Below are 56,599 nucleotides of genomic sequence, written 5' to 3'. Positions count from 1 at the left end.
GGCGAGGATGCTCTCCAGGGCGGGGCCGGCGTCCGCTTCGCAGCATTCGCCGTCCGTGCCCCGATCCTTGGCACCACCGTGGCCCTCGGTGTTGGGTGTGAGGGCGGCGATCCGTTCCAGGGAGTCGGCCAGGATCCGTTCGAGCAGGGCGGCCAGCAGGTCGGAGCGTGACGGGAAGTAGTACTGGAGATGGCCGAGCCGGATCCCGGCCGCGTCCGCGACGGCCCGCATGGTCAGCTCCGCGCCGCCCGAGGTGAGCAGGATCCGCCGGGCCGTGTCCAGCAGGGCCGTGCGCCGCTGGTTGCCCTTGGAGGTGGCGGGGCTCATGCGGCGGCCGGGGCCGGGGCGAGGTCGGAGTCCACGCGGACGCCGTACTCCGTCAGGGTGGCGAGGGCGTGGGCCGGTCGCGGGTGCTGCTCCGGGAGGACCAGGCCCTCGGGAGCGGGCGAACCGTCGAGGCCGAGGACGCGGTGCAGGCCGAGCAGCGCCCCGAGCGCCGTGAGGTGGCTCTGGCCGTGCGGGTCGATGAGGGTGGCCGTACGGGTGGCGCCACAGTGGGTGACGTCCACCCGGAATCCGGCGGTGCCGCCCTCACCCGGGGCGTGCAGCAGGGCGCGGCGGAGCGGGGTCCAGCGTTCGCCGCCGGCCCAGCGGAAGAAACCGGCGCCGCCGAGGGCCAGGAGGGCGCGGGTGGCGCCGGCCGAGCTGAAGCCGATCCGGGTGGCGGCGGTGGCGGTGCCCAGGGTCAGCGGCAGGGTGAACTGCTCGGGGGTGTCGATCCGGGCGACGCGCACCGGGCCTGGTCCGATCCGGACCGTGCGGGCGTCGGTGAGCGGGGCGGCCAGACGGCGACGGCCGCCCTCGATCACCTCGAAGCGCACGCCGAGGCGGTCCATGAACTCCACGGAGTCCGCGCCGGACCGGTCGGCCATGTCCCAGCGGACGGCGGTCTCGACCCGTTCGGCGCCGCCGAGTTCTTCGGCCAGTGCGGCCGCGGCGATGCTGCTGACGCCGCCCATCCAGGCGGAGGAGAGCAGCACGGGCGCGGTGGGGCGCTGGAGCGCGGCCACCGTGACGGCGCGCTGCAGCCGGGCGGTCCACCGGGTGATGTCCACGTACGGGACGCCGGCCGAGGCGGCGGCGCGCAGCACGCGGTCGTCGGGATCGTTGACCGAGCTGACGACGGCACGGACGGCGGCGGTGAACGGCGCCGGATCGGCGAGGTCCCAGGCGCGCACCTCGCCGCCGAGTTCGTCGGCGAGGGCCCGGCCGCGCTCGGGGGAGCGGCCGGTGAGCAGAACGGGCGCCGTGGGGGCGACCAGTCGGGCGAGCTCGGTGCCCACGGTGCCGTAGCCGCCGGTGATCAGTACGGGGCCCTCGGGGTCGTGCCGGAGCCCGTCGGTGTTCGGGTGGTTCGTCATGAGCACTAGTTTAGGTCATCCGACCTAAAATTTGTGTGAGCGGGGGTACCCGGCCGTCCGGAGCGGGCGCCAGGTCCCGGCCTGAGGGCGCACGCACCGGGCCCGGGCCCGTCCGTCGAACGTGACCGCGTGGCGGCGGCCTGGCGGACGGGGCGGACGGGAGGGGCCCGCCGGTGGACGTGCGGGCGGCTGGTGGCGTGGCTATCGTTGACGGCGAGTGGCTTGCCGAGGCGAGGCCCTGACGGGTCGGCCGACGGGAGCCGCCGAGGTGCCGATCCGGTGCCGACCGAGCCGAGCGCGGCGGGTCTCCCGGACGCTTGGTCCCTGCTCTTCGTCGAGCCCTCTCCCCGCACACCCCTCCGGCGCTCACGCCCTCTCCCGTCCCGGGCGACGGGCCGTGCGGCCTCCTCCCGCGGGAGAACGGACGAGGAGGAGAGGCCCTGCGGCGACGGTGGTGAAAGGAGTCAGCATGAGCGGCGACGCAGTGAGCCTGGCCTACGACTATCCGGTCCTGGGGGCCTTCTGGACGATCATGTGGATCTTCCTCTGGGTCATGTGGATCTTCCTCATCTTCCGCGTCATCGTCGACCTCTTCCGCGACGACGACCTGAGCGGCTGGGCCAAGACCGGTTGGCTGATCTTCGTGCTCGTCCTGCCGTTCCTCGGCGTGTTCGTCTACCTCATCGCTCGTGGCAGGGGCATGGGCAAGCGGGAGCAGGAGCATGCGCGGGCCCAGCTGGAGAGCACGAACCGCTACATCCGCGAGACGGTCGGAGCCACCGGCCCCGTCAGCGAGGCGGAACAGCTCGCCCACCTCTCGGAGGTGCGGGCGCGGGGTGACCTCACCGACGAGGAGTTCCGCCGGGCCAAGGAGAAGATCCTGCACGCCTGACGGCGTCCGCCCCGCGCGGTGGGGGCGTCAGGGTGCGGTGTCGGGGCGCGGGGCGTCCGAGGGGGTGTGGGCCTGGCGGCGCAGGCCGGTCTCGACGGCGCTGGCCAGCACCCGGGCGGCGACGCCCACCAGCAGCAGTCCCACCACCATCTGGAGCATCGTCACCACCCGCGCGGTCTCCGAACTCGCGGTGATGTCGCCGAAGCCGACGGTGCTGAACGTGGCGAGGGTGAAGTACAGGGCGTCCGTCCGCGTCATCTCCTCCGTGAACGAACCGGGCGTGGAGCTGTCGATCAGGTAGTAGGTGCCGGCGAAGAGGACCAGGAACAGGACCACCGTCGCGGACAGCGCCTCGACGGCCCTCATGCGGGGGTGCGGTGAGCGTGCGATGGCACGCACCTCCCACAGGAACACGAGCAGGGTGACGAGGAGGCCGACGACGAGCAGGAACGACGCCGTCGTGTCGCGCTCGTCGAGTGGCAGCACGTAGTACGCGGTGACCAGGGCGACGGTGATGAGGACGGTCCGGGCGGCGGCCACGGCGGCGGGCCAGGACAGGGTGGGGAACCGGGGGCGCGGCCGTCGCGTGTCCGGGTCCTTGCCGGTGCCGCCCGTCCGCGCGGCGTTGGGGTCGCTCATGTCGTCCCTCGTGGTCTGTCGGAGTCCGTGGTGCGGTGGACGGGTCCCGTGGACCGCCGACCGTCACGACGATGCTCGACGGATCGTCCGCCGGGAGGCGCTCCGACACGCGACGATTTGCTTACCCGTCAGGATCGGGGCACGGGCTGACGCGGTGTATGCGCCGCGTGGGAACCGTGTGCCTACGCGCGACCCGGTCCCGTGAGTCCGGCGTCCTGCGGTGGCGACTCGCTTCGGAGACGACCGTCTTCGTCGCCGCCGGTCACAGCCTCGGAAGTGGTTCCTCAGCCCGCTGGGTCCGGCCGAGCAAACGATCGATCTCGGCGAGCACGTGGGACACGTGCGGACGGACCTGTCCCCGCAACGTCTCGCTCCAGTCTTCCTCGGAGTAGTGGTAGCCGCGGTAGAGCTGCCTGGCGTGCTCCAGCACAGGGCGGTGTTCAGGGGGGAGCTGGGCGAGGGCCCAGTCAGCGGCGGCGTCCTTCGGCCTGATGTGGCCGGTGGCGAGTGTGGTCCAGACGCGTGCGAGGGTCAGCAGGACGTTGCGGGTGTCGCTGTCGAGGTCGTGAAGCAGTGCGGGAATGCCCGCCAAGCTGGCGCGGACCAGGTCGGTGTGCGGGACCGGGTCAAGGGCGTGCGACGGCGGCGGTCCGACGAGGGGGCGGTTACCCATCAGCGTCGTGGTGATCGTCAACGCCAGATCGGGCAGCGCGTGTGGCCGGGCCCCCTTCCCGGCTTCGTACTCGGGACGTAGCCACTCGCCGTACAGGAAGTCGCAGCTCGGGGGGTATCGCCACGGGCGAACTGCGGACTGGACGACCACCGTGAGCTCAACCGGTCGGCCTCTTGGCGGGAAGCCGGAGACTCCGAGCAGTCCTTCGAGGAGGGCCCGCCGTTTTCTCTCTCCCATCGACCTCCGGGAAACGACCAGGACGTCCACGTCGCTGGCTGGTCTGAGACCTCCGAGCACGGAGGACCCGTGAAGGTAGACGCCGATGAGATCCCCGCCCAGTACGTCACCGGTCACGTTCGCGATCTCTCGATGCTGAGTCACCCGGCAAGTATCCCCCGCCGTCCGGTCGGGCCGCACGGCACCATGGGCTCCGTCGCGACGAGCGGTGAGCGGTGAACGCGTTGAGGGGACCGTTGTTCGGTCGACGCCGGTCAGTGGCGATCGGACGCGTCGGCACGGTCCGGCCTTGGACGAGGGGTTACGCACCGGCCGCACCGGGACCGAGGTTCGTCATCGACGGATCACCCGCCGCCCTTACATTGAGACGACAGACCGCTTGGACGGATGTGCGCCCGGGGCGGGTGGCGGGGACGGGGGGGGCGCGCGTGGGGAGTGACGCCGTATGGCCGGGATGACGTTGTACGGGCTGGATTCCGCCGATCCGCGGCGGCTGGGGCCGTACCGGTTGCTGCGCCGGATCGCCACGGGCGGCATGGGCCGCGTCTACCTGGCGCGGCGGGAGGGCTCGGGGAGGGGTGCGGGTGCCGCCGGGCCGACGGGGACGGTGGTGGCCCCCGGGCTCGTGGCGGTCAAGACCCTCCTCGCGGAGGGGGTCGTCAGCAGGCCGGACCGGGCGCGGTTCGCCCGGGAGGTGGAGCTGGCGGGCCGTGTGGACAGCGAGTACACGGCCCGGGTGCTCGACGCCGACGCGCGGGCGGAGCGTCCGTGGCTGGCCATCGAGTTCCTGCCCGCGCCCAATCTGGCCGAACTCGTCGGGGAGGCCGGGACGTTACCGGTCGCGGGGGTGCGTCGGCTGGCGGCGGGGGTGGCGCGGGCGCTGGTCGAGCTGCACGGCGTGGGCGTCGTGCACCGCGACATCAAGCCGCTGAACGTCCTGCTGCCGCACGACGGGCCCCGGCTGATCGACTTCGGCATCTCCCACGCCCACGATCACACCAGTTCGACGACGACGCTCGGCACGTTCGCGTTCACCTCGCCGGAGCAGGCCTGCGGGAGGAGGTCGACGGCGGCGTCGGACGTCTACTCGCTCGGTGCCACCCTCTTCTTCCTCGCGGTCGGCCGCCCTCCCTACGAGCAGACCGACCACTCCTTCGGGCTCCTCGCCCTCGTCCAGCGTGGCGAGCTCGACACGACCGGGCTGCCGCCGGAGTTGGCGCCGCTGATCCTGCCGATGCTGCGGGCCGAGCCGCGCAGCCGTCCCGCACCCGCCGACGTGCTGCGCGACGCGCTGGCCGGGCTCGGTGCGGGGGCGGCGGCCTCGTGGGCGGGCGGGGCGCTGCCGCCGGCGTGGACGACGCTGATCGAGGAGTACGCCGAGCAGGGGCGCCGGCTGCGGGACGAGGCACTGCGTCTCGACGCGGCCGAGGCACCGACCCGGGTGGCGCCCGGGGGAAGGTTCCGCTCCGCGGGCCGGACCTTCGGGGCGATGCGCGAGCAGTTGGACGCGCTGCGTCGGCAGCGGGAGGCCCAGGCGCGGGAGCGGGCCGACGAGCAGGCGGAGGAGGAGGCGCGGGAGCGGGCTCACCGGGAGGCGGCGGAGCGCAGGCGCCGCGAGCGGGAGCGACGGGAGGAGGCGGAACGCGCGGAGCGGGAGCGCAGGGCCCGGGAGCGCCGCGAACGGGAGGAGCGGGAGCGGCGCCGCAAGGAGCGGGAACGCCGCGAGCGGGAGGAACGGGAGCGCCGTGCACGGGAGCGGGCCGCGCACGGGGCGGGCACGGGCGCCGGGTCCACCGGCGGGCGGAAGCCCTCGGACGGGTGGGGTGGCCTGCTCGTCGTCCTGCTGGCCGTCGGGCTGTTCGTCTGGCAGCCCTGGGACCGGTGGGACGACGCCGCGCAGGGCGGTCCGACGCCCCGGGTGACGTCCGACGGCGGGGGTGGCGACGGTCTCACGGCCGGTGGTCTCGACGACACGGGCGCCGGTGCGGACGGGGACACCGGTCTCGACGGCCCGGCCGGCTCGGCGAACGGCGGCTTCGACGAGCCCGAACCGGAGCCCGAACCGGAGCCGGAGCCAGAGCCGGAACCCGAACCGGAGCCGGAGCCCGACCCCACCGAGGAGGCCTTCCGGGCCGTCTCCCCCGGTGACTGTCTGGACGTGGTCGACACCGGGTACGGCGGTCTCACCCGGTACGACTGGAGCGCGGAGGTGCCGCGCACGACGTCCTGCGGTGCGGGGACGCGCGTGCGGGTGACGGGCACGGCCGGGGACTGCCCGTCCGGTACCGGGAAGGCCACCTGGTCGTACGTCTCCTCCGGCAGCGGTGAGCCGACGGAGCTGTGCCTCACCGGGCAGTACCGCCAGGGGGACTGCCTGCTGGCCCGGCGCGACGGCGACTACGCCGAGAGCGTCGCGATGCTGTCCTCCCCGAACTGCACGGACCGCAGGGTTCCGGCCGCGTACAACGAGATCATGGTCGTCACCGCGCTCTACCGGGCGGCGCCGGGCACCGGCACCGAGTCCTGCCGGTACGGCGCCTACGACCGGAACACGTACTGGTCGGTGACCGTGGACGACGGCGCCACCCTGGTGTGTCTGCGGGCCTTCGACTGAGCCAGGGGCCCGGGCCAGGGCCCACGGCGACGCGCCACGGGCCCGGGGTGTGAGGTGGGCCACCGGGTGTCACAGGGGGCGGGGGCGCGGTGTCCCGTGGGCGTATCCCTGATGCGGAGGAGAGACACCATGGCTGGGAAGACCGACGTAGTGGTGATCGGCGGCGGGTACGCCGGGGTCATGGCGGCCAACCGCCTGACGCGCCGCGACGACGTGACCGTGACCCTGATCAACCCGCGCGCCACGTTCGTCCACCGCGTGCGCCTGCACCAGTTGGCCGTCGGGAACGACGAGGCGGTCGTGGAGTACGGGGAGGTGCTGCGGGCGGGCGTCCGCCTGGTGGTCGACGGTGTGGCGCGGATCGACGTGCCCGGCCGGGGCCTGACGCTGGCCTCCGGCGGCACGCTCGGCTACGACTACCTCGTGTACGCGGTGGGCAGCGGCAGCGCCGACCCGCGGGTGCCGGGGGCGGCGGAGCACGCCTACCCCCTCGCCTCCCTGGAGGAGGCGCGGCGGCTGCGGCCGGTGCTCGACGCGGCACCCGCGACGGCGGCCGTCACGGTCGTCGGAGGGGGACCTTCCGGCATCGAGACGGCCGCCGAGCTGGCGGAGGAGGGCCGGGCCGTGAACCTGGTGTGCGGCGGGGCGCTCGGCCCGTACCTGCACCCCCGGGGCCGGCGTGCGGTGGCCCGGCGGCTGGCCCGGCTCGGTGTGACGGTGCACGCGGGGCCGGACGCCGAGGTGACGGAGGTGACGCGGGAGGCCGTGCGGCTGCGCGACGGGCGGGAGCTGCCGAGCGCGGTGACGGTCTGGACGGCCGGGTTCGGCGTTCCGGACCTGGCCCGCCGCAGCGGGTTGTCCACCGACGCGCTGGGCCGGCTGCTCACGGACGAGACGCTCACGAGCGTGGACGACGAGCGGGTGGTGGCGGCCGGGGACGCGGCGGCGCCGTCCGGGCTGCCGCTGCGGATGAGCTGCCAGGCCGCGATGCCGCTCGGGGCGCGGGCCGCCGACACGGTGCTCAGCCGCCTGGCGGGCGAGCGGCCCGGGACGCTGAACCAGGTGTTCACGGGCGAGTGCATCAGTCTGGGGCGCCAGGAGGGCATCATCCAGTTCGCGCGGCGGCGGGACGTCGCGGTGGGGTTCCACGTCGACGGCCGCGCGGGTGCGAAACTCAAGGAGCTCGTGTGCGAGTGGGTCGTCAAGCAACTGGCCGCCGAGGCGCGCCGGCCCGGCTCGTACGGCCTGCACCGGGTCCCGGGAGGTGCCGCGCGGGAACGGGCGCTGCGGGCCCGGCGCGCCGCGGGCCCGGCGGCCGCCGAGCGCGCGGCATAGTCCGAGACCCGCGGAACGCTTCGAGTCCAGCGGCTTCACGCATGCCGGGCGGTGTCGTCCCCCGAGCGTGGGGGCCCGCGCGGCGTGCGTGCACAGGGAAAGGCACTGAGAGATGAACCGGTACGCGGCCGACCCGGCGACCGAGGCGTTCGTCGCCCACCGCAACCTGCTGTTCACCGTCGCCTACGAGATGCTCGGCTCGGCGGCCGACGCCGAGGACGTCCTACAGGAGACGTGGCTGCGGTGGGCCGACGTGGACCTGGCCGCAGTGCGGGACCGGCGCGCCTACCTGGTCCGCATCACGACCCGGCAGGCGCTGAACCGGCTGCGCACGCTGGCGCGCCGCAAGGAGGCGTACGTCGGCCCCTGGCTGCCGGAACCGGTGCTCACCGCGCCGGACGTCGCCGAGGACGTCGAGCTCGCCGAGAGCGTGTCGATGGCGCTGATGCTGGTCCTGGAGACGCTGACGCCCACCGAACGCGCGGTGTTCGTGCTGCGCGAGGTGTTCGAGGTCGGGTACGACGAGATCGCCGCCGCCGTGGAGAAGTCGCCCGCGGCCGTGCGGCAGATCGCGCACCGCGCCCGTCGGCACGTCGACGCCCGCCGCCCGCGCGCGGTGGTCTCGCCGGGTGAGACGCGGGCGGCGCTGGAGTCGTTCCTGCGGGCGCTGGAGACCGGTGACCTCCAGGGCCTGCTCGACGTGCTCGCCCCCGACGTCGTCCTGACGAGCGACGGCGGCGGGGTCAGGCAGGCCGCCCTGCGGCCGATCACCGGTGCCGACAAGGTGGCCCGCATGCTCGCGGGCGGCCTGCGCAGGTTCGCGGGGCGGCTGACCGGCGAGCCGACCCTCGTCAACGGGAACCCGGCGCTGCTCGTGCGGCTGGACGGTGCCGTCGACGGCGTGATCGCCGCGCACGTCCGGGAGGGGCGGATCACGGGCCTCTACTACGTCCGCAACCCGGAGAAGCTGACCCGGGTCGCGTCGGAGACCCGGCTCACCCGCGCGGCGGATGCCTGAGGACGCCTGAGGAGGGGCGCCTCGGCGGGCGCCGGACGCGGCTGCGGGCGCGCCCGGACGGTTTCGGGGCGCCGCCGGTGGGGGATCCCACCGGCGGAGGTGGGGGGATGGGCGCGGACGACGGGTTCGGGGACTTCCACACGTACCTGCACGCGGCCGTCGCGGACGCGGCGCTGTCCGTGGGCGGCGTGCGGCACGGACTGGTGCTGGTCACCGACCGGGTGGCGGTCGTCCGGACGGTGGGGCGGCTGCGCGCCTGGGCGGGGCCCCGGTGGCGTGCGGCGGGTGCGGGGCGGGGAGCCGACGCTCCGGCGTGGTGCGACCTGGCGGGCGTCTCGCTGCTGCTGTCCCTCCAGTTGGCGAGCGAGGCGGACTCCCTGGCCCACTCCGGCCGGGGGGCGTTGGGGTGGACGATGGGGGTGGCGGCCTACCGGCGCTTCCTGGGCGGGTCGGTCGATCCCCGGACCGGCGAGCGGGAGGACTACGACCAGGCGCTCAAGCGCGTCATGGACGAGCAGTCCCTGCGCTCCACGGGCCGGCGCACGATGCCGCTGTACCGGAAGCTGACCAGCGCGGCGTTCGCCGCCGCCCACGTCGACGGGGGCGCGGGTGCGGCGGTCGCGGAGGAGGCGGTGCGGCACTACGTCCCGGACCGCCTGGACCAGGTCGGCGGCCTGCCGGTGCCGAGGGGGCATGCGCAGGACCGTACCCGCGTGTTGGGGCGGCTGGTGGCGGACGCGGGCTGGAGCGGGGACATGGCGACGGCGGGCGCTCCCGACCGGGGTGGCAGCGCCCGGAGCATGCTGGCCTCCCACCGCTTCGACGCCCTGCTGGGCCTCGACACCCCGAACCCCGGCCGCGCCGCGTCGGGATGAGGGGGATCGAGGGCGGGGTTCAGCGCTGGGCGTAGGTGGGGCTGGTCATCCAGTCGATGATCACGCACGGCTCGTCGCCGACGACCCAGGCGTCGTGTCCCGGCTGGACGATCAGCAGGTCGCCCTGGCCGAACTCGACCTCCTCGCCGTCGTCCATCCGGACCCGGAGGCGTCCGGCGGTGACGTAGCCGAGGTGGGGGCTCTGGCAGCTGTCCGTGCCGACGATGGGCTTGACGTGCCGGGACCACTGCCAGCCCGGCTCGAAGACGCCGCGCACCACCGGTCCGCTCTCCAGGTTCACGAGGTCGAGGTGCCCGGTCCCCTGCTCGAAGGGGCGGACCTCCTCGGGTGAGTCGAAATTCTTGCGGCTGACGCCCGACATGGTGGGCCTCCTGTGCGCGTCGAGTTCGTCTCCACCTTCGAGCCTATGCCCGCGCGCGGACGCCCGCCGCTCCGCGCGGTGCCGCGGGGACGGCGGTGCGGCGGGGGTGAGCGGTGGTGTCCGGACGTGGTCTCCGGGTGTCGCTCCGCGCTCTTAGCATGGGCGGATGGCTGAGCAGCGCAACCCCCTCGACGTCCTGAACCGTGTCTTCGGCTACGACGCGTTCCGTGGGCCGCAGCAGGAGATCATCGAGCACGTCGTGGACGGCGGGGACGCCCTGGTCCTGATGCCGACCGGGGGCGGGAAGTCGCTGTGCTACCAGATCCCGGCCCTGGTGCGGGAGGGCGTCGGCGTGGTGATCTCGCCGCTGATCGCGCTCATGCAGGACCAGGTGGACGCGTTGCGGGCGCTGGGGGTGCGGGCCGGGTTCCTCAACTCCACGCAGGACCTGGAGGAGCGGCGGCTCGTGGAGGCCGAGTTCCTGGCCGGGGAGATCGACCTGCTGTACCTCGCTCCGGAGCGGCTGCGGGTGGAGTCGACGCTGCGGCTGCTCGACCGGGGCACGGTGTCGCTGTTCGCCATCGACGAGGCGCACTGCGTGGCCCAGTGGGGGCACGACTTCCGGCCGGACTACCTGATGCTGTCCGAGCTGCACGAGCGGTGGCCGCACGTGCCGCGGATCGCGCTGACGGCGACGGCGACGGAGGCCACCCACGCGGAGATCGCCTCGCGGCTGAAACTCCAGGACGCCCGGCACTTCGTGGCCAGCTTCGACCGGCCGAACATCCAGTACCGGATCGTGCCCAAGGGCGAGCCGAAGAAGCAGCTGCTGAAACTGCTGCGCACCGAGCACGAGGGGGACGCCGGGATCGTCTACTGCCTCTCCCGCGCCTCGGTGGAGAAGACGGCGGAGTGGCTCTCGCAGCAGGGCGTCCCGGCGGTGCCCTACCACGCGAAGCTCGATCCGGCGGTACGTGCGGAGAACCAGGCCCGGTTCCTGCGCGAGGACGGTCTGGTCGTCGTGGCGACCATCGCGTTCGGCATGGGCATCGACAAGCCGGACGTGCGGTTCGTGGCGCACCTGGACCTCCCGAAGTCCATCGAGGGCTACTACCAGGAGACGGGCCGCGCCGGGCGGGACGGGCTGCCGTCGACGGCGTGGCTGGCCTACGGGCTCCAGGACGTCGTGCAGCAGCGCAAGCTCATCGACACCGGCCTCGGGGACGACGCGCACCGGCGGCGGCTCACCGCGCACCTGGACGCGATGCTCGCGCTGTGCGAGACGGTGGAGTGCCGCCGGGTGCGGCTGCTGGCGTACTTCGGCGAGGAGAGCGGCCCCTGTGGGAACTGCGACACCTGTCTGACGCCGCCGGAGACGTGGGACGGGACGGTGGCCGCGCAGAAGGCGCTGTCCACGGTGGTGCGGCTGAAGCGGGAGCGCGGCCAGAAGTTCGGCGCGGGCCAGATCATCGACATCCTGCTGGGCCGCAAGACGGCGAAGGTCATCCAGTTCGACCACGACGCCCTCAAGGTCTTCGGGATCGGCACGGAGCTGGGCGAGGCGCAGTGGCGTTCCGTGGTGCGGCAGCTGGTGGCCCTCGGCCTGCTGGCTGTGGAGGGCGAGTACGGGACGCTGGTGCTGACGGAGGCGAGCGCGGAGGTGCTGGGCGGTCGGCGCGAGGTGGCGCTGCGCCGGGACCCGCGCCCCGCGGCCACGGCGAAGGCCCCGGCCAGGGCGTCCGCACGCGGCGGGCGGGCGGCGGCCGTCGAGCTGCCCCCGGAGGCGGAGCCCGTGTTCGAGGCGCTGCGCGCGTGGCGGGCGGCGACGGCGAAGGAGCAGGGCGTGCCCGCGTACATCATCTTCCACGACGCGACGCTGCGGGAGATCGCCGCCCGGGCGCCGCGCTCGACGGCCGAGCTGGGCACGGTCAGCGGCGTCGGCGAGGGCAAGCTGGCCAAGTTCGGGGACGCGGTGCTGGCCGTGCTGGCGGGGGACGAACCTCCGGCCGAGGACGGACCTCCGGCCGAGGACGAGCCCCCGGCCGAGGACGAGTGACGCCGGGCGCGGCGGGCGGGTGCGGCGCCGGGGCGGTCGTCAGCGCAGCAGGGCGAACGTCCCGGCGGCGACGAGCGCGCCGAGCGCGCTCCCGGCCAGCACCTGGCCGGTCGTGTGGTCCCGCAGCCTGACGCGGGACCACCCCACCAGCGCCACCAGCGGGGAGGCGGCCAGCGCCCACGGTCCGTAGGCCAGCGCCAGGATGGCGACGCTCCCGGAGGACACGGCGGCGTGGACGGACACCTTCCACGCGACGGTGATCGCCAGCAGGACGACGAGCGTGGCGACCATCGCGGCGACGAGCGCGATCATCGGCGGGGGCGCGCCCAGGGCCCCCATCAGCAGGGTGCCGGTGGTCACGGAGGCGATGATGAACACCATCACGAGCAGCCGCTGCCGCCGGACGCCGACGTGTCGATCGGCCCAACGGCCGCGCCGGACGCCGAACCTGATGAACAGGACGGGGAGCACGGCGGCGAAGAACGCCCCGAACAGGCCCCACCCCACGCCCGCGAGGCCGTCCACCCGCCAGCCGACGAGGAGGGTGAGCACGATGATCCAGTTCTTCGGCTCGAACCCGTCGGTGACGAGGCGTGCGGCCGAGCGGCGTCCGGCGGCGGGCGCGTCGGCCCGTGGGGCCCGGTCGTCCGGGCGGGGCTGCCCGGCCCGCGCGGGCCGGTCGGCGGAGGTGGTCACGGCTGGGCCGCCTTCCGGGTGCTGCCGGCCGGGTGCCGGGCGGTGTGTTCCTGGACGGCGGGGTGGCGCCGGGCGAGCTCCAGCCGCCACAGCAGGGCCGCCTCGGCGTCCAGGTCGCCCAGCTCCCCCGGCTCGTCCGGGCGGGGCGCGGCACCCGTGCGGTCGGCGGGGTCGGCGCGCAGGGCGGGATCGAGCGGCGGTACGCCGGACAGCTTGGCCCGGCGGGCCGCCTCGATCCGGCACGCCGCCGCGAGCGCCTGCCGCTCCGCCCCCGCCAGGCCGCTGTCAGAGGCCACGGCCTCGGCCCGGCGCCGGTCCTCGGCGGAGCTGTAGGGCTCCAGGGCGAGCATCGCGTCGCGGATCTCCACGACGGTGCGGTGGAGCCGTATCCGCAGTTCGCCCCGGCCCAGCTCCTCGTGGAGGACGACCTCCGGCACGGCGTCCGTGAGGTCCTTCCACAGCGGGCCGAGTTCCCTGAGTCGGCGCCAGTGCCGGGCGGCGCGCGACGTGACGCCGACGGCGGGCAGCAGGCTGCCCACGAGGATGAGGACGATGGCGATGTGCTTGGCGACGTCCGTCCAGTGCGTGAACGCGGCGTTCATGCCGTCGTCCGTCTGGCCGCACAGCGCCAGGACGAGGTAGAGCGCGCGCACGAGCGCGTAGGCGACACTGGCGGCCGTCCCGGCGCCCAGGAGGCAGAGTCCCGCCCGCAGCCAGCCGGCCGCCGCGTGCCGCCGGGCGCCGAGGAAGAGCAGCGTGGCGAGGAGCAGCGCGCCGCCCAGGTAGGCGTACCAGACCAGGAGGTAGGCGGTGGCGGCGCCGCCCTCGCCGGCCTTGCTCTCGAAGTAGTCCGGCGCTTCGGCCGTGCGCGGGGTGAGGAAGAACAGGACGCCGAGGGCGAACAGCGTCATCGCCGCGAGGGCCTGCCGCAGGCGGCGTCCCCGGGCCGTGCTCCCTCCGGTGATGCCGAAGACGAACTCCAGCAGCGCGGCGGCCGAGATGATGCCGAGGATGTGCTTGAGCAGGGTGGCGAGGTTGTTGACGCCGGTGCCCTCGTCGATGGCGAGCATGACGTCGGGCAACCGGAGTGTCATGGCGACGGTGAGGGTGGCGAACGTCACCCACAGGCTGCGCTGGATCGGCGAACGGAAGGCGGCCGGGGCCCGCCAGAGCACCGTGGCCCACAGGAGGATCAGTACGGCGAGTTCCATGCGCTCCTCACCAGCGTCGGGGGAGCCCGAAGGCGTCGTTGAGCCGGCCGAGCACCTCGGCGGCCTCGTGCGAGGTGGCCGGGGCGGGGGTGCTGACGGCGCGGTCGCTGAGGATCGTCGCGAGGAGTTCGGCGTCGCGCTCCTCGTCGTCGGTGTAGCTGGTACGGCCGAGGATGTGCAGGAGCTGGTCCATGTCCAGGTCCTCCTCGGCGTCCTCGACCGGCGCGGTGTCGCTCTCCGCCATGAGCCGGGCCACGTAGGCCGGGCGCTCCGCGTCCGAGGAACCGTGCCCGAGCAGCATGTGGGAGAGCTCGTGCAGGACGATCTGGAGCTTGTGGAAGGCGCTGGTCGCCGGCTCGTAGAAGATCAGGTCCGCGGTGCCGGTGGCGACCCAGACGCCGCAGGGCGTGCTGCCGTCGGGCACGCCCTCCAGGGCGATCAGGCGCAGGGGGCGTCCCCGCCGCTCGGCGATGCGGTCGCAGAGGGCGTCGAGGTCGAACGGACGGGGCAGCTCGAGAGCGTCGGCGACGGCCTCGCAGCGGGCACGGCGGCTCGTCTTGGGCATGCGGACTCCTTAGGGCCTCCGAGTTTAGGCTCTGCCGGAGTCCGGCGACCAAATTCCGCCACCTGATGACACGTCAAGAACGTGTACTCGGACACGAATCGTTTTCATGTTCAACCAGATAACGGAGGATTGTTCCTCCGCATTCGGTATCTTCCCCCCGAATACGGAAGCCCGTAACCTCCGGACGCGACGGGGTCAGGTGTCGCGGCCGGGCGTCTCGGGCAGCCCCTCCAGGCGGCGCGCCTGGTCGATCACGCCCCGGATCGCCCGCAGACTGTCCGCCGAGAGCCCGTTCATGCGGACGGCGACATCCCGGACGTCGCCGTCCCCGAGCATGTCGGCCAGTTCACGCTGGGCCCGCGTCAGCTCCACCCGTTCCTTGACCTTCGCGATCTTCGCGTCGACCCGGTCGGCCACGGCGTCGTCGAAGAAATACGTGACGGGCACGCCGAAGAACCCGGCGATGACGGTGAGCGTCGACACCTTCGGGTCCGTGATCTCGCCCTTGCGGATCTTCTGGATGGTCGCGTGCGAGACGGTCGGCCCGTCGGGTCCGGCCTTGCGCTTGATCGCCTCGGCGATCTCCATGTAGCTGAGCGGCCCCCGCTCCGGCGGGTGGATGGTCCCGATGAGATGGTCCAGCCGTTCCGCGATGGTGCGCCCGTTGCCGGGTGACCCCCTGTCCACCCCATCACCCCTTGTGGTCGGCGACTGCGGCTGGTCCGAACCGCAGCCGTTCTCTCATGAAGTTTACGCACTCGGAGAGCTCCGGCCCTATCGTAAAGTCAGCTTGACAAGGGGGGTGACCCAGGTCGTACTCTCTCCACGTCGCGTAAAACGAAATAGACGAGCGGCGTACGGCAACGGGGGTCCGTACGCCGCGGGTTGCCCCCTCGTCGGGGCACCGGGGTCGGGAGACCGGTCGGCTTGGGCAACTCAGGCCGCGGCTCTCCCGACCCCCTTTCGTGCGCCCGGCGACGGGCTCAGCGGGACGTCGTCGACGCGCGCTCCTCGCCGCGCGACACGCTCCGCACGGGCGGAGCCGGGCGCAGCCCGAGGGCGATGACGGCCAGGGTGAGCACGGCGACACCGAGCAGCAGGCCCATCGCGGCACGGCTGCCGGCGGTGAACACGGCGGCGAGGACGTCGTGCGCCTGCTCGGCCGTGAGGCCGGTGTACCGCTGGAGGAGGGCCGGGCCGTCCTGCGGGTTCTCCACGACCCGAAGCGCCCAGGGCCCGGCGGACAGGTCCCGTTCGGCCAGACGGTCGGCCAGGGCGTTCCGCGCCGCGAGCCGGTAGACCTCCATGCCGACGGCCAGCCCCAGGGCGCCCCCGAGGTTGTGGCAGGTCCACGAGGCGCCCACGGCCGTCCCGGCCAGGTGGCCGGGTACGGCCGAGAGCGCGGCGACCGTGGCGGGGCCGAGGACGAGCGCCCAGCCGACGCCCATGAGGACGAACGCGGCGATCAGGGAGCCGAGGTGCGTGGTCGGCGTCAGTCGCGTCTGGAGCAGCGCGGAGAGGGCGAAGGTCAGGAAGCCCAGGCAGAGCGGGGGGCGCGTCCCGAAGCGGTCGACCAGCCGCCCGACGAGGGGGGACAGCACCGCGACGGCCGCCGTGCAGGGCAGGAGCAGCAGGCCGGTGGTGTGCCCGTCGAAGCCGCGCACGGTGTGCAGGTAGAGCGGCATGAGGAACAGGGCGACGCAGTAGAAGAACGCCAGCGAGAAGTCCGCGGTGACCGCGCCGAGGAAGGTCCGCCCCGTGAACAGGCGCGGGCGGATGAGCGGGTTCCGCACCCGCAGCTCCACGCGGCCGAAGGCGACCAGGCCGCCGCACCCGTAGAGGAGGAGGGCGACGATGGCCGGTGACGTCCAGCCCTCGGTGTGACCGAGCGTCAGCCCCAGGACGAGAGCGGGGACGGACGTGGACAGCAGCGCGACGCCGGCCCGGTCCATGCCGCCGGTGAGCCTCTCGCCGAACGACTCGGGCACCGTCCGCAGGCACACGGCCAGCGCGACCAGGACGAGGGGCACGTTCAGCCAGAAGATCCAGGGCCAGGACGCCGAGGTGACGAGGACGCCGCCGAGCACGGGTCCGGCCGCGAGGCCGAGCCCGTTGACCCCGTAGAGCCAGCCGATCGCCTTGCCCCGCTGGTGCGGCGGAAAGATCGCCGAGACCAGCGCCCCGGTGGCGGTGTACAGCACGGCGCAGGCCGCGCCCTGGAGGAAGCGGAAGACGATCAGCCAGGGTGCGGAGGGTGCGAAACCCGCCAGGAGCGAGGCGATCCCGAACAGGACGGCCCCGGCGAGGAGCACCCTGCGGCGGCCGTGGCCGTCGGCCAGCCGACCCGCCGTCACCATGCCCGTGGCCAGGGCCACGACGAAGACGTTGACGACCAGTTGGAGTTCGGTCACCGTCGCGCCGATCTCGTCCTGAATGACGGGCGCGGCGGTGCTGACGATGGTCAGGTCGATGCAGCCGAGAAAACTCAGCGTGCCCAGCCCTGCGAAAGCCCACCATTTCTTTGACGCTTCGGACCCGTGCTCGGCCACGCTGCCACCGGTTTCGTCGGATTCTCCCCGTCCGGAGCCAGTCAAGCTTTTCCGGCTGACTTCTGTCGACCGACCTGACGCGAAGGCATACCCCTGTGCCGAAAGGGCATGACGGAATCAGCTCCGCGGACCGCCTGTCGGGCGTGGGGGACGTGCGCAGAAATTCCGCACGCATTCGGTGTTCCCCGGAAGGAAGTGAGGTGCTAGCTTTCCGGTACCGGCACCGCGCCGCATTTGAGGGGAATGCGGCCGCATTCGTGCGGGTGCCCGGCGGTTCCTCCGTCCGCGGTGGAGTGGCCGAGAGGCGAGGCGACGGCCCGCAGAGCCGTTCACACAGGTTCGAATCCTGTCTCCACCTCCGCCCGTCGGCGCGTGTCTCCCCCGAGGGACGCGCGCCGACGACCGACACCCGGTCCGCGCGTCAGGCGCCGGGCCACCCCGGACCGGCAGCGCCAGGGTAGGCCGCGCCGGGATACGCCGCGCGCACCGTGTCCGCCAGCCGGGGGGCCCAGGCGGCGGCCGGGCCGTCCGAGGACCAGACCAGCAGCAGCTCGTGCCGGGTGACGGCGTCGGAGAGCGGCACGTAGACGACGCCGGCGGCCGGGGCGGGGAAGGGGTAGGCGGGCAGCACGCCCCGGACCGCGCAGGCGACGGCCGCCGCCTCGGCCTCGTCGGGCGCCCAGTGCAGCCCGACGCCCACCTCGGCCCGTCGCACGGCGGCCGTGAAGTGGCGGCGGAGCACCGCGTGCCGACGGCCCCCGGCGAGCAGGCAGCGCTCCCCCTCCAGGTCGGCGAGGGCGAGGGAGGGGCGTCGCGCCAACCGGTGCCCCTCACCGGTGCCGACGAGCAGGTTCTCCTCGGCGAGCACGGCGTGGTCGAGCGGGTCGGGGAGGGGCCCGCCCAGGACGGCGGAGTGCCGGACCACCGCGAGGTCGAGCCGCTGGAGGCGGAAGAGGCTCAGCAGGGCGGCGCCGCAGTCGTCCGGCCGGGTGTCGTCCGACGGCTCGCGGTAGGCGCCGGTGACGGTCCGGAGCTCGATGACGGCCGAGGGGAACAGGGCCTGGGCGCGGGCGGTGACGAGGGGGAGCGCGGAGCTGGGCACCGCGCCGATGCGCAGGCGTTCGGCCGTCGGACCGGGCGTGCCGCCGGGGCTGCCGGCGGCCAGCAGCCGGTCGATGCGCGGGAGCAGTTCGTCGGCGCACCGCAGCAGCAGCCGTCCGGCGCCGGTGAGGTAGGCACCCCGGTGGTCGCGGTGCAGGACGACGAGCCCGGTCGCGCGTTCGAGGTGCTGGACGCGGCGGGTGACGGCGGCCTGGTGGACACCGAGGGCGCGGGCGGCGCCGGCCAGGCTGCCGCTGTCGGCCACGGCCCGCAGCACGCGCAGGTCCTGGACCTCCACCTTCATGAGGGGGTGACCGGCACACGCTCCCGCAGGGCGGCGGAGAGCAGGGAGACCAGTTTCGGCATCAGGTCGGCGGTCCAGCCGCGGAAGCCCACCAGGTGGACGACCGTCATGTCCAGGTCCGCCACGGTCCGGTACACGACGCCGGGCTCCGGGGGGCGGTGGGCCTGGGTCAGGGCCACGCAGCCCTGGTGCCGGATCACCTGGCCGCGGGGGCCGGACATCGGGATGTCATGGGTGATGCGCGGAACGAAGCCGTAGGAGGCGCAGAGCCGGCGGAGTTTCTCGTCGCAGGCGTCGGGCCCGGTGCAGGAGATCCACTCCTCGCCCGCGAGGTCCGCCATCGTGAGCCGTTCGGCGGTCGCCGGCGGCCGGTCCGCCGCGACCGCGAGCAGGACGGCGGACTCGCCCCAGGGGACGTAGGTGATCGGGCCGTCGCCGGAAGGGACGGGTCCGTTGGTGGTGGCGTGGTCCCGCAGGGCGATGTCGACCTCTCCGGCGCGCAGGAGGGTCAGGAGCTCGCGCGTGGAGTTGGGGGCGACGATCTGGAGCCGCTCGGCGGACGCCAGCCGCCGCAGGGAGCTCAGCAGGGGCTCGTAGAGGACGCTGTGCGCCCAGCCGATGCGGAGCGTCCGGCTGCGCAGGGTGCGGTAGTCGCGCAGCTGCTCCCCGAAGTCGTCGAAGGAGCGCAGGATGCCGGCCGCGTGCTCCAGAACGGCGGCGCCCAGCGGGGTCGGACGCGTGCCGAGCTGGTCGCGCTCGAACAGTGCGCCGCCGAACAGGTGCTCCAGTCTCCGGATCTGACGGCTGAGGGCCGGCTGCGGAACGCCGAGGATCGTCGCGGCCCTGTTCAGGCTTCCGGTTTCGGAGACGACGCACAGCTGGCGTAAGTGACGGAATTGCAGGTCCATAACCCGAGTTAAGCCTCTCCTCAGGCCGTTCACCAGAGCTTGAGCGGAACACGGTCGAATTTCCGGAATCACCCGCACGAGCCGGTCACCAGACGTTTACCCACGGGCACGCTCCGCTGCTCTGCCGGGAGGTGCGGGAGTGGCATAGCCGCGCGGCAGTATTCAGCTCCGCCGGAGCCGGTCACCATTCCACTCATCGCCGCACGGGTCGAGGGCCCGGTGGTGCGAGGGGGGGGTCTGTCCGAACACTGCCCGAGGGGAAACATGTTTGAATTTGAACCACTTACCGAGCGATGTGGCAGCCTCTTACCCTCGGCCACGCACGTGTGCATCGGCGTCAGTCCGTTCAACAGCTACTTCAGCACTCCGCGGTTGCGTCGGCTGGCGCAGTGGGCGCTGACGCGTTTCGGGGCCGCGCACTTCTTCGTGCCGGACGCCGCGGCCGCGTACACCCTGGAGACGCTGGGGTACGCGCCCGACCGCGCCCGCCACAAGGCGCAGCGCCAGGGGCAGTACGTGCACAACAAGATCGCCACCGCGCTGCGTTCCCTGGGCGTGGCGAATCCGGCGGCCCTCGTCCTCGGGATGGAGCGCCTCCACCACCTGCCCCGGTACGTCGGCCTGCTGGACGAGGCGTACCGGCGCTTCGACCGGGACGCGGGCCTGCGCGCCGCGTGCCTGGACGCCTCGCACTGGGTGCTGGACCGGAGGATGCCGCCGGGGACGAGCCCGACGGAAGCCCAACTGCACAGCGCCGTGCGGTACTTCCTCTCCGAGCTGCCGATGTTCGTCGACGCCGGAGGCATCGCGGGTCACCGACCCTCGCTGTTCGTCTACCACGAACGGGTCCCCTTCCTGGAGCGCTTCTACCGCCACGAGCTGAGCTGGCGGCCGGTGGCGGGCCAGGGCTTCCTGGTGGTGCGCGAGCCGACGGGGGACACGTCCGGAGCGCGGCGGCCGGCGGGGAGCGTCGTGCGGCGGGAGGCGTCCCATGACCTCGGCTGAGACCGGACGAAGACAGGACGGCCCGGCCGGGACCGGGCACGTCCCGGCCGGGGCGGCGGGCGAGGCACAGGACGACTACGCCCTGACACCGGTGCCGGAGGAGGCGCGCTACTCGTGGTTCTCCGTGGCGGTGCAGCGCTTCGGACAGGTCTCCTCCTTCCAGCAGTTCATGGTGGGCGCCGTCCTCGGCTACGGGATGACGTTCACCGACGCGGTGATCGCCATCACCGTCGGGTCGGTGCTGCTGGAGGTCATCACGATCCTCATGGGCGTCGCCGGGGTGAAGGAGGGCATGTCCACCTCGGTGCTGGCCCGCTGGTCGGGTTTCGGCCGCAAGGGCTCGGCCGCCGTGGGGATGCTGGTGGCGCTCAGTCTCGCGGGCTGGTTCGGCGTCCAGAACGGCGTCTTCGCCCAGGGCATGCACGACTTCGCCGGATGGGCGCCGGAATGGGCCTGGGCGCTGGTCGGCGGCGTCGTGGTCACCGTCATCTCCGTGCACGGCTTCTCCGTCATGGCGTGGACGGCGTACCTGACCGTGCCGGCGTTCCTGCTGCTGGCCGGGTGGTCGGTGGTGGACGTCCTGGTCGGCCACTCGCTTGACGACCTGCTGACGGGAGCACCCCCGGGCCCGGCGCTGTCCCTGGCGGAGGGCACGACGCTGGTGGCGGGCGCCTTCATCCTCGGCGCGCTGATGAGCCCCGACATGACGCGTTTCAACCGCCGCCCCTCCGACGTCGTCAAGCAGACGCTGCTGGGCGTGACGCTCGGTCAGTACCTGATCGGGCTCACCGCGGTGCTGCTCGGCCACGCCGCCCGCACCGCCGACATCGTCGGCATCATCACCGGCTCGTCAGGGCTGCTGGGCACGCTGATCCTCGTCACGGCGATCGTGAAGATCAACGACTGGAACCTCTACTCCTCCGCGCTCGCCACGGTCAACAGCATCGACGTCCTCTTCGGCCGCCGGGTCCCACGCCGCTCGGTGACGCTGGTCATCGGCGCGGCGGGGACCGCGCTGTCGGCCGTCGGCATGGCCGACCACTTCACGGGCTTCCTGGAGACCATCGGCGTGCTGGCGCCGCCGGTGGCCGGGATCGTCATCGCCGAGTACTACGTCGTACGGCGGTACCGCGCCGGGCTGGAGCGCGCCCGGCACGGCGTCCGGCCTCCCGAACGCCTCCCCGACTGGCTGCCGCTGTCCCTGGTCTGCTGGGCGACCGGCGCGCTCGCCGGGGAGTACCTGGACGCCGGGATCCCCGCCGTCAACGCCGTCGTGGCCGCCTTCGCGCTGTACGCGGCGGTCGGGCTGACGCTCCGCCACCGGCGGAACCCACCGGCCCGGCAGGACGCCCTACCCGACCGACTTCCCGACCGAACGGCATGAGAGAGCCGGAGGACACCGTGCTGCCCCTAGTGACCAGGGACGAACTGAGGACCGAGATGGAGGCCGGGAAGGTCGTCGTGGTCGACACGATGCCCGTGGCCTACTACCTGCGTCAGCACCTGCCCGGTGCGGTCAACATCCCCGGCTTCCCGTACGAGAGGGCGGCGCGCTTCACCGACGAGCTCGCGCCCTCCGTCCTGCCGGACCGCACCTCCCCCGTCGTCGTGTACTGCGCGAACGTGCCGTGCCGCAACAGTGAGCTCGTCGGCGCGCGGCTGGTGTCGCTCGGCTACACGCACGTGCGCAAGTACCGCGAGGGCATCGAGGACTGGGTCGCCCACGGCCTGCCCACGCAGGCCGCCCTGGGCTGAAGTCGACCCGGAGCTCTTCCCCGCCCCTCGCGACATCCCTCCCGTTCCATCCGACGAAAGGAAACCACCGTGTACCGCAGACTGGCAGTCGCCACCGCGGCCGTCGCCGTGCTGCTCGGCGGGGCCGTCGCCCCGGCCGTCGCCGCCACTCCGGCGCCGGCTCCCGTGCCCGCGACGTCCGCCCCCGCCGAGATCCCGAACGTCGTCGACGTGACCGCGGCCAACTACGCGCAGGTCATGCAGTGGTCCCACAGCAAGCCCGTCGTGCTCGACTTCACCGCGAGCTGGTGCTACTGGTGCCAGAAGCAGAAGCCGTACCTCCAGCGGTACAACACCGAGGACGACGGGGCCTGGGTGTGGGCGAGGGTCGACGTCGACCGGAACCGGGACCTGTACCGCCAGTACGGCGTGCGCGGCATCCCGGCCCTGCTCAACATCCAAGGCGGCCGGGAGGCCGGTAGCCGCATGGTGGGCTTCGACGGCCCGTCCTCCCTGCGCACCTGGCTGAACAGGCTGTGACGCATCGGTGCCGCCGTCGCCCCGCGACGGCGGCACCCCGCACGCCGGCCCGTCCGGGCCGCCCCCACCCCCCACCGCCGCCGCACCGACGTCCCGCGTGCGGCGCAGGCGAAAGGCTCGCCCCCCATGAAGAAGCACGTGCCCAGGGCCGCGACGGCCCTCGCCGTCGCCCTCGGCGTGGCCCTCCCCGCCCTGACGGCCGCCCCCGCCGCGTCCGCCGACCCGGACGGGCCCCCTCCGCCCGCCGCCCCGTCGGCGACCGTCCACATCATCGAGGTCAACGGCACCGAGGCGACCGAGGAGGCCGTCACCCGGCGGGCCGAGGAGCTGACCGACCGGCACGGCGGCACCCTGCGCCGGGTGTACCACGCCGCCTCCCAGGCGTTCTCCGTCGAGCTCACCGAGGAGCAGCTGGACGGCTACTACGGCGACACCCGCGTCGACTCGATCACCAGCGACCGCGTCTACCGCGTCGCGGGCCGGATCGACGGGACGGGTCCGGCCGCGAGCGGGACGTCCGCCGACACGGTCGACGCCGGCGGCATCCAACTGTCGCCGCCCTCCTGGGGCCTTGACCGCATCGACCAGCGCGACCTGCCGCTCGACCACGTCTACCGCTTCCCCCGCGGCGGCGCCGGGGTGGACGTCTACGTCGTGGACACCGGCGTCCGGACCGGGCACCGGGAGTTCTGGGGCGGCCGGGCCCACGGCGCGTACGACGCGGTACGGCAGCGGCCCGGCGGCGCCGGGGACTGCAACGGACACGGCACCGCGTCCGCCGCCACCGCCGCCGGGCTGTGGACCGGGGTCGCCAAGGGCGCCACGGTGCGGTCCGTGCGGGCCTTCGGCTGCGACGGCACGGGGACGCTGGAGCACATCATGTCCGCCGTCGACTGGATCACCGCCCACGCCGACGGTCCCTCCGTCGTCAACCTCGGCTTCTCCGGCCCGCCCGGCTCGGTGCTCGACCTCCAGCTGTACGCGATGACCACGGCGGGCATCGCCTACACGGCGGCGGCGGGCAACGGGGACGACTCGGGCCGGGGCGTGGAGTCCTGCGAGACGACCCCGGCCCGGCAGACGACCGCCATCACCGTGGCCGCCACCGACCGCACCGACCGGCGGCCCGCCTGGTCGAACCACGGCTACTGCACGCACCTGTTCGCGCCCGGCACCGACATCACCACCGCGGGTGCGGGGAGCGACCGCTCCTACGTCAGGATCACCGGCACCTCCGCCGCGACGGCCGAGGTCACCGGGGCCGCCGCGCTCCACCTCGCCCGGCACCCCGGTGCGACGCCGGTCGAGCTCGACGCGGCGCTCGCCGCAGCCGCCACCGAGGGCCGGGTGCGGGACGCGGGGCCCGACTCCCGGAACCTGCTGCTGTACACCGGGCCGGCCGACGTCACGGGGGACGCGCGGTGAGCGGGGCCGTGCGGGACGGGGCCGTGCGGGACGTCGCCGTCATCGGGTCGGGGCCCGCCGGATACACCGCCGCCCTGTACGCCGCGCGGGCCGACCTGCGTCCGCTGGTGCTGCGCGGCGGCGCCTTCGTCGGCGGAGCGCTGGCCGCCACGACGGAGGTGGAGAACTACCCGGGCTTCCCCCGGGGCGTCCTGGGGCCGGAGCTGATGGACGCCATGGCGGCGCAGGCCGCGCGGTTCGGGGCCGAGCTGGTCGACGACGAGGTCGTCGCCGTCGAGCTGGCCGGGGAGGTGAAGACGCTCACCGACCGGTCGGGGCGTGCCCACCGCGCCCGGGCGCTCATCGTGGCGACGGGGGCCGGCCACCGCCGCCTCGGCCTGGCGAAGGAGGACGAGCTGCTGGGGCACGGCGTGTCCTACTGCGCCACCTGCGACGGGTTCTTCTTCCGCGACCACGACCTCGTCGTGGTCGGCGGCGGCGACACGGCGCTGGAGGAGGCGACCTTCCTGAGCCGGTACGCCCGCTCGGTCACCGTGGTCCACCGGCGGGACGAGCTGCGGGCCTCCCGCGCGATGCGGCGTCGGGCGCTGACCGACCCGAAGGTGGCCTTCGCCTTCGAGCGCGAGGTCGTGGCCCTGCACGGCGACGCGGGGCGCGGGCTGACCGGTCTCACGCTCCGCCACACCTGCACCGGGGAGACGGAGGAACGGGCGGCGACGGGACTGTTCGTCGCGATCGGGCACCTCCCGCGCAGCGAGCTGTTCGCGGGCGTCCTCGCGCGCGACGCCGACGGGTACCTGCGCGTGGACGCGCCGTCCAGCCGCACGAACGTGCCGGGGGTGTTCGCGGCGGGGGACGTCGTCGACCGCGTCTACCGCCAGGCCGTGACGGCCGCCGGGACCGGCTGCGTGGCCGCCCTCGACGCCGAGCGCTACCTGGCGCGGCTGACCGACCGCCGGCTCCCCGAACCCGTTCTGCCCTGACCCGCGCCGGGCGCACCCGCCGCCCCCACCGACAGGCCGGGGAGGGGCGGCGGGCGGGGCGGTGCGGGTCAGGGGCGCCGACTTGATAGGCAAGTCATTACTTGCCTATGGTGGTGGGCATGGCGGAGGACGTCTTCAAGGCACTGGCCGACCCGACGCGCCGTCGCATCCTCGACGGACTGGTGGAACGGAACGGCCAGACGCTGTTCGAGATCTGCGCACGACTGACGGGCGAACACGGCTCGGGGCCGTCCCGCCAGGCGGTCAGCCAGCACCTGTCCGTCCTGGAGGCGGCGGGTCTGGTGGTCTCACGACGCCAGGGCCGCTACAAGTTCCACGACCTGGACACCGGGCCCCTGCGGCGCGTCACGGCCCGGTGGCTCACCCCCGAACCACCGGAGAGCGGACCATGAGAATCCACCTGACCAGCGTGTTCGTCGACGACCAGGACAAGGCCCTGCGCTTCTACACCGATGTGCTCGGCTTCACGAAGAAGACCGACGTCCCGCTGGGCGCGGACCGGTGGCTGACCGTGGTGGCGTCCGAGGACCCCGAGGGGACCGAACTGCTGCTGGAGCCCGACGGCCACCCGGCCGTGAAGCCGTTCACCTCCGCCCTCGTGGAGGACGGCATCCCGGCCGCCGCCTTCGCCGTGGACGACGTCCGGGCGGAGTTCGACCGGCTGCGGGGGCTCGGAGTGCGCTTCACCCAGGAGCCGCTGACCACGGGTCCGGTGACCACCGCCGTGCTCGACGACACGTGCGGCAACCTGATCCAGCTCGTCCACAGCGCGTAGGCGTTCCGGGCGGCGCGCACCGCTCCCTGAGGACCGGTGCGCGCCGCCCGCACGAGGAGCGGGGGCCGGGGCCGGGCGGTGTCGGCCCTCGGCCGGGACGGCGGTCCGGCCGGGAGGACGACGGGCGCGGGCACACCACGGGCCGCTCCGCCCGCTCAGGCCCGACCCAGCGCTCCCCCGTCGACGGCGCCCACGAAGGACGTCCAGGAGGCCGGGGCGAAGGCGAGGAAAGGGCCCTTCGGGTCCTTGGAGTCCCGCACGGCGACGCTCGCCCGGACCGGGGACCTCACCTCCACACAGGCGTTGGCTCCCGAGTAGCTGGACTTCACCCAGCCCGTGGTCCTGCCCTGCCGGATTGCCATGTCTGCTCCCGTCTTTCCCTATGTCCCACCTTGTCGTGAGAGAAGGGATTCAGTGTGAGAAGCCAGTCTTCTTACTGGCACATGATCGACCGTACTCGGCCCTCAGCAGCGAGGAAGGGAGCGTTCACTCGACCGTGTGGCATATACCGGGAGCGCCTACGCAGATGGCCGCAGGGGTGTACCGTTCGGCCCCGCGATGACCGATGAGCGGATACCGGCCGGCGTGCCGGGGTCCGGTCCGGCGACGCGGGGCCGGCCTCACACCGACTCGCGGGCGTACTCCTTGGTGACGTCCTGGATGAACCCCCGGCTGTCGTCCGCACTGAGCGCCTGGGCGCGCAGGTGCTCGTACATGACGCTGTAGCTCTGCACGTCCTGGGCCTTCTCCAGGTACAGGTCGCTCGTGACGCCCTCCAGGTACACCACCGTGGAGTCGGCCGTGTCGGGGAACTCCAGGATCGCGTACTGGCCGTTCACGCCCGGGTGCGCGCCCATGGCGAACGGCATCACCTGCACGGTGACGTGCGGCAGCCGGGACAGCTCGCAGAGGTGCTCCAACTGCTCGATCATCGTCTGCCGGCCCCCGACCCGGCGTCGCAGCGCCGACTCGTCCAGAACGGCCCACAACCGCAGCGGGCTGGGAGCCGAGACGCGCTGCTGGCGGCGCATGCGGACCTGGACCCGCTTCTCCACCTCGGACGCCGACGCCTCGGGCAGGGCCCCGGCGATGACGGCCTCCGCGTACGTCTGCGTCTGGAGCAGGCCGGGCACGATCTGCGGCTCGTAGATGCGCAGGGACGCGGCCTCCGTCTCCAGGCCGATGTAGACGCTGTACGGGATGTCGCCGAAGGCGTGCCACCAGCCCTGCTGCCGGGACTCCTTGGCCATCTGCATGAGCGACTCGACTATGCGACGGTCCTCCACCGCGTAGACGTTGCACAGGTCGCGCACGTCCCGCTGGCTGATGCTGCGGCGGCCGTTCTCCAGCCGGCTGATCTTGGACTGCGAGACGAGCAGCCGGTCGGCGACCTCCTCGGCCGTCATGCCCCGCTCCTCGCGGAGCCTGCGCAGCTCCTGCCCCAGTCGCCGCCTTCTCACTGTGGGGTTGACGTTGGACGCCACGGCCGTGCACCTCCGCTGTTCGCCGAATGCTGGCTCACAGCAGACTGCCAGTAACTGAGCGTTCGCACCCCGGCTTTGCCGGAATTCGACCACCGTCCGTAGGGGGACGCGCGCACGGGGTCGCACCCGTGTGCGGGCGGTCGCGGACGGCCCGGCGCCGGCACCCGGTGGCTGCGGGTGCCGGCTGGGCGGTCAGGGTGCGGTGCTCAGCGGACGCCGGCGACGCGGACCATCCCCGCCCGCCGGGGCTGCGCGGGCACACCCCCGGCGGAGACCACCGGAGCACCCCGGGGGGCGGCGCCGCCGCCCGAGGCGGCCGCCGCGCGCCGGGAACCCGCCGCGCCGTTCTGCACGTCCATCACCGCGTGCGCGACCAGCCCGCCCATGGGGTCGTGCCGGATCAGGTCACGCAGCCGGGAACGGCACGAGCGTCCCTCGTTGCCCGGGTAGAGGTGCTTGCCCAGCCCGACGGCGTGGGCCAGCGCGGCGAGCGCGGCCGTCCGCGGGTCCGGCGGTACGCCGGTGCGGATCGCCGCGTCCAGCCGGGCCCTGATCTCACGGCTGATGGCCGTGTCGGTGGCCTGGTAGCGCGTCGTCGGCAGCACCCCGCACATCTGGCCGTTGACGGCGTGCACCATGCCGCACCGCTCCAGGTGTGTGAGATACGTCTGGCGCAGCCCCAGTCGGGGCCCGCCGATCCAGTGGACGGCGCGCACGGGACTGCCGCGCCTGCGCAGCAGTTCGAGCGCGGAGTCCAGTGTCGGATCTCCGGTCGGCCGTGGCAGCACCACGGCGATACGGTCCCCATCTGGGGCTATTCGCCCGGCCAGAGCCAGCTCGACGAGCTGTGCTCCGGCGAGGCCGAGGTCTAGCGACTGCGGCTGTGCAGTGGTACCCGTGGCCGGGTCCAGAGCCAGCAGCAGCAGCTCCTCCGGAATGGTTCTGCGGCTCCTGCCCATCCATGCCTCCCCGCGTGGATGAATGACAGGGTGACCCCTCTCACAATGTTCTGTCGAGGGTGCCTGACCGCTATGGGAGGGAACCGATAGGTATGTCGTACTCGTCTAGCGGCTCGGGAGCCGGGATGACCGGGCTGCCCGCGAGACACTGGTTCGGGTACGGAAGCGGAATTCAGGAGGCACGGTGGCGGGCGAGTCCCCCGAGAGGTCGGAGCAGCGGATGTCGTCGGGGGAGACGCCGGAGGGCGGCCCGGTGGTTCCCTCGGGACGCCGTGCGGGGACCGCCGTCGATCCCCGCGGCGCCTTCGGCAGGTCCGAGACGGAGCCGTCCGGCGAGGACGGCACCGGAGCCGACGACGGAGAGCCGGCCGACGACCCGGCGGCGGGCGCGACCCCGGCGGCCGACGACCCGGCGGAAGCGGAACCCACCGGCCCGCAGGCCGGAGCGTCCACCGAGCCCGCCGACCCCACCGAGCCCGCCACGGCCGCGGAGCCCCCGGTGGCCACGGACGGGCCGGAGCCGGACGGGCCGGAGCCGCGGGCGGCCGACGGGGCCCAGGAAGCCTCCGAGGCCGACGCGCCGCCCCCGGTGGACCCTCCCACGGCGGTGATCCGCACCCCGGCGGCCCCCGAGGACGCGGCGGACGCCGCCGACGAGGAGGCGGGCACCGGGCCCGAGACCGCACGGCCGGAGGGCGGGGACGCCGAGGACGACGGCGCCGGGCCCGACGCCGAACCGGCCGTCCCGGCCGCCGATCCCCCCACGACGGCGTTCCGCGCGGTCGCTCCGGCTCCGGCGGCGGACCCGGAGCCCGCCCCCGAAGCGAAGCCGCAGGCGAAGGCGGAGCCGGACGCTGACCCGGAACCGGAACCGGACGCGAAGCCGGAGCGGGAACCGGACGCGGAGCCCGGGGCCGGCGGGGCGGACGGCACGGCGAGCCGGTACGTCCCGCTGCGCGACGACGCGCGCGACGCGGCGACCGCCGAAGCGCCCGAGCCGGAGCGGACGCGGCAGCAGCCGCTGCCGCCGGTGCCGGGCCAGCGCGCCGTCGACCTGCTGGCGGAGCTGACGAACCGGCCCGCTCCCCCGCCTACGCCGCTGCGCACCTTCGTGCGCCGGGTGAAGATCTGGACGCCGCTGGTCGCGCTCCTGGCGATCGTCCTCGTGACGGCCCAGCTCCTGCGTCCGCTGCCCGAGCCGGAGCTGGAGCTGACCGCGACGGACGCGTACACCTTCGAGGGGGAGCGCCCCGGCATCGCGTGGCCGACCGAGGGCCAGGCGGCGCTCGACGTCGAGGGGCTGGGCTCCTTCGGCACGCACGGCGAGCAGAAGCCCGTTCCGATAGCGAGCGTCGCGAAGACGATGACGGCGTACGTGCTGCTCACCGAGCATCCGATGGAGGCGGGCGAGGCGGGGGCCTCGATCCCGGTCGACGCCACGGCCGAGAAGGAGGCGGGCTACAGCGAGCAGGGCGAGTCCACCGTGGGGGTCGAAGCGGGCGAGACGATCACTCAGGAGGAGGCCCTCAACGCCCTGATGATCGCTTCCGCGAACAACGTGGCCCGTCTCGTGGCCCGTTGGGACGCGGGCTCGGAGAAGGCGTTCGTGGAGAAGATGAACGCCGCCGCGCAGGACCTCGGTATGAAGAACACCACGTACACCGACCCGAGCGGGCTGCTCAAGGAGACCGTCAGCACGGCCGAGGACCAGGTGAAGCTGGGCCGCGCCGTCATGGAGATGGAGGTCTTCCGGGACGTCGTGGCCAAGCCGGCGTACACCGATCGCAACGGCAAGGAACACGCCAACTGGAACCGGCTGGTGCCGCTGTACGGCACGGTCGGCATCAAGACGGGCACGACCACGGCGGCGGGCGGCAACCTGCTGTTCGCCGCGTACGCGGACGTCGGCGGCACGCGGCAGCTCGTCATCGGGGCCGTGCTGGGGCAGCACCGGCCGCCGATCATCGACAGCGTCCTGGCGGCGGGCAAGGACCTGATCCTCTCCGCCCAGAAGGCGCTGACGGCCGAGACGGTCGTGCGCGAGGGCGACGTCGTCGGCGTCGTGGACGACGGCCTGGGCGGCCGGACGCGACTGGTGGCGACCGAGGACGTGGCGGCCGTCGGCTGGCCGGGCCTGACGGTGCGCCTGGAGCTGGCCGAGGGCGCCGACGGCGTGCCGGGCGAGGCCGACACCGGGACGGAGGTCGGCGTGCTGACCGTCGGCGACGGTCCGGGCCAGGTGAAGGTGCCGGTCGCGCTCGCGGAGCCGCTGAGCGAACCGGGCGCCGGGGCGAAGCTGACGCGCGTGCTGTAGGCGCCGCGTGGGTGGGCCGCCGATGGCGACGCCCTGGGCCTGCGGGAACGGGTCCGGACGGGGGCGGGGGCGGCGTCGTACGCTCGGGTCATGACGTCGGACCCCACCCCCTCGCCCGCCGCCTCGCCCACTCCCGCACCCACCGCCCCGCCCACGGCCAACGCGATGCGCAGGGCCCTCAGACGGGCCCGGGAGGGCGTGGCGCTGGACGTCACCGAGGCGGCCGTGCTGCTCCGGGCGCGCGGGGACGACCTGGCGGACCTCGCCGCCTCGGCCGCCCGGGTGCGGGACGCGGGGCTGGAGGCGGCCGGGCGGCCGGGCGTCATCACGTACTCCAAGAGCGTCTTCCTCCCGCTGACGCGGCTGTGCCGGGACCGCTGCCACTACTGCACGTTCGCGACCGTGCCCGGGAAGCTGCGGCGTGCCGGGCACGGGATGTACATGTCGCCGGACGAGGTGCTGGACGTCGCCCGCCGGGGGGCGGAACTCGGCTGCAAGGAAGCCCTGATCACCCTCGGGGACAAGCCGGAGGACCGCTGGCCCGAGGCGCGCGCCTGGCTGGACGCGCACGGCTACGACGACACCGTCGCCTACGTGCGGGCGATGGCGATCCGCGTGCTGGAGGAGACGGGGCTGCTCCCGCACCTCAACCCCGGCGTCCTGACGTGGACGGACTTCCAGCGCCTCAAGCCCGTCGCCCCGTCGATGGGGATGATGCTGGAGACGACGGCCACCCGGCTGTGGAGCGAGCCGGACGGCCCGCACCACGGCTCACCGGACAAGGAGCCGGCGGTGCGGCTGCGGGTGCTGGAGGACGCGGGCCGCTCCAGCGTCCCGTTCACCTCCGGGCTGCTCATCGGCATCGGGGAGACGCCGGAGGAGCGTGCCGAGTCGCTGTTCGCGCTGCGCCGCGTGCAGCGGTCCTACCACGGGCTCCAGGAACTGATCATCCAGAACTTCCGGGCCAAGCCCGACACGGCGATGCGCGGGACGCCCGACGCCGAACTGGACGACCTCGTCGCGACGGTGGCCGTCGCCCGGCACGTCATGGGCCCCTCCGGCTGTCTCCAGGCCCCGCCGAACCTCGTCGACGACGCCTACGCGCGGCTCATCGGCGCGGGCATCGACGACTGGGGCGGCGTCTCGCCTCTCACGCCCGACCACGTCAACCCCGAACGCCCCTGGCCGCAGCTCGACCTGCTGGCCGAGCGGTCGGCCGCCGCCGGGTTCGCCCTGCGGGAACGGCTCTGCGTCTACCCGGAGTTCGTCCGGCGCGGGGAGCCCTGGCTGGACCCGCGGCTGCTCCCCCACGTCACGGCGCTCGCCGATCCGCGGACGGGGCTGGCCCGGCCGGACGCGGCCGTCGTGGGGCGTCCGTGGCAGGAGCCCGACGAGGTGTTCACGGCGGCCGGCCGCACCGACCTGCACCACACCGTCGACACCACCGGCCGCACGGGCGACCGGCGCGAGGACTTCGACGAGGTGTACGGCGACTGGGCGGCGCTGCGCGAGGCCGCCGCCCCCGGCATGGTGCCGCAGCGGCTGGACACCGACGTACGGGCCGCGCTCGGGCAGGCCGCCGACGACCCGACGCGGCTCGACGACGAGCAGGCGCTCGCGCTCCTGCACGCCGAGGGGCCCGCCCTGGACGCCCTGTGCCGCATCGCCGACGCGCTGCGCCGCGACGTCGTCGGGGACGAGGTGAGCTACGTCGTCACCCGGAACATCAACTTCACCAACGTCTGCTACACCGGCTGCCGGTTCTGCGCGTTCGCGCAGCGCCGCACGGACGCCGACGCCTACACGCTCTCGCTCTCCCAGGTCGCGGACCGGGCGGAGCAGGCGTGGGACGTGGGGGCGGTGGAGGTCTGCATGCAGGGCGGCATCCACCCCGATCTGCCCGGCACGGCGTACTTCGACCTCGCGCGCGCCGTGAAGGAGAGGGTGCCGGGGCTGCACCTGCACGCCTTCTCCCCCATGGAGATCGTCAACGGCGCCTCGCGCACCGGCCTGTCGGTGCGCGAGTGGCTGAGCGCCGCCCGGGAGGCGGGCCTGGACTCGATCCCCGGCACGGCCGCCGAGATCCTCGACGACGAGGTGCGCTGGGTGCTGACCAAGGGCAAGCTGCCGGCGGCCACCTGGATCGACGTCGTGACGACGGCCCACCGGCTCGGCCTGCGCTCGTCCGCCACGATGATGTACGGGCACGTCGACCAGCCCCGGCACTGGCTGGGCCACCTCCGCACGCTGTCCCGCGTGCAGCAGGAGACGGGCGGCTTCACGGAGTTCGTGACGCTGCCGTTCATCCACACCAACGCGCCCGTCTACCTCGCCGGTGTCGCCCGGCCCGGCCCGACGGCGCGGGACAACCGGGCGGTGACGGCGATGGCGCGCCTGCTGCTGCACCCGCACATCACCAACATCCAGACGAGCTGGGTGAAGCTGGGCGCGGACGGTGCCGCCGAGATGCTGCGGTCCGGCGCGAACGACCTGGGCGGCACGCTCATGGAGGAGACCATCTCCCGCATGGCGGGCTCGTCCTACGGCTCCCACCGCTCGGTGCGCGACCTCGTCGCCATCGCGGAGGCGGCGGGCCGCCCGTCCCGGCCGCGTACGACGACGTACGGGGAGGTCCCCGCCGAACGGGTCGCCGCCGCGGCTGCCTCCGACGGCCGCCTCCCGGCGCTGCTGCCCGTCCTGGAGGAGTGAGAGGCGCCGGCGGGAACCACCGTCCAGCCGTCGTGCCGGACCCGTTCGCCGCGCCCCGGGCGCCTCGGTGGGAGCGGCGGCTCGGTCACGCCTGAGGTGTGCCGGGCACCGCCGCCCGTTCGGACGCGTCGATTACAGTGCCGCGTGCAGGGGGAAGGCGACCGTGTGGAGGGGCTTGGTGGACGGTACCGGTGGGGCCGTGTGGGGGCGGGCCGAGCAGCAGGCGTTCCGGAGCCGGGTGCGGGGATGCCTGCTCGGCGGTGCGATCGGTGACGCGCTGGGCGCGGGCATCGAGTTCGACTCGCTGGCCGCCGTGCGCGAGAGGCACGGGGCGCAGGGCGTCACGGACTACGTGCCCGCCTACGGGCGGCGCGGCGCGGTGACGGACGACACGCAGATGACCCTGTTCACCGTGGACGGGCTGATCCGGGCGCACGTCCGGCGGGACACCGGGGCCTGGCACCCCCCGACGGACGTGCACGCCGCCTACCGCCGGTGGGCGGCGACGCAGCGCGACTGGGGGCCGGACGAGCGCAAGCACGAGGACGGCTGGCTGGCCCGCGAGGAGTGGCTGTACTCCCGGCGGGCGCCGGGCAACGCCTGTCTGTCGGGGCTCGCCGACGACCGGATGGGCACGCTGGAGCGGCCGAAGAACCCGGAGTCGAAGGGGTGCGGGACGGTCATGCGGTCGGCGCCCTTCGGGCTGCTGGTCGGCTGGGAGCCCCAGCTGGTGTTCCAGCTCGCGGTGGAGTGCGCGGCGCAGACCCACGGGCACCCCACGGGGTACCTGTCGGCCGGGGCGTTCGCCGTGATCGTGCACGCGGTCACGCGGGGCGACTCGCTGGACGGCGCGGTGCAGCAGGCGCTGGCCCAGCTCGCCGTCCACCCGGGGCACGACGAGACGACGGACGCGCTCCGGCGGGCGCTGGGCGCGGTGCGCCAGGGCATGCCCGACGCCGAGCGGGTGGAGTCCCTCGGTGAGGGCTGGGTCGCGGAGGAGGCGCTGGCGATGGGCGTGTACTGCGCCCTGGTCGCCGAGGACGTGCGGCACGGGCTGCTGCTGGCCGTCAACCACGGCGGCGACTCGGACTCGACGGGTTCCGTCTGCGGCAACCTGCTGGGCGCGCTGCACGGGGAGACGGCGCTGCCGCCGCACTGGGTCGTGGAGCTGGAGGGCCGCGCGACGATACTCCAGCTGGCGGACGACTTCGCGATGGAGATGACGCAGGGCTCCGCGCTGCACACGCCCGCCACCCCGGCCGCCGCGCCCGGTTGGCTCCAGCGCTACCCGCGGGCCTGACGCCGCCCGGCCGGCCCGGCGGCCCGCGTGTGGGCGAAACGGCGTAGCGCCGTCCGCCAGAGTGGGCGGTTCCCGTGAACTCCTGACGCTCCGTGCGTTACGCGCGGACGGTTGTGGGAACACCGTGGCGAGCGCCCGCGTGCCGAGCCGGGCGTCCGGCCGGCCGGAGGGAGTGGACGCTGCGTGCTGGGGCTGGTGGTGCTGCACCTCGGTTGTGCCGCCGCGCTGCCCGTCCTGACCCGCTGGCTGGGCCGGGCGGTGTGGGCCGTGGCGGCCGTGGTGCCGCTGGCCGCGCTCGGCTGGGCGTTCGCGCAGGCCGGTCCCGTGCTGGACGGCGGCGCGGTGACGGAACGTCTGGCCTGGGCGCCGGCGCTCGGCCTGGAGCTGGCGTTCCGGCTGGACGGGCTCGGACTGCTGATGGTCGCGGTGGTCGGCGGCGTCGGGGTGGCGGTCCTGGCGTACAGCGCGTACTACTTCCGGCGGGACACCGGCCGTGAGGCGGGGCTGCTGCTGGCGTTCGCGGGCGTCATGTTCGGTCTCGTGGTGGCGGACAACCTGTTCCTGCTCTACCTGTTCTGGGAGCTGACGAGCGTCGCCTCGTTCCTGCTCATCGCCGGACGGGGACGGGGACCCGAGCACCGCAGGGCGGCGGAGCAGGCGCTGCTGGTGACGGTCGCGGGCGGCCTGGTGATGCTGCTGGGCTTCGTGATGCTCGGGCAGGCGGCCGGGACGTACACGCTCTCGGAGATCCTGGCCGACCCGCCGCGCGGCGGACTCGTGCCGGCGGCCCTGGTGCTCGTCCTGGTCGGCGCGTTCGCCAAGTCGGCCCAGTACCCGCTGCACAACTGGCTGCCGGCCGCGATGGTGGCGCCGACCCCGGTGAGCGCCTACCTGCACGCGGCGGCGATGGTCAAGGCCGGCGTGTACCTGGTGGCGCGCCTGGCGCCCGGGTTCGCGGAGGTGGCGCCGTGGCGGGAGCTGGTGCTGGTCGTCGGGCTGTTCACGATGGTGGCTGGGGCCTGGCAGGCGCTGAAGGAGACGGACCTCAAGCGCCTGCTCGCCTACGGGACGATCAGCGAGCTGGGCCTGCTGATCGCGCTGCTGGGCGTGGGCACGCGGACGGCCGCGCTCGCCGGGGTGCTGACGCTGCTCGCCCACGCCCTGTTCAAGTCGGCCCTGTTCATGGTCGTGGGCATCGTCGACCACCAGTGCGGCACACGCGACCTGCGGGAACTCTCCCGCGTCGGGGCGGCCCTGCCCGGTCTGCTCACCGTCGCCCTGCTGGCGGCGGCGTCCATGGCCAAGCTGCCCCCGTTCGTCGGGTTCCTCGGCGAGGACGCGGGCTTCGAGGCGTTCCTGCACGACGCGTTCGCCGGGCACGGCTGGGCGCTGGCCGCGCTCACGGCCGGTTCGCTGCTGACGGTGGCCTACACGGCCCGGGCGGTGTGGGGCGCGTTCGCGGGCAAGCCGGGGGTGGCGGCGAACGGCCCGCAGCGCCCGGCCGCCGGGTTCGTGGCGCCCGCCGCCGCGCTGGCCGGGCTCGGCCTGGCGACCGGGCTCGCCTACCCCGCCACGGCCGCCCTCACCACGGCGTACGCCGACCTGTACCCGCACTCGGGCGGCGGCACGCCGTACGAACCGGCGCTGTGGCACGGCCTCACCCCGGCGCTGGGCCTGTCCGCGCTGACCCTCCTCGGCCTGGCCGTGCACGCCGCCCGGGACCGGCTGGCCGCCGTGAGCGCCCGGCTGCCGCGACTGCCGGACGGCGAACGGGCCTACCGGGCCGCGCTGGTCGGACTCTTCCAGGGCGCGGTGTGGGTGACGCGTCGCACCCAGGTCGGTTCGCTGCCGCTGTACCTGACGGTCGTCCTCGTCACCGTCGTGGCGCTGCCGGGGGCCGCGCTGCTGCTGGCGGCGCCGCCGCTGGACGGGGTGCCGGTGTGGTGGACGCCGCTGGAGGTGCCTCTGGCGGTCGTCGTGCTGACGGCGGCCGTGGCGGCGACGCTCATGCGGAGCCGGCTGACGGCCGTGCTGGTGACGGGCGCCGTCGGGTACGCGGTCGCCGCCCTGTTCGTCCTGCACGGTGCTCCGGACCTGGCGCTGACGCAGTTCCTGGTCGAGTCGCTGACGCTGGTGATCATCGTGCTGGTGCTGCGGCGGATGCCGACCCGCTTCACCCCGGCCGAGCAGGCGCCGAGGGCGCGCCGGCTGCGGGCGGCGGTGGCGCTGGCGGTGGGCGGCTTCGTCGCCGCGTTCGCCGTCGTCGCCTCGCAGGCGCGGCGGGGTGAGGGGGTGTCGGTGGAGTACCTGCGGCGGGTGGGCGAGACGGGCGGGGAGAACGTCGTCAACGCGATCATCGTCGACTTCCGCGCCCTGGACACGCTCGGGGAGATCTCCGTGCTGCTGGTGACGTCCATCGGGGTCGCGAGCCTGGTGCGGGTGTGGCGCGGCGCCGTCGCCGAGCCGGCCTCGGCCGCCGGTGCCGGTCCGCGGGGACCCGGCCCGCGTGCCGCCCCGCAGCGCGGCGAGGAGACCCGGGCCGTCTCCTGGGACGCCCCGCACGAGCGGTGGCTGCCCGGGGCCGGGGACCGCGCCGGCACGGAACGCTCGGTGCTGATGGAGGTCGTCGCCCGGCTGCTGTTCCCGTCCGTCGTCGTGCTCTCCCTCTTCCTCCTCTTCTCCGGCCACTACCGGCCCGGGGGCGGCTTCGCGGGCGGGCTGGTGGCCGCGCTCGCCTTCGTGCTGCGCTTCCTGGTGGGCGGACGCGCCGACCTCGGTCTGGCGGCGCCCGTGGACCCGGCCGTCGTCGCCGGAGCCGGGCTCACCCTGGCGACGGTCACCGGCACCCTGCCGCTCGCGTTCGGCTCACCGGCGCTGACGAGCACGCCCTGGGAGGTGCACGTGCCGCTGGTGGGCGCGGTGCACGCGACCACCAGCCTGTTCTTCGACATCGGTGTCTACCTGCTGGTCGTCGGCGTGGTGCTCAAACTCCTCGCCGCGTCCGGCGGCGCGCGGGTGCCCGCCCGTCCGGCGTCCGGGAGGGGTGGCCGGTGAAGACGCTCGACCTGACGATGGCCCTGGTCGTGGGCGGTCTGTTCAGCACCGGGGTGTACCTGCTGCTGCAACGCTCCCTGATGCGCGCCCTGCTGGGGTTCATCCTGCTGGGGCACGGTGCGAACCTGCTGCTGCTCGTCGTGGGCGGCCCGCCCGCCGCGCCGCCGATCGTGGCCGGGGGCGAGTCGCCCGACCCGCGGGTGTACGCCGATCCGCTGCCGCAGGCCATGGCGCTCACGGCCATCGTCATCACGTTCGGCGTGACCACCTTCCTGCTCGCCCTGGCCTACCGCTCCTGGCTGCTGTCCGGGCACGACGAGACGCAGGACGACGTCGAGGACCGCCGCATCGGCACGGCCGCCGAACGGGCCGACGTGGAACCGGCCCCGGCGGCGCGGCCGGACACCCCCGAGCGTGGGGAGGGCGACCGATGACGGCGCTCGTCGCCCTGCCGGTCCTGCTGCCCGTCCTGGCGGCGGGCCTGGTGCTGGCCCTCCACGGACGCGCCACGGCGCAGCGGGCGCTGACGGTCGCGGTCCTGACGGCCGTCCTCGCCGACGCCGTCGTGCTGCTGGTCCGGGTGGAGCGGGACGGGCCGGTGGTGATGGAGGTGGGCGGCTGGCCGCCGCCGCTGGGCATCGTCCTCGTCGCCGACCTGCTGGCGGCGCTGCTGCTGGTGGTGGCGGTGCTGGTGGCGCTCGCGGTGCTGCTGTTCGCCGTCGGGCAGGGCCGGGGCGACCCGGAGAGCACCCTGGCCATGCCCTTCCATCCGTCCTACCTGCTGCTCGTCGCGGGGCTGGGGCTGGCCTTCCTCGCCGGCGACCTGTTCAACCTCTTCGTCGCCTTCGAGTTGATGCTGGCCGCCTCCTACGTGCTCATCACCCTGAACGCCGGACGGCCGCGCGTGCGGGCCGGCATGACGTACGTGATGACGAGCCTCACCTCCTCGCTGCTCTTCCTGACCGCCGTGGCCCTGGTGTACGCGGCCACCGGCACGGTGAACCTGGCGGACCTGGCCGGGCGGACGGAGGGACTGCCCGAGGGGGTGCGGGCGGCCCTGAGCCTGCTGCTGTTCGTCGTGTTCGGCATCAAGGCGGCCGTCGTCCCGCTGCACTTCTGGCTCCCGGACAGCTACCCGACCGCGCCCGCGCCCATCACCGCCGTGTTCGCGGCGCTGCTGACGAAGGTCGGCGTCTACGCGACGGTGCGCGTGCAGACGCTGCTGTTCCCGCGCGAGGACCTGTGGTGGACGGCCGCCGTCGTCGCCGTGGCGACGATGCTCGTCGGGCTGCTGGGGGCCGTCGCGCAGGACGACGTCAACCGGCTGCTGTCCTTCACCCTGGTCGGCCACGTGGGGTACATGCTCCTCGGGCTGGCGCTGTTCGACGTCGCGGGTCTCGCCGGCACGATCCTCTACGTCGTCCACCACATCATCGTGCAGGCGTCCCTCTTCCTCGTCGCGGGGCTGGTGGTGGCGGCGACGGGCACCGCGTCCCTGTCCCGCATGGAGCGGGGCGGCGCGGGCCGGGTGGTGCCGCCGGGCGTGCGCCCGCTGTTCGCCGTGGCCGCCCTCAGCCTCGCGGGCATCCCGCCGCTGTCCGGCTTCGTGGCGAAGTTCGCGCTGCTGCGGGCCGCCGTGGCGCACGGCGGTGCCGGGGCGTACGCGCTCGCCGCCGCCGCCCTGCTGACGAGCCTGCTCACCCTCTACGCCATGGTCCGGGTGTGGCGTGCGGCGTTCACCGGCCCGGCCCGGCGGGGCCCGGCGAGGACGGCCGGGCGGTCGGGCTCGGCCCTGACGGTCGCGGCGACGGTCTGCACGGTGCTGGCCGGCCTGACGGTGACGGTCGGCGCGGGGCCGCTGGCCGACCTCAGCGAACGGGCGGCCGACGCGCTGGTGCACGCCGACGTCTACCGCGAGGCCGTGCTCGGAGGGCCGCGATGAGCGGGGGCGGGCCGGCGTCCGGCCGGAGGCGGGCGCTGCACCCCCTGCGCCAGACGGCGGGCGTCCTGTGGCTGTGGGCGCTGTGGGTGCTGCTGTGGGGCACACCGAGCGCCGTCGTGGTCGTCGGCGGCCTGCTGGTGTCCCTCGCCGTGACCTTCGCCTTCCGGCTGCCTCCGGTCGCGCACCGGGCGGCGCTGCGCCCGGTGCTGCTGGCGGTGCTCGTCCTGCGGCTGCTGGCCGACCTCGTGGTCTCCGCCGTGGACGTCGCCGTGGCCGCCGTCCGGCTGGGCCCGCGCGCCCGCGCGGCCGTCGTCGAGGTGCCGCTCGCCGCCGACAGCGACCTGATGGTCACCGGGACGGCCGTGCTCACCACGATGACGCCGGGAAACCTCGTGCTGGAGATCGACCGCGACCGGCGCCTGCTGTACGTGCACCTGCTGCCGGTCTCCGGACCGGCGGCGGCCCGGAGACGGCGGCAGGACCTGCGCGCGACCGAACGGGAGGTCGTGCACGCCCTCGGCCCGGCGGACGCGCCCCACCCCGAGGACGGCGACCGCCCCGAGGATCCCGCACGGCCCGACAACGGGAAGGAGACGCCGTGACCCCGGTGTTCGCCATCGCCCTCGCCCTGCTCTCGGTGGCGGGGCTGCTGACCCTCATGCGCCTCGTGCACGGGCCGGGCGCCCTGAACCGCATCATCGCCCTGGACGTCACGGTGACGCTCCTGCTGGCCGGTGTCGCCGTGGACGCCGCCCGGCGCGGCGAGGGCTCGGGGGTGCCGCTCCTGCTGGTGCTGGCCGTCCTCGGGTTCGTGGGCTCCGTGACGGCCGCGCACCTCGTCGAGGAGCGGGAGGGGGTGCGGTGACCGCCTTCCTCGACGCCGTCTCGGCCGTCCTGCTGCTGGCCGGGTCCGCGTTCTGCGTGCTGGCCGCCGTGGGGCTGCTGCGCTTCCCCGACCCCGTGTGCCGGCTGCACGCGGCCGCGAAGGCCCAGACGCTGGGGGTCCTGCTCGTCCTCGTGGGGGCGGCCTTCCACCTTCCGGGGCGGTACGCCGTGCCGCTGGTGCTGGTGGCGCTCTTCCAGATGCTGACGGTCCCGGTGACGAGTCAGATCGTGGGCCGCACCGCCTTCCGCACGGGACGGGTGCACCGCGACGGGCTGGTGCTCGACGACCTCGGCGAGCGGCTGCGCCGGGAGCGGACCGGGCGCGACGGCCGTTGAACGCGGGCCGGGTCGCCCGGACGGGCCGTCAGCGGAGGGGAGCGCGGTACGGATTCGGCCACGTGGGGGCCAGGGGCGGTGCAGCGCGCCGAGCGAACTTCTTGTAGCTTCGGTCAGTTGGGACGCCGCGTGTCCACGTCAACCCGCCGGTGTAAGGGGTCGGAACCCAGCCAAAGCGGCCGGTACGGAGCTGCCGATTCCGGGCGGGAGAAGGCACACTGTGGTCCACGCGGCACCGAAGGACGGAACTGAGGGGGCACGCATGGCAGCCGACCCGGGCACGGGGCTGCGCTTCGCGGTGCTTGGGCCCATTCGCGCCTGGCGCGACGGAGAGGCGCTGGCCACCGGCTCACCACAGCAGAAGGCCCTGCTCGCCGCTCTGCTGCTGCGCGGCGGGCACACCGCCACCGCGTCGGAGCTGGTCGACGCCATCTGGGGCGAGGAACCCCCGCAGCGGGCGCTGGCCGCCCTGCGGACCTACGCCTCCAGACTCCGCAAGGTCCTCGGGGCGCAGACGCTGGTCAGCGAGTCCGGCGGCTACGCCATCCGGACCGGCCCCGCCGCCCGCGTCGACGTGGACGAGGCCGGGCGGCTCTGCGCCGACGCCGAGAAGACCGCCCACTCCGGCGACCGCGGGCGGGCCCGCGCCCTCTACGGCGAGGCCCTGGGCCTGTGGGACGGCGAGACACTGGCCCACGTGCCGGGCCCCTACGCGTCCACCCAGCGCACCCGGCTGGAGGAGTGGCGGCTCTCCCTCCTCGAACACCGGCTGGACCTGGACCTGGAGACGGGCTGCCACGCCGAGGCCGTCTCCGAACTGACCGCGCTCACCGCCGCGCACCCGCTGCGCGAGCGCCTGCGGGAGCTGCTGATGCTCGCGCTCTACCGCAGCGGACGCCAGGCGGAGGCGCTGGCCGTCTACACCGACACCCGGCGGCTGCTCTCCGACGAGCTCGGCGTCGAACCGCGCGCCGAGCTGGCCGAGCTCCAGCAGCGCATCCTGCGCGCCGACGAGTCCCTCACGGCCCCGGCGGAGGAGCCGGCCGTCCCCACCTTCGTCCGCCCCCACCAACTGCCCGCCACCGTGCCGGACTTCACGGGACGGGCGGCGTTCGTCCGGGAACTGGGCGAGCGGCTGTCGACGTCGGAGGGCCGGGTCATGGCCGTCTCCGCCGTGGCCGGCATCGGCGGCGTCGGCAAGACGACGCTGGCCATCCACGTCGCCCACGCCGGCCGGGACCACTTCCCCGACGGGCAGCTGTACGTCGACCTCCAGGGCGCCAGCCCCACCCCGGCCGAGCCGGAGGCCGTCCTCGGCGCCTTCCTGCGGGCCCTGGGCACGCCCGACGCGTCGATACCGGACGGCGTGGAGGAACGCGCCGCGCTCTACCGCTCGCTGCTCTCCGGACGCCGCATCCTCGCCCTGCTGGACAACGCCCGGGACGCGGCACAGGTCCGGCCCCTGCTGCCGGGGACCGGCGGCAGCGCCGCCCTCATCACCTCCCGCACCCGCATGATCGACCTGGTCGGCGCGCACCTGGTGGACCTGGACGTCATGAGCCCGGAGGAGGCCATGACGCTGTTCACCCGCATCGTCGGCGCCGAGCGCGTGGGCGCGGAACGGGAGGCCGCGCTGGACGTCGTGGCCGCCTGCGGGTTCCTGCCGCTGGCCATCCGCATCGCCGCCGCCCGGCTGGCCGCACGGCGCACCTGGACGGTCGAGGTGCTGGCCCGCAAGCTCGGCGACGAGCGCCGCCGGCTGGACGAGCTCCAGGCCGGGGACCTCGCGGTGAAGGCCACCTTCGAACTGGGCTACGGGCAGTTGGAGGCCGAACAGGCCCGTGCCTTCCGGCTGCTGGGCCTCGCCGACGGCCCGGACGTCTCGCTGGCGGCCGCCGCCGCCGTGCTGGACCGGGACGCCGACACCACGGAGGAGCTGCTGGAGTCCCTCGTGGACACGAGCCTCCTGGAGTCCGCCGCACCCGGCCGCTACCGCTACCACGACCTGCTGCGCCTCTACGCGCGTGACTGCCTGCAACGGGAGGGGCTCACCGAGCACGGCCGACAGGCCCTCTCCCGGCTGCTCGACTTCTACCTCGCCACCGCGACGACCGCGCACGCCCTGGAGCGACCGGGCGAACGGCTCGTGGACTTCCTGGAGCGCACGAACGTCCCCGGCACGGCGTTCGGCGACCGGAACACGGCCATCACCTGGCTCTTCGCCGAAGCGCCCGGCATCCTGGCCTGTGCCCGGCAGGCCGCGGCCGACGAGGCGGCGCTGCGCCGCGCCACGGACCTGCTGCTGGCCACCCGGGACCTCGCCGAGTCGGGCAGCCACGTCCGGCAGTACGAGCAGGCCGCCCGCACGCTGCTGGACGCCGTCCGGCGGACCGGCGACGTCTACGCGGAGGCGCGCTGCCGCCTGGTGCTCACCCTGCTGCACCTGGAGGCGGGACGCTTCCCGGCGGCCGAGACGGAGGCCCGCCGGGCCCTGGAGTGCGGACGGCACAGCGAGGACGTCCTGGCCACCTCCTACGCCTACAACCTGCTCGGCATCATCGCCAACTACCAGGACCAGTACGAGGCGGCGGACGCCTGGCTCGGCGAGGCCCTCGCCGCCTTCCGCCGCTACGACAACGAGCCGTCCATCGCCAGCGCGCTGTGCAACCTGGCCCGCGCAAAGCTCGGCGCCCGCAGGACGGACGAGGCGGTGCGCCTCGCGCGGTCGGCCGTGGGCATCTACCGGCAGAACGAAGGGGCCATGCGGCTGGCCAACGGCCTCTACACCCTCGGCATCGCCCTCAGCGCGAAGGGCGACGTGCAGGACGCGCAGGCCCGGTTCAGTGAGGCGCTGGGCATCTTCCGCGACTGCCGACAGCGACTCTGGGAAGGCATGACCCACTTCCGCATCGCCTCGCTGAGCCTCTCCGACGGTCAGGCCGCGGTGGCCGCGGGCCAGGCCGAGCAGGCCCTGGCCGTGCTCTGCGGCGTCGGGGGCCCCTGGCGACGGGCCAACGTGCTGACGCTGCTGGGCCGCGCGCTGGCCCGGATCGGCCAGTACGGGCGTGCCGAGGCGTGCTGGCGGGAGGCGCTGACGACCTACGAGGAGCACGACAGCTCCGAGGCCGGCGCCGTGCGCGAGTTGCTGGCGTCGGTCCCGGCCTGAGGCCCGGCGGGCGCTCGTTCATCGTTCGTTTATCGCCGCCCGCCATGCTGGTCGTGTTGGTTCGCCCCACCGGGGGAGGCGGGGCGGACCACGGGGGGCGGTCGTGAACGGCGGTGCTCTGCACCGCCGTTCGCCGGGCGGCCGGCGGGGGAGCCGCCTGGCAACGGCCGTATCGCACCACCAACGGGAGGAAGAGAACATGGTCACCAGCGAGCGCAAGAAGGTTCGGGACGGCGCCAAGCCCCGGGACCATCACCAGACGGGGGAGCCGATCGCCGTCGTCGCCGACGACGACGAGCAGTCGGGCGAGATGGTGGCCATGGGCGATCACCACCAGACGAGCGAGCCTGCGAACTGATCGCCACCTCGGGGGGAGCAACCGGTCACGACGACCTGGAGGGGAGTCGTCGTGGCCGGTTCTCGTCGTGTGCGCCCACCGGTCGCCGCGTCGATAATCAGCCAATTCCTTTTCTCCGTCCCGCAGGACCGGAGAGCACCCATAGCCTGTACGAACAAGCGATCACGAAAGCGAAAGGAAATGGCATGACCCGAAAGAGGACTGTGCTTGCGGCCTTCGCCATGGCAACGGGAGCCCTCGTGGCCGCTGCCGGTTCGGCCGTCGCCGGGGAACAGCGGGCCACCGGTGCGGGCGACTTCCACCAGACCGCACCCCCGCCGGACTTCCACCAGACGGTCGTCCCCGCCGACTTCCACCAGACCGCGGAGACCTCGGACTTCCACCAGACGGACTTCCACCAGACGGCGGACTTCCACCAGACCGCTCCCCCGCGGGACTTCCACCAGACCGACTTCCACCAGACGGTCGTCCCCGCCGACTTCCACCAGACCGACTTCCACCAGACGACCGGTCCGGCCGATGCGCCCGCCACGGCCCGCGTCTGACGCGGACCGCACCCGACGGCCGCCCGGCCGTCCGCACGACCCCGCCCCACCGCGCCGTGGACGCGCACGCGGTGGGGTTCGTGCGTGACCGCGCCGGAACGGGCCGGGGCGCCGGTCAGCCGGGGGGCTGGCGGGTGCCGCGCTCGGCGTCCAGCGCGTAGACGCAGCGGTCCTTGCTGCACGCGTACACCACGCCGCCCGCCACCAGCGGGGAACCGGTGATCTCGCCGCCCGTCTCCAGCTTCCAGCGGAGCTGGCCGCCGACCGCGTCGAGGGTGTAGAGCGACTGGTCGGTGGAGCCGAAGTGGACCCGGCCGTCGGCCGCCACGGGCGCCCCGACGAGGTCGCCCCGGGCCTCGAACCGCCAACGGCCGGTGCCGGGAACGGCGTCGATGGTGTAGAGCGCGTCGCCGCTGGCCACGTGGACCAGCCCGTCGGCCACCACGACCGGTTCGACCGAGCCCCGGGCCTTGGTGGGAATGCGCCACCGGTCGTGGCCGGTGGCCGCGTCGATGGCGTACACGACACCCCGGTAGTCGGCCAGGTACAGCCCGCCCCCGGCGACGGCCGGACCGGGCGCGAACGCCGGGGGGCACAGGAAGGCGTCCGGGGCGTGGAAGCGCCAGCGCTCCGCGCCGCTCGCCGCGTCGAGGGCGAGGACCCGGGCCCCCGCGCAGACGTAGAGCGCGCCGTCGGGCGCCGGAAGCAGCCGGATCGGGACCCCGCCCGTGGCGGAGGCGTCGCCGACGGCGTACGTCCACCGCTCGGCACCGGTACGGGCGTCCAGCGCGTACAGCCGGCCGTCGGCCCACAGGTGGACGGTGCCCCGGTGCAGCACGGGTGCCGCGTCGGCCGTCTCGAAGTCCGTCTGCGCGCCGGTGAGTTCCCACAGGCGCTCGCCGTCGGCCGCCGACCAGGACTGGACGGCGCCGCCCCGGGTCGCCGTGACGACCACGCCGTCGCCCGCGCTCAGCGCGTACACCCAGGCGTCCACGGACGTCTTCCAGTGCTCGGTCCCGGTGCGGGCGTCCAGGGCGTAGAGGCTGGGGCCGTCCGAGGCGTGCACCCGGCCGTCGGCCACCGCCATGGACCAGGCGACGTCGCGGGTCTTGAAGCGGCGCCGACCGGTCGTCGTGTCCAGGGCGTGCACCTCGAAGGAGGTGACGTAGAGCAGCCCCTCGGCCACGACGGGCGTGCCCCAGACGTCGTTGGACATCCGGAACCGCCACGGCCGCCACCGTCCGCCCGCCCCGTCGGGTGCGGGGACGGGCGGGGCGGGCGCCGGGCCGGCACCGGACGGGCCCGACACGGGCGCGGCCTGCGGCGGGGTGCCCGGGGCGGCGGCGGTTCCGGCGGGCGGGCTGACCCAGTGGGTGCCCGGCACGGGGGCGGGCCCGCGCAGCTCCCCGAGCCGGGGCCCCGGCCCGATGGGCGCGGGCGCACCGGCGAGGCGCACGGGCGGGCCGTCGGCCGGAGCGGCTCCCGCGTGGGCGGGCACCGGGGCGGGGGTGAGGGGACTCGGACCCATGGGCGCGGGCCGTACCGGGGGCGGCGCGAAGCGCTCCGGGGTGGGTCGGTGCCCCCCGGCGGACCCGGGGCCGGATCCGTGACCCTCGTGCGGGGCGGGCCCGGGCGGCTCCGGGGGCCGGCGCACGGGTCGGTTGCGCCCGCCGCGCTTGCGTTCTATCAGCTCCACGGCACCCCCGGGGAGCCATGCCGACGCGGTGCCGCTGTCGTCGCTTCCGGAGGAGAAGAGGTGCGGGGCGAGCTGGGACTGGAGCTGGGCCGGGGTGGGACGCCGCTCGGCCTCGGGGTTCATGCAGGACTCGATGAGCGGCCGCAGGTCGGCGGGCAGACCCTCCAGGTCGGGCCCCTCCCGCAGCAGCATGAACACCGTCTCCACCGGGTTCGCCCCGTGGTAGGGGGCGTGGCCGGTGGCGGCGTAGACCAGGGTGGAGCCGAGGGAGAAGACGTCGCTCGCCCCCGTCACGCTGCGGGAGTCCTTGGCCTGCTCGGGCGACATGTAGGCCGGGGTGCCGACGGCGACGTTGGTCATGGTCAGCCGGGTGTTGGACACGCCGGAGGCGATGCCGAAGTCGATGACCCGGGGGCCGTCCTCCACCACGAGGACGTTGGAGGGCTTCAGGTCGCGGTGGACGAGTCCGGCGCTGTGGATGGACTGGAGCGCCTCGGCGATACCGGCCGCGAGCCAGCGCACCGCCTGGGTGGGCAGCGGCCCGCACTCGGTGATGATCTCCTCCAGGGAGGGCGCCGGGACGTAGGCGGTGGCCAGCCACGGGATGGCGGCGCGCGGGTCGGCGTCGACGACGGCTGCGGTGTAGAAACCGCTCACGGCGCGGGCGGCCTCGACCTCGCGGGTGAAGCGGACGCGGAAGAGGTGGTCCTCGGCCAGCTCCGTGCGCACCGTCTTGATCGCGACCCGGCGCCCGGAGGCCGACCGGGCCAGGTAGACCAAGCCCATCCCGCCCGCGCCGAGCCGCCCGAGGACCTCGAACGGACCGATCCGGCGGGGATCGTGCTGCGTCAGCTGATCCACCATGTCCCTGCCACCTCCCCGTAGGGGCTCGCTGTCGTCGCCCGCCCCGGTGCCGCTGCTCACCGCTGCCGTACCGGCAGCGGTCCCCGGACCGATTGTTCCTGTCGGAGTCCCACAAGGCGAACCCGGGGCCCGTTCGGCCGTGTCCGCCCACGGGAGGACGGCCCGACCCCGCCGCGTCGGCCGCGTGCCGGACGACGCTACTGGGCGGGCCGCTCCGGCGGGGCCAGAACGGCGAACGTGGCGCCCTGGTTGTCGCGGCACACCGCCCAGCGGCCGTAGGGGCCGCTCTCCGGCTCCCGGCGCACCCGGCCGCCGAGGCGCTCCACCGTGCCGACGGCCGCGTCGCAGTCCTCGACCGCGAAGTAGGTGAGGAAGTGGGCCGGGAGCTCGGGCGGGGTGCCCTCCTCCAGCAGGCAGCGGGCCGTCACGGCGGCGGACTCGTCGGCCGGGCCGCTCCGGGGCACCCACACGACCATCTCGGGTTCCTCCCCCCGCCCGTCGGCGTCCCGGACGTCGGCGGGGTCGAGCGGCCGGTAGCCGAAGACGTCGGGGTAGAAGGCGTCGACGCCGGCCGGCTCGCGGGTGTGCACCTCGGCCCAGACGTAGGCGCCCGGTTCCTCCCGCACCTCGAACCCCGAGCGCTCGGCGGGCTGCCACAGGCCGAACACGGCGCCGCCGGGGTCCGCCGCGACGGCCATGATCCCGGCCGGGCCGCTCCCGACGGGGCGGGGTTCGTTGATCACCTGACCGTCCGCCGCCCTGATCCGCTCGGTGGTCGCCGCGACGTCCGCGGTGGCGAGGTACACGGTCCAGACGGTGGGCATGCGCCCGTCGGTCTTGCGCATCAGTCCGGCGGCGCGGCGTCGGCCCAGCCGGGCGACGGTGTAGGCGCCCTGCGCGGCGGGCCCCGCCTCGTCGAACGTCCAGGCGAACAGCTCGCCGTAGAAGCGCTTGGCGGCGGCCAGGTCGGGCACCATGGCGTCGGCCCAGCAGGGCACCCCCTCGGCCACGGCCGCGTTCGCCGGTTCGCCCGCCCTCCCGTCAGCCGGCTCGTTCGCCGCTTCGGTCTCCGCGCCGGTCGGCTCCTCGGCCGGCCGGTCGGCCCGGGTGCCCTTCGGCCCCTCGCTCGGTGCCGCTTTCGCTTCGGCCATCGCTCCGGCCCCTTCCTCGCGGGTTCGTGGGGTGCGTCGTGGGCGGCGCGCCGCCGGGAGGCACCGCGCCGATCCCGCGCCGACGCCGCGCGGACCGGGCGCCGTCGGCACCTCGCGCGCGAGCGGATGCGCACCGCTTTCGCACCCGTTTGCCCGGTCCACCGCATTCTGGCACTCCGGTCCGGTTTCGCGCCTTTTCACCGGGCCCGCCCGAGGGACGGAAGGCCAGCGGGACAAACTGCGGCACACCGCACGAAGGCACCGCGACATCACCGGACGAAGCCGGACGAAGCTCCGCCCGGTACCCGTTTGCCTGTGGCCGGATGCGGGCCGAACGTCCGTCGATAAGCTGACGACATGACAGGACAAGTTCGAACTGTTGACGGCCGGGTGGCCGGACGGCGCGGACAGGCGACCCGTCTGAAGCTGCTCGACTGCCTCAGCGACATGCTCAGCTCGTCGCCCTACCGCGATGTGAAGGTCATCGACGTCGCCCGCAAGGCGGGCACCTCGCCCGCGACCTTCTACCAGTACTTCCCCGACGTCGAGGGCGCCGTCCTGGAGCTCGCCGACACCACCGCGAAGGAGGGCGGCGGCGAACTCGACGCACTCGTCGCCGGCCGCTCCTGGACCGGCAAGGCGGGCGCGCGGAGCGCCGAGGACCTCGTCGACGGCTTCCTGGCCTTCTGGCGCCGCCACGACGCGATCCTCCGGGTGATCGACCTCGCCGCCGCCGAGGGGGACAAACGATTCACCCGGCTCCGGACGAAGCTGCTCACCTCCGTCGTCGGCTCGCTCACCGAGGCCATCAAGGAGCAACAGGCCAAGGGCCGGGTGGACAAGAACGTGAGCGCCGCCGCACTGGCGGGAACGCTGGTGACCACCATGACCGGGGTGGCGGGCCACCAGAAGGGCTTCTCCTCCTGGGGCGCCAAGCAGGCGGACGTCAAGCCCGCTCTCGTGCTCCTCACGCATCTCGGCGTCACCGGCCGCAAGCCCGCCTGACGGTTCCGGCCCGGCGGGGCCCGGCCGGACCTGTCACCGGCCGGCGCGCCACGACCGGCCCGCGCGGTGGCGGACGCGTCCCCGTTCCCGGGGCACGCCCGCCACCGCGCTCCGTCGTCAGCCGAGGCTGTAGACCAGCTTGTTGGGCGACCCCTGGACGTCGGCGAGCACACCGTTCGTCGACGCGTCCAGCACGGCCGCGGCCACCTCCGCCGGCGCGGCCGAGGTGTGGGTGGAGAGGTAGATCGCCGCCGCGCCCGTGACGTGCGGCGCCGCCATGGACGTGCCGCTCCGCGTCGTCCAGGCGGTGTCCGAGGTGTGGCCCGTGGAGACGATCGAGGAGCCCGGGGCGAAGACGTCCACGCAGGAACCGTGGTTGGACCAGCTCGCGCGGGCGTCGGCCGAGGTCGTGGCCGCCACGGTGATGACGGACGGCTCCCGTGCCGGGGACTGGGTGCAGGCGTCCTTGTCGCTGTTGCCCGCCGAGACGGCCACGGTGATGCCCGCGTCCACCATCTTCCGGATCGCGGCGTCCTTGGCGTCGCTCGCGCTGCCGCCGATGCTGACGTTCGCCACCGCCGGCTTGACGGCGTTCCTCGCCACCCAGTCGTAGCCGGCGAGGACGTTGGCGGTGGTGCCGAGGTTGTCGCAGTTGAGCACCTTGACGGCGACGATCCTCACCCGCTTGGCCACGCCGTAGGTGTTGCTTCCGAGCGTGCCCGCGACGTGGGTGCCGTGGCCGTGGCAGTCGGCCGCCGTGGTGTTGTCGTCCACGAAGTTGTAGCCGTAGCGCGCGCGTCCGCTGAACTCCGAGTGCTGGACGCGGACACCGGAGTCGACGACGTAGGCGGTGACGTTCGACGCGGTGGAGGTGTAGTCGTAGGTCGAGTTCAGCGGGAGAGCGCGCTGGTCGACCCGGTCCAGACCCCAGACCGGGTCCACCTGGGTGCCGTCGCCGCGCTCGACGCGGTTGGGCTCGACGTAGGCGACGGCCGGGTCGGCGGCCAGCTTGCGGGCCTCCTTCTCGGACGCCTTGACCGAGAAGCCCTCCAACGCGCTCGTGTACGTGCGGTCCAGGGCGCCGCCGTGCTCCTTCGCCAGGTCCTTCGCCCGGTTCCGCACCTTCGCGGCCGGTTCCTTCCCGCGGTCCTTCATGACGACGATGTACTCGTCCTGCACGACCGGGCCGCCTCCGGCGGCGTTGCGGATCGTGCCCAGCGGATCGGGTTCGACCGCGACCGCGTCACCGGGAGCCAACGCGAAGACCGCCAGCACGGCGGCGCTCACGGCACCCGCCCCCCACACCATCCGTATTCGCACTTCCGTGCCCTTCCCTCCGAGCTGAACCTCTGTGCACGTGTGTCACAGAACGCGCACACGACGTGCGAACTGTAGTGGCTGAAACGCGCGGGTGACCCGGGTGGAAGCGAACGGAGTTGCGGGAGGCCGGTTCCGGGGGCGAGCTGACGGCGGGTCCGCGCCCGTCGGCGGACCGGGCATCGCCGCCCGGCGGCACGGGACTAAGCTCATGAACATGCCCATGCCCGCTCAGGACACGACTTTCCCGGTGTACGTCGTCGGTGCCGGACCCGGCGGACTCGCCACGGCGGCGGCGCTCAGGGCGCGTGGCGTCCGTACCGTCGTCCTGGAGAGGTCCGACCGCGTCGGAGCCTCGTGGCGTCGCCGCCACCGCACCCTGCGCCTGCACACCACCCGCCGCAGCTCCGCCCTGCCGGGGCTGGCCGTGCCGCGCTCCGCCGGGCGCTGGGTGCCCGGCGACGTCTACGCCGACTACCTGCGGCGGTACGCCGAGCACCACCGACTGGAGATCGCCGCCGGCGTCGAGGTCGCCCGCGTCGAACGCCCCGAGGGCGGGGAGGGATGGCTGCTGCGGGCCAACGGCGGTCGCGAACTGCGCGCCTCAGCCGTCGTGGTGGCGACGGGCCACCACCGCACGCCCCGGCTGCCCTCCTGGCCCGGCGCCGAGGACTTCCCCGGCCCGTTCGAGCACGCCTCCCGCTACCGCGACGCGGAACCCTACGCGGACCTGGACGTGCTGGTCGTGGGGGCCGGGAACACCGGCACGGAGATCGCCGCCGACCTGGCCGCCCACGGCGCCGCGCGGGTCCGGCTCGCCGTACGCGGGCGGCCGTACCTCGTCCGCAGGGCGACGCTCGGCTGGCCGGTCCAGGCCCGCCACGTCCTCCTGCGTCGCCTGCCGGACCCGGTCACGGACCGGGTGGCGGCGGTGCTGCGCCGGATCACCGGACCCGACCTCTCGGCCCAGGGGCTCCCGCGAGCGGAGCACGGCCTGTACTCCGCCGCCCGGCGCGGGACGCCACCGGTCGTGGACACCGGCTTCGCCCGGGCCGTGCGCGGGGGCCGGGTGGAACCCGTGGCGGCGGTGGAGTCCTTCGAGGGCGAGAAGGTGCACCTGGCCGACGGCTCGACGATCGCCCCGCAGGCGGTCGTCGCCGCGACCGGCTACCGGCCCGGACTGGAGGAACTCGTCGGCCACCTCGACGTGCTGGACGGGCGCGGGGTGCCGAGGCCGCCCGCGCACCGGGCCGCCGCCCCGGGGCTGTACTTCACCGGATTCACCGACCCGGTCAGCGGCGTCCTGCGCGAACTGGGACGGGATGCGGACCGGATCGCGAAGGCGGTGGCCCACTCCCGGCGCTGACCGCCACGCCGGATGGCGGTGTGACTCCGCGCAGCGGACACGGCACCGCCACCCGGCTCACCGACGACGACCCGCACTCGCCGAGGAGGACGGAGCGCAGTGCTGCGCGCGGCCCCTCGACGTCCCCTCACGACGAATCGCTCCCGTCCAGAGTGATCACCCGCCTACCAAAGGTCAACACCTGGTCTGGACTTGACATCGCGGAATGTCCCGATTCGTGGCGCTATACCCCGGGGACGGGATGGGCATATGCCATCATCCGGGGTCCGTGCGCCGCCTGACGCGCCGGGGCGCCACCGTCCCCCTCGGCGAGGTCGACGAGCCGGGGGCAGCCGTCGAGTTCGCACCAGATGCGCTTGCCGCCGCCCTCCGGCTGCCAGCCCCAGCGGTCCGCGAGCCCCTCCACGAGCTCCAGCCCGCGCCCGCCGGTGTCCGCGTCCCCCGCGCGTCGGGGCCGGGGCGCCACCGCGCTCGCGTCGGCCACCTCCACCCGGACGGCGCCGGCCGGGGCGCCGGCCAGCCTGATCCGCAGGACGGCCGGTGCGCCGGTGTGCACGACGGCGTTCGTCACCAGCTCGGAGATCAGCAGGATGAGCGTTTCGCCCAGCGGACCGTCGGCGCTGACCCCGCAGCCGGTGAGCCGCGCCCTGGCCCACCGCCGGGCGCGGCCGACCTCCGTCGGGTCCGCACCGATCTCCAGTTGCGCCTGAAGCACCTGCACCGTTCACACCACCAGTACCGACGAAGTCACAACGCGTGACACCGGCTAGAAGCCTGCTGGACACACCCCGGCCCGGACAAGCCGATCAGGCGTATTCCGGCGCAAAGGAGTACCCGCACCGCAGACTGTGCGACAGCCGTCACGATGAGTCGAACGGGAGGAAGCCCCCCGTCGGTGCCGCGTCTCACGGAGGGTACCGGAGGTCCGGGCACGTCGGACCCACCCGTTCGTCACGGACCCGTATCGACCGGCGCCGATACCCGACGCGACCTCCCGACCCCCCCGCGCGCGGCCTCACGACGACTGCGGAGCGTGGCCGTCCGCCACCCGGCCCCCATGACGGACCGTCACCATGATGGACTGGAGCGATGCAGGCACTCACGGCGATCATCGCGGTCCTGGGCACGCTGCTCGGATCCTCCGCGACCTACGTCTTCCAACGCCGCATAGCCGAACGCACCCGGCACCTGGAGGACCAGACGCGCCGGCGCCAGGAACGCCTCGACGCGTTCGCCGCCTACGCCGGCGCCCTGCACAACTACCGCCGCCTGACGGTGCACCGCTGGTTCGTGGTGAACGAGCGACCGGACTCCGAGGACGTCAACGCCATCACGCGGGAGGTCTACGAACTGCGCGCCGACGCCGTCGAGGTGGGATTCCGCGTGCAGTTGCTCACCGACGAGCCGGCCGTACGGGAGAGCGCCACCACCGCACTGCGGTCGATCACGGGCCTGCACGACGTCTGCCAGACCCGCGAGGAACTGGACGTGCACCGGGCCACCTCCCGGACGGCCATCCAGGACTTCATCACCGCCGCCACCCCCCTCAGCCGCTGAGCGCCCGACGCGATGCCACGGGTCGACGCGCCTACGCGCTGAGCGGGCGGGCGGCGACGTCCGTGGCGGCGTCCAGGTCGGGGTAGCAGGCGAACAGCCGCCGCACCCCGAGGGCGGCGAGCACCCGGTTCACGTGGGAGCCGTCGACCGCGCCCTTGGCGGGAAGGATCAGGCGCAGGCTCCCGGTGCAGGCGTGCATGAGGCGACGGGACGCGATGAGCACACCGACGCCGCTGGAGTCGCAGAACTGGACGTGCGACAGGTCGAGCACCACGTTCAGTCGACCGCCGGCGACGGCGTCGTGCACGTGCTGGCGGACCGCAGGAGAGGTCACCAGATCGAGTTCGCCCGAAACCCGAAAGACGGTCCACTCCCCCCGCTCTTCCTCCATCACCTTCAACGACACGTCACCGAAGCCTTTCCCTCGCCCTGCCGGAATCGATCCTTCCACGGCTCGGCTGCCCTCAGCGGCAACCCGCGAAACGAACTGGTCCCTCCCGACCCTAAGCCCACAGCCCGCTCCCCCTCACGCGCGTTCCCCTCCCCTGCGCGCGACCCGACGACGACATACGACGCCAAACCGTGCACACCGGACAGAAGACCAGCCGCACTTCCCTGCGACACCTGCACACAGTGACGCGTCCAGCACCCCGTGGAGTTGCCTGAGCGCTGCACATTGCCGCAAAGGCGCCCGCGTTGTCACCCCCTTCCCCTACATTCGACGTACGCGAAGGACTGGGAGCCGGGAGATGGCACAGGACGCACCACCGCGTTGGGACCGCAAGATGCGGCAACGCCTCATGCGGGGCGAGGCGGCGGCCCTGGGCGAGCTGTACGACCGGTTCGCCTCCCTCGTCTACGGCCTGGCCCACCGCGTCCTCCAGGACGAGGAGGCGGCGGCCGGAGTGACCCGGGAGGTCTTCGCGCACGTCTGGGAGCACCCCGACACCTACCGCCCGAAGGAGGGCCCGCTGCGCTCGTGGATGGCCGCCCTCGCCCAGCGGCACGCCGTCCAGCAGCTCCGGCTGCGCCACCGGGAGGACGGCAGACCGCCCGACCAGCTGGAGCAGCGGGTGCGCGCCGCCTCGGCCGCCGCCCGCGCCGACTACATCGTCACGGCCATGCCGGTCACCCTGCGCAGCGCGCTGGAGCTGGCCCACCGCGAGCGGCGCTCCTACCGCGAGGCCGCCCGGGACCTCGGCGTCACCGAGGACGAGGCGAGGCGGCGGCTGCGGCTCGGCCTCCAGCTGCTCTCCACGGCCGCGCCCGCCGCGCCGCGCCCACCCGGGGCGCCGGGCGGGCCGGACGGCCCCGGCGGCCGGGGCGGTGCACGGTGAGCGGCCCGCGGCTGCCCGGCCCCGACGGCCTGCCCGGGGACGGCCGGGAGGAGCCGCCGCGCATACCGCCGCCCCGCGCGGCCGCCGACGACCACGGGCCGGGCCCGGCGGTCCCCGCACCCCGGGACGGCACGGCGGAGGGCGTCGCCCGCGCCGTACCGGAGCCCACCGGTCCGCCCGCGCCGGACAAGACCGCGCCGGAGGAGGCCGCGCCGGGGAAGGCCGCGGCGGGGAAGGCCGCGGCGGGGTACGACCACAGCACCCTCAAGTCCCTCCTCGGCGCCTGGGCGCTCTCGGCGTGCCCGCAGCACGAGACGGCCGCGGTGGAGGCCCACCTGACCGACTGCGCGGCCTGTGCCGAGGAGGCGCTGCGCCTGCGGGACGCCGTCGGCCTGCTGCACCACGAGGAGAACCTGGACCTCGACCCCCTCCTGCGCACACACGTCCTCGCGGGCTGCCTCGACCGCCGTCCGGCCCGGATCCCCGTCCCGGTGTGGGCCGCGCCCTACGACGCGGAGACGGCCCGGCTGGACGCGCTGCTGCGCGACATGGGCGCGGACGAGTGGGGCGCCGAGGTGCCGCTGCGCTGGTTCGACGGCGAACGGCGCCGGTCCCGGACGGCGACCGTGGGCCAGGTCATCGGGCACCTGACCGCCGTCGACGGCCTGCTCGCGACGGCCCTCGGCCTGCCGGACCCGGTGCCGGGCGCGGAATCGGACTCCGCGACGGTCCGCACCGAGGCGTACTGGCACGCGCTCGCGGCCGGGCCGCAGCGCGCCGCCCACCGGCCCTGGCGGGCGCAGACGCACGCGCTGGTGCAGGCCGCGTCCTTCGCCTCGGGCCGGGCGGACGGCGTGCTGGTCCCCGGCTCGCACCTGCCGCTGCCGGACGCCTTCCTCGACCGCGCCTTCGAGTGCTGGGCGCACGCCGCCGACGTCGCCGAGGCCGTCGCCTACCCGCACGGCAGACCGGCCGCCGGCCACCTGCACCTGCTCGTCGACTTCGCCGCGCGCACGCTGCCGCAGGTGCTCGCCGCCCGGCGCCGGGCCGGGCTGGCCGCGCCCGTCCGGCGGCTCACGGAGGCGGGAACGGCGGGCCGCTCGCTGCACCTGGAGATCGAGGGCGCGGGCGGCGGCCACTGGTACATCCCGCTGGACTCCCCCGGCGCGCTCGGCACGAAGGAGTCCGCCGTGGCGCACGTGGCCCTGGACGGGCTCGAGTTCTGCCAGTTGGCCGCGGGGCGGGTGAGCCCGCGCGACGCGGCGGCCGGCGCCGAGGGCGACACCGAGGCCGTC

The 56,599-nt window shown here is 74.3% G+C and carries 51 protein-coding genes and 1 tRNA gene (1 of these 52 cut by a window edge); 32 read left to right on the top strand and 20 right to left on the bottom strand.

All coding sequences use genetic code 11. The features are described from left to right. Positions 1–327: the 5' portion of a TetR/AcrR family transcriptional regulator gene (locus IF129_RS17280; protein ID WP_191210594.1), read on the bottom strand. The gene continues 306 nt to the left of window position 1, outside the view; the window shows 327 of its 633 coding nt (coding positions 1–327); the start codon lies at positions 325–327; its stop codon lies off the left edge, out of view. Continuing rightward, a complete protein-coding gene (locus IF129_RS17275) occupies positions 324–1,421 on the bottom strand; it encodes a saccharopine dehydrogenase family protein (protein ID WP_191210593.1) in 1,098 nt (365 codons plus the stop codon). The genes IF129_RS17280 and IF129_RS17275 overlap by 4 nt, the downstream gene beginning before the upstream one ends. A 469-nt stretch (positions 1,422–1,890) precedes the next feature. Between IF129_RS17275 and IF129_RS17270 the strand changes: the two genes are divergently transcribed. Next, positions 1,891–2,313: an SHOCT domain-containing protein gene (locus IF129_RS17270; RefSeq protein WP_191210592.1), complete on the top strand. Its 423-nt coding sequence runs from the start codon at positions 1,891–1,893 to the stop codon at positions 2,311–2,313. A gap of 27 nt (positions 2,314–2,340) precedes the next feature. Here IF129_RS17270 and IF129_RS17265 read toward each other — a convergent pair whose 3' ends face one another. Both IF129_RS17265 and IF129_RS17260 read right to left on the bottom strand, forming a co-directional pair. Beyond that, positions 2,341–2,952, bottom strand: coding sequence for a potassium channel family protein (locus tag IF129_RS17265; RefSeq protein WP_191210591.1), 612 nt, complete (start codon positions 2,950–2,952; stop codon positions 2,341–2,343). A 262-nt stretch (positions 2,953–3,214) separates the two neighbouring features. Beyond that, the gene (locus IF129_RS17260) at positions 3,215–4,006 is read right to left on the bottom strand and encodes an aminoglycoside adenylyltransferase family protein (RefSeq protein ID WP_191210590.1); all 792 of its coding nucleotides are present in this window, start codon (positions 4,004–4,006) and stop codon (positions 3,215–3,217) included. 301 nt (positions 4,007–4,307) lie between these two features. Between IF129_RS17260 and IF129_RS17255 the strand changes: the two genes are divergently transcribed. The 4 genes from IF129_RS17255 (at position 4,308) to IF129_RS17240 (ending at position 9,704) form a co-directional block, all read left to right on the top strand. Further along, positions 4,308–6,476 carry a serine/threonine-protein kinase gene (locus IF129_RS17255; protein WP_191210589.1) on the top strand — a complete coding sequence of 723 codons (2,169 nt, stop codon included), beginning with the start codon at positions 4,308–4,310 and terminating at the stop codon, positions 6,474–6,476. A 129-nt stretch (positions 6,477–6,605) separates the two neighbouring features. Beyond that, positions 6,606–7,811, top strand: coding sequence for an NAD(P)/FAD-dependent oxidoreductase (locus IF129_RS17250; protein ID WP_191210588.1), 1,206 nt, complete (start codon positions 6,606–6,608; stop codon positions 7,809–7,811). A 112-nt stretch (positions 7,812–7,923) separates the two neighbouring features. Further along, the gene (locus IF129_RS17245) at positions 7,924–8,829 is read left to right on the top strand and encodes an RNA polymerase sigma-70 factor (RefSeq protein ID WP_191210587.1); all 906 of its coding nucleotides are present in this window, start codon (positions 7,924–7,926) and stop codon (positions 8,827–8,829) included. A 107-nt stretch (positions 8,830–8,936) separates the two neighbouring features. Continuing rightward, on the top strand, positions 8,937–9,704 hold the full coding sequence (locus IF129_RS17240) for a hypothetical protein (RefSeq protein ID WP_191210586.1): 768 nt from the start codon (positions 8,937–8,939) through the stop codon (positions 9,702–9,704). 19 nt (positions 9,705–9,723) lie between these two features. Here the strand turns inward: IF129_RS17240 and IF129_RS17235 are convergent, their stop codons facing one another. Next, positions 9,724–10,086: a cupin domain-containing protein gene (locus IF129_RS17235; RefSeq protein ID WP_191210585.1), complete on the bottom strand. Its 363-nt coding sequence runs from the start codon at positions 10,084–10,086 to the stop codon at positions 9,724–9,726. Between the two features lie 166 nt (positions 10,087–10,252). Between IF129_RS17235 and recQ the strand changes: the two genes are divergently transcribed. Further along, a complete protein-coding gene (recQ, locus tag IF129_RS17230; protein WP_191210584.1) occupies positions 10,253–12,142 on the top strand; it encodes a DNA helicase RecQ in 1,890 nt (629 codons plus the stop codon). Positions 12,143–12,181: 39 nt separating this feature from the next. Here the strand turns inward: recQ and IF129_RS17225 are convergent, their stop codons facing one another. The 5 genes from IF129_RS17225 to IF129_RS17205 form a co-directional block, all read right to left on the bottom strand. Continuing rightward, entirely contained in the window at positions 12,182–12,838 is a 657-nt protein-coding gene (locus tag IF129_RS17225) for a phosphatase PAP2 family protein (protein ID WP_224755127.1), read from the bottom strand. Then, positions 12,835–14,049, bottom strand: coding sequence for an MAB_1171c family putative transporter (locus tag IF129_RS17220; protein ID WP_191210583.1), 1,215 nt, complete (start codon positions 14,047–14,049; stop codon positions 12,835–12,837). The genes IF129_RS17225 and IF129_RS17220 overlap by 4 nt, the downstream gene beginning before the upstream one ends. Positions 14,050–14,056: 7 nt before the next feature. Next, entirely contained in the window at positions 14,057–14,614 is a 558-nt protein-coding gene (locus tag IF129_RS17215) for a hypothetical protein (RefSeq protein ID WP_191210582.1), read from the bottom strand. Between the two features lie 195 nt (positions 14,615–14,809). Beyond that, the gene (locus tag IF129_RS17210; protein WP_191210581.1) at positions 14,810–15,301 is read right to left on the bottom strand and encodes a helix-turn-helix domain-containing protein; all 492 of its coding nucleotides are present in this window, start codon (positions 15,299–15,301) and stop codon (positions 14,810–14,812) included. Between the two features lie 296 nt (positions 15,302–15,597). After that, positions 15,598–17,163, bottom strand: a complete 1,566-nt coding sequence (locus IF129_RS17205; protein ID WP_318153798.1) for an MFS transporter — start codon at positions 17,161–17,163, stop codon at positions 15,598–15,600. Between the two features lie 287 nt (positions 17,164–17,450). On the opposite strand from IF129_RS17205, the gene IF129_RS17200 reads away from it, so the two are divergent. Further along, positions 17,451–17,521, top strand: a tRNA-Cys gene (locus IF129_RS17200). A gap of 63 nt (positions 17,522–17,584) precedes the next feature. Here IF129_RS17200 and IF129_RS17195 read toward each other — a convergent pair. Further along, positions 17,585–18,568 (bottom strand): LysR family transcriptional regulator, encoded by a 984-nt coding sequence (locus IF129_RS17195; protein ID WP_191210580.1) that lies wholly within the window; start codon positions 18,566–18,568, stop codon positions 17,585–17,587. Further along, positions 18,565–19,476: a LysR family transcriptional regulator gene (locus IF129_RS17190; RefSeq protein WP_191210579.1), complete on the bottom strand. Its 912-nt coding sequence runs from the start codon at positions 19,474–19,476 to the stop codon at positions 18,565–18,567. Before IF129_RS17190 ends, IF129_RS17195 begins: the two co-directional genes overlap by 4 nt. Before the next feature lie 264 nt (positions 19,477–19,740). Between IF129_RS17190 and IF129_RS17185 the strand changes: the two genes are divergently transcribed. The 8 genes from IF129_RS17185 (at position 19,741) to IF129_RS17150 (ending at position 25,959) form a co-directional block, all read left to right on the top strand. Continuing rightward, entirely contained in the window at positions 19,741–20,481 is a 741-nt protein-coding gene (locus IF129_RS17185) for a tRNA-dependent cyclodipeptide synthase (RefSeq protein ID WP_191210578.1), read from the top strand. After that, complete coding sequence (locus tag IF129_RS17180; RefSeq protein ID WP_191210577.1) at positions 20,468–21,865, top strand: purine-cytosine permease family protein; 1,398 nt, start codon at positions 20,468–20,470, stop codon at positions 21,863–21,865. Before IF129_RS17185 ends, IF129_RS17180 begins: the two co-directional genes overlap by 14 nt. Beyond that, positions 21,862–22,236: a rhodanese-like domain-containing protein gene (locus IF129_RS17175; RefSeq protein WP_224755126.1), complete on the top strand. Its 375-nt coding sequence runs from the start codon at positions 21,862–21,864 to the stop codon at positions 22,234–22,236. The genes IF129_RS17180 and IF129_RS17175 overlap by 4 nt, the downstream gene beginning before the upstream one ends. A gap of 69 nt (positions 22,237–22,305) precedes the next feature. Beyond that, positions 22,306–22,755: a thioredoxin family protein gene (locus tag IF129_RS17170; protein WP_191210576.1), complete on the top strand. Its 450-nt coding sequence runs from the start codon at positions 22,306–22,308 to the stop codon at positions 22,753–22,755. A gap of 126 nt (positions 22,756–22,881) precedes the next feature. Then, entirely contained in the window at positions 22,882–24,180 is a 1,299-nt protein-coding gene (locus IF129_RS17165; RefSeq protein WP_191210575.1) for a S8 family peptidase, read from the top strand. Then, entirely contained in the window at positions 24,177–25,163 is a 987-nt protein-coding gene (gene trxB / locus IF129_RS17160; protein WP_318153797.1) for a thioredoxin-disulfide reductase, read from the top strand. Before IF129_RS17165 ends, trxB begins: the two co-directional genes overlap by 4 nt. Before the next feature lie 119 nt (positions 25,164–25,282). After that, the gene (locus IF129_RS17155; RefSeq protein ID WP_191210574.1) at positions 25,283–25,576 is read left to right on the top strand and encodes an ArsR/SmtB family transcription factor; all 294 of its coding nucleotides are present in this window, start codon (positions 25,283–25,285) and stop codon (positions 25,574–25,576) included. Next, positions 25,573–25,959 (top strand): VOC family protein, encoded by a 387-nt coding sequence (locus IF129_RS17150; protein WP_191210573.1) that lies wholly within the window; start codon positions 25,573–25,575, stop codon positions 25,957–25,959. The genes IF129_RS17155 and IF129_RS17150 overlap by 4 nt, the downstream gene beginning before the upstream one ends. 155 nt (positions 25,960–26,114) lie before the next feature. Here IF129_RS17150 and IF129_RS17145 read toward each other — a convergent pair whose 3' ends face one another. The 3 genes from IF129_RS17145 to IF129_RS17135 all read right to left on the bottom strand — a co-directional run bounded on the left by IF129_RS17145 (position 26,115) and on the right by IF129_RS17135 (position 28,402). Next, complete coding sequence (locus IF129_RS17145; RefSeq protein ID WP_191210572.1) at positions 26,115–26,321, bottom strand: DUF397 domain-containing protein; 207 nt, start codon at positions 26,319–26,321, stop codon at positions 26,115–26,117. Between the two features lie 258 nt (positions 26,322–26,579). Then, positions 26,580–27,443, bottom strand: a complete 864-nt coding sequence (locus IF129_RS17140) for a helix-turn-helix domain-containing protein (RefSeq protein WP_191210571.1) — start codon at positions 27,441–27,443, stop codon at positions 26,580–26,582. Between the two features lie 206 nt (positions 27,444–27,649). Continuing rightward, on the bottom strand, positions 27,650–28,402 hold the full coding sequence (locus tag IF129_RS17135) for a GOLPH3/VPS74 family protein (protein WP_191210570.1): 753 nt from the start codon (positions 28,400–28,402) through the stop codon (positions 27,650–27,652). A gap of 184 nt (positions 28,403–28,586) precedes the next feature. Here IF129_RS17135 and IF129_RS17130 point away from each other — a divergent pair, with 184 nt between their 5' ends. The 12 genes from IF129_RS17130 (at position 28,587) to IF129_RS17075 (ending at position 45,011) form a co-directional block, all read left to right on the top strand. Beyond that, positions 28,587–30,716, top strand: coding sequence for a D-alanyl-D-alanine carboxypeptidase (locus IF129_RS17130; protein ID WP_318153796.1), 2,130 nt, complete (start codon positions 28,587–28,589; stop codon positions 30,714–30,716). Positions 30,717–30,806: 90 nt separating this feature from the next. Beyond that, on the top strand, positions 30,807–33,425 hold the full coding sequence (locus IF129_RS17125; RefSeq protein WP_191210569.1) for a bifunctional FO biosynthesis protein CofGH: 2,619 nt from the start codon (positions 30,807–30,809) through the stop codon (positions 33,423–33,425). A 178-nt stretch (positions 33,426–33,603) separates the two neighbouring features. After that, a complete protein-coding gene (locus IF129_RS17120) occupies positions 33,604–34,725 on the top strand; it encodes an ADP-ribosylglycohydrolase family protein (protein ID WP_318153795.1) in 1,122 nt (373 codons plus the stop codon). 183 nt (positions 34,726–34,908) lie between these two features. Beyond that, on the top strand, positions 34,909–37,779 hold the full coding sequence (locus tag IF129_RS17115) for a Na+/H+ antiporter subunit A (RefSeq protein ID WP_191210567.1): 2,871 nt from the start codon (positions 34,909–34,911) through the stop codon (positions 37,777–37,779). Continuing rightward, a complete protein-coding gene (locus IF129_RS17110; RefSeq protein WP_318153794.1) occupies positions 37,776–38,213 on the top strand; it encodes a Na(+)/H(+) antiporter subunit C in 438 nt (145 codons plus the stop codon). The genes IF129_RS17115 and IF129_RS17110 overlap by 4 nt, the downstream gene beginning before the upstream one ends. Then, positions 38,210–39,721 carry a Na+/H+ antiporter subunit D gene (locus IF129_RS17105; RefSeq protein ID WP_191210566.1) on the top strand — a complete coding sequence of 504 codons (1,512 nt, stop codon included), beginning with the start codon at positions 38,210–38,212 and terminating at the stop codon, positions 39,719–39,721. The genes IF129_RS17110 and IF129_RS17105 overlap by 4 nt, the downstream gene beginning before the upstream one ends. Then, the gene (locus tag IF129_RS17100) at positions 39,718–40,323 is read left to right on the top strand and encodes a Na+/H+ antiporter subunit E (RefSeq protein WP_191210565.1); all 606 of its coding nucleotides are present in this window, start codon (positions 39,718–39,720) and stop codon (positions 40,321–40,323) included. Before IF129_RS17105 ends, IF129_RS17100 begins: the two co-directional genes overlap by 4 nt. After that, entirely contained in the window at positions 40,320–40,586 is a 267-nt protein-coding gene (locus tag IF129_RS17095; RefSeq protein WP_191210564.1) for a monovalent cation/H+ antiporter complex subunit F, read from the top strand. The genes IF129_RS17100 and IF129_RS17095 overlap by 4 nt, the downstream gene beginning before the upstream one ends. Then, positions 40,583–40,942: a monovalent cation/H(+) antiporter subunit G gene (gene mnhG, locus IF129_RS17090; protein ID WP_191210563.1), complete on the top strand. Its 360-nt coding sequence runs from the start codon at positions 40,583–40,585 to the stop codon at positions 40,940–40,942. The genes IF129_RS17095 and mnhG overlap by 4 nt, the downstream gene beginning before the upstream one ends. A gap of 262 nt (positions 40,943–41,204) precedes the next feature. Continuing rightward, positions 41,205–44,108: an AfsR/SARP family transcriptional regulator gene (locus IF129_RS17085; RefSeq protein ID WP_191210562.1), complete on the top strand. Its 2,904-nt coding sequence runs from the start codon at positions 41,205–41,207 to the stop codon at positions 44,106–44,108. 199 nt (positions 44,109–44,307) lie between these two features. Then, on the top strand, positions 44,308–44,466 hold the full coding sequence (locus IF129_RS17080) for a hypothetical protein (RefSeq protein ID WP_191210561.1): 159 nt from the start codon (positions 44,308–44,310) through the stop codon (positions 44,464–44,466). A gap of 239 nt (positions 44,467–44,705) precedes the next feature. Further along, positions 44,706–45,011 carry a hypothetical protein gene (locus tag IF129_RS17075; protein ID WP_191210560.1) on the top strand — a complete coding sequence of 102 codons (306 nt, stop codon included), beginning with the start codon at positions 44,706–44,708 and terminating at the stop codon, positions 45,009–45,011. A 115-nt stretch (positions 45,012–45,126) separates the two neighbouring features. Here the strand turns inward: IF129_RS17075 and IF129_RS17070 are convergent, their stop codons facing one another. Together IF129_RS17070 and IF129_RS17065 are read right to left on the bottom strand one after the other, a co-directional pair. After that, entirely contained in the window at positions 45,127–47,571 is a 2,445-nt protein-coding gene (locus tag IF129_RS17070) for a serine/threonine-protein kinase (protein WP_191210559.1), read from the bottom strand. Positions 47,572–47,768: 197 nt separating this feature from the next. Then, complete coding sequence (locus IF129_RS17065) at positions 47,769–48,722, bottom strand: VOC family protein (RefSeq protein WP_224755125.1); 954 nt, start codon at positions 48,720–48,722, stop codon at positions 47,769–47,771. Positions 48,723–49,079: 357 nt separating this feature from the next. Between IF129_RS17065 and IF129_RS17060 the strand changes: the two genes are divergently transcribed. After that, complete coding sequence (locus IF129_RS17060) at positions 49,080–49,727, top strand: TetR family transcriptional regulator (protein ID WP_191210558.1); 648 nt, start codon at positions 49,080–49,082, stop codon at positions 49,725–49,727. 117 nt (positions 49,728–49,844) lie between these two features. On the opposite strand, the gene IF129_RS17055 is transcribed toward IF129_RS17060, so the two are convergent. Continuing rightward, complete coding sequence (locus IF129_RS17055; RefSeq protein ID WP_191210557.1) at positions 49,845–51,014, bottom strand: S8 family peptidase; 1,170 nt, start codon at positions 51,012–51,014, stop codon at positions 49,845–49,847. A gap of 247 nt (positions 51,015–51,261) precedes the next feature. Here IF129_RS17055 and IF129_RS17050 point away from each other — a divergent pair, with 247 nt between their 5' ends. Further along, the gene (locus tag IF129_RS17050; RefSeq protein ID WP_224755124.1) at positions 51,262–52,410 is read left to right on the top strand and encodes a flavin-containing monooxygenase; all 1,149 of its coding nucleotides are present in this window, start codon (positions 51,262–51,264) and stop codon (positions 52,408–52,410) included. A 223-nt stretch (positions 52,411–52,633) separates the two neighbouring features. Here IF129_RS17050 and IF129_RS17045 read toward each other — a convergent pair whose 3' ends face one another. Further along, positions 52,634–53,131, bottom strand: coding sequence for an ATP-binding protein (locus IF129_RS17045; RefSeq protein ID WP_191210555.1), 498 nt, complete (start codon positions 53,129–53,131; stop codon positions 52,634–52,636). A gap of 368 nt (positions 53,132–53,499) precedes the next feature. Here IF129_RS17045 and IF129_RS17040 point away from each other — a divergent pair, with 368 nt between their 5' ends. Next, positions 53,500–53,967 carry a hypothetical protein gene (locus tag IF129_RS17040; RefSeq protein WP_191210554.1) on the top strand — a complete coding sequence of 156 codons (468 nt, stop codon included), beginning with the start codon at positions 53,500–53,502 and terminating at the stop codon, positions 53,965–53,967. Between the two features lie 31 nt (positions 53,968–53,998). Here the strand turns inward: IF129_RS17040 and IF129_RS17035 are convergent, their stop codons facing one another. Continuing rightward, complete coding sequence (locus IF129_RS17035) at positions 53,999–54,358, bottom strand: STAS domain-containing protein (RefSeq protein ID WP_191210553.1); 360 nt, start codon at positions 54,356–54,358, stop codon at positions 53,999–54,001. A gap of 358 nt (positions 54,359–54,716) precedes the next feature. On the opposite strand from IF129_RS17035, the gene IF129_RS17030 reads away from it, so the two are divergent. Beyond that, complete coding sequence (locus IF129_RS17030; protein ID WP_191210552.1) at positions 54,717–55,304, top strand: sigma-70 family RNA polymerase sigma factor; 588 nt, start codon at positions 54,717–54,719, stop codon at positions 55,302–55,304. Further along, positions 55,301–56,599 (top strand): zf-HC2 domain-containing protein (locus IF129_RS17025; protein WP_318153793.1); only part of this gene is annotated, 1,299 nt, incomplete at its 3' end. The genes IF129_RS17030 and IF129_RS17025, both read left to right, overlap by 4 nt.

The organism is Streptomyces chumphonensis, assembly GCF_014779715.1.
Classification (GTDB): domain Bacteria; phylum Actinomycetota; class Actinomycetes; order Streptomycetales; family Streptomycetaceae; genus Streptomyces; species Streptomyces chumphonensis.
The sequence above is the reverse complement of the archived record's forward strand: the minus strand, read 5'-3'. Positions and strand labels throughout refer to the sequence as shown.

Excerpts from the sequence above, each read along its gene's own strand:
- IF129_RS17035 (WP_191210553.1), bottom strand. The coding sequence starts at position 54,358 with ATGGAGGAAGAGCGGGGGGAGTGGACCGTCTTTCGGGTTTCGGGCGAA.
- IF129_RS17275 (WP_191210593.1), bottom strand. The coding sequence starts at position 1,421 with ATGACGAACCACCCGAACACCGACGGGCTCCGGCACGACCCCGAGGGC.
- IF129_RS17190 (WP_191210579.1), bottom strand. The coding sequence starts at position 19,476 with ATGGACCTGCAATTCCGTCACTTACGCCAGCTGTGCGTCGTCTCCGAA.
- IF129_RS17255 (WP_191210589.1), top strand. The coding sequence starts at position 4,308 with ATGGCCGGGATGACGTTGTACGGGCTGGATTCCGCCGATCCGCGGCGG.
- IF129_RS17265 (WP_191210591.1), bottom strand. The coding sequence starts at position 2,952 with ATGAGCGACCCCAACGCCGCGCGGACGGGCGGCACCGGCAAGGACCCG.
- IF129_RS17185 (WP_191210578.1), top strand. The coding sequence starts at position 19,741 with ATGTTTGAATTTGAACCACTTACCGAGCGATGTGGCAGCCTCTTACCC.
- IF129_RS17065 (WP_224755125.1), bottom strand. The coding sequence starts at position 48,722 with ATGGCCGAAGCGAAAGCGGCACCGAGCGAGGGGCCGAAGGGCACCCGG.
- IF129_RS17145 (WP_191210572.1), bottom strand. The coding sequence starts at position 26,321 with ATGGCAATCCGGCAGGGCAGGACCACGGGCTGGGTGAAGTCCAGCTAC.
- IF129_RS17070 (WP_191210559.1), bottom strand. The coding sequence starts at position 47,571 with ATGGTGGATCAGCTGACGCAGCACGATCCCCGCCGGATCGGTCCGTTC.
- IF129_RS17270 (WP_191210592.1), top strand. The coding sequence starts at position 1,891 with ATGAGCGGCGACGCAGTGAGCCTGGCCTACGACTATCCGGTCCTGGGG.
- IF129_RS17215 (WP_191210582.1), bottom strand. The coding sequence starts at position 14,614 with ATGCCCAAGACGAGCCGCCGTGCCCGCTGCGAGGCCGTCGCCGACGCT.
- IF129_RS17195 (WP_191210580.1), bottom strand. The coding sequence starts at position 18,568 with ATGAAGGTGGAGGTCCAGGACCTGCGCGTGCTGCGGGCCGTGGCCGAC.
- IF129_RS17085 (WP_191210562.1), top strand. The coding sequence starts at position 41,205 with ATGGCAGCCGACCCGGGCACGGGGCTGCGCTTCGCGGTGCTTGGGCCC.
- IF129_RS17135 (WP_191210570.1), bottom strand. The coding sequence starts at position 28,402 with ATGGGCAGGAGCCGCAGAACCATTCCGGAGGAGCTGCTGCTGCTGGCT.
- IF129_RS17100 (WP_191210565.1), top strand. The coding sequence starts at position 39,718 with ATGAGCGGGGGCGGGCCGGCGTCCGGCCGGAGGCGGGCGCTGCACCCC.
- IF129_RS17250 (WP_191210588.1), top strand. The coding sequence starts at position 6,606 with ATGGCTGGGAAGACCGACGTAGTGGTGATCGGCGGCGGGTACGCCGGG.
- IF129_RS17235 (WP_191210585.1), bottom strand. The coding sequence starts at position 10,086 with ATGTCGGGCGTCAGCCGCAAGAATTTCGACTCACCCGAGGAGGTCCGC.
- IF129_RS17030 (WP_191210552.1), top strand. The coding sequence starts at position 54,717 with ATGGCACAGGACGCACCACCGCGTTGGGACCGCAAGATGCGGCAACGC.
- IF129_RS17240 (WP_191210586.1), top strand. The coding sequence starts at position 8,937 with ATGGGCGCGGACGACGGGTTCGGGGACTTCCACACGTACCTGCACGCG.
- IF129_RS17155 (WP_191210574.1), top strand. The coding sequence starts at position 25,283 with ATGGCGGAGGACGTCTTCAAGGCACTGGCCGACCCGACGCGCCGTCGC.
- IF129_RS17150 (WP_191210573.1), top strand. The coding sequence starts at position 25,573 with ATGAGAATCCACCTGACCAGCGTGTTCGTCGACGACCAGGACAAGGCC.
- IF129_RS17175 (WP_224755126.1), top strand. The coding sequence starts at position 21,862 with ATGAGAGAGCCGGAGGACACCGTGCTGCCCCTAGTGACCAGGGACGAA.
- IF129_RS17165 (WP_191210575.1), top strand. The coding sequence starts at position 22,882 with ATGAAGAAGCACGTGCCCAGGGCCGCGACGGCCCTCGCCGTCGCCCTC.
- recQ (WP_191210584.1), top strand. The coding sequence starts at position 10,253 with ATGGCTGAGCAGCGCAACCCCCTCGACGTCCTGAACCGTGTCTTCGGC.
- IF129_RS17245 (WP_191210587.1), top strand. The coding sequence starts at position 7,924 with ATGAACCGGTACGCGGCCGACCCGGCGACCGAGGCGTTCGTCGCCCAC.
- IF129_RS17220 (WP_191210583.1), bottom strand. The coding sequence starts at position 14,049 with ATGGAACTCGCCGTACTGATCCTCCTGTGGGCCACGGTGCTCTGGCGG.
- IF129_RS17105 (WP_191210566.1), top strand. The coding sequence starts at position 38,210 with ATGACGGCGCTCGTCGCCCTGCCGGTCCTGCTGCCCGTCCTGGCGGCG.
- IF129_RS17125 (WP_191210569.1), top strand. The coding sequence starts at position 30,807 with ATGACGTCGGACCCCACCCCCTCGCCCGCCGCCTCGCCCACTCCCGCA.
- IF129_RS17060 (WP_191210558.1), top strand. The coding sequence starts at position 49,080 with ATGACAGGACAAGTTCGAACTGTTGACGGCCGGGTGGCCGGACGGCGC.
- IF129_RS17050 (WP_224755124.1), top strand. The coding sequence starts at position 51,262 with ATGCCCATGCCCGCTCAGGACACGACTTTCCCGGTGTACGTCGTCGGT.
- IF129_RS17080 (WP_191210561.1), top strand. The coding sequence starts at position 44,308 with ATGGTCACCAGCGAGCGCAAGAAGGTTCGGGACGGCGCCAAGCCCCGG.
- IF129_RS17180 (WP_191210577.1), top strand. The coding sequence starts at position 20,468 with ATGACCTCGGCTGAGACCGGACGAAGACAGGACGGCCCGGCCGGGACC.
- IF129_RS17040 (WP_191210554.1), top strand. The coding sequence starts at position 53,500 with ATGCAGGCACTCACGGCGATCATCGCGGTCCTGGGCACGCTGCTCGGA.